Below are 55,976 nucleotides of genomic sequence, written 5' to 3'. Positions count from 1 at the left end.
CGGGCCGTTGCCACAGCCGAGATCTACCACCTGGGAAGGGCTTTCGGCGCCGACCCGAGCGAGCAGCTCGTGGAACGGGCGATTGCGATGATCGGCGAAACGTTCGTACTGGGCCGGGTCCCAGGTAGCCATCGGAGCTCCTCACATCGTTGTGAATTATCTCGACATCAAGATATCTCCTATTATCTCGATGTCAAGAAACTTGATGGCTACACTTGGGCTTCATGGCTCAGCAACGCGACGAAGTCGACCAGATCGTCGACGCCTGGCGACGTGAGCGCGCCGACCTGGATGTCGAGCCGCTGCAGGTGCTTTCGCGGGTCTCACGGCTGGCGCGACTGCTCGACCAGGCACGCGGCCGGGCGTTCGCCGACCACGGCCTCGAGGGCTGGGAGTTCGACGTGCTGTCGGCACTGCGGCGCGTCGGGCCGCCCTACGAGCTGTCGCCGGGAGCGCTCGTGCAGCAGACGCTCGTGACCAGCGGCACCATGACCAACCGGGTCGACCGGCTGGAGGGCCGGGACTTCGTGCAGCGCCGACCCGCGCCCAATGACCGTCGCGGCGTGCTCGTGCGGCTGACCGCCACCGGCCGCGCGGTGGTCGACGACGCGATGGTCGAGTTGCTCGACCACGAGCGCGAGCTGCTGTCGCACCTGCCGGCCCGTGACCGATCGTCGGTCGCGTCGGCGCTCCGGACGCTGCTGGCCGCGGTCGAATCACCTTCTGACGTCTGACTTTTCGACCTACTCGACCAGCTCGGCTGCTGCCATCCACTGCTCCTCGAGCGTCTCGCGCTGCTGGTGGATCTCCCGCAGCTGGGAGTCGAGCTCCACCGCGCGACCGTGATCGGAGGCAGACTCGATGAGTGCGTCGTGCAACTTCGCCTCCTGGTCGGCGAGCTTCGCCAGCGACCGCTCGACCCGGGCCATCGCCTTGCGGGCCTCCCGCTGCTCCGCAGCCGTGTATGACGGGGCTCCCTCTCCACCGGCACCCGCACCGGGGGCCGCCCCGGCGCCCGCCCCTGCGCCCGCACCGGGAGCCGCCGCCACCTTCGCCGCACCCGAGCGCGCTGCGGCAGTGGCGGTCGCGGATCGCCGCACCTGCTCACGCAATTCGAGGTATTGCTCCACTCCCCCTGGCAGGTCGCGCAACCGGCCGTCACCGAGCAACGCAACCTGCCGGTCGCACATCCGCTCAAGCAGATAACGGTCATGGGACACCACCACGAGCGTTCCGGCCCAGCCGTCGAGCACGTCCTCCAGCGAGGTCAGTGTCTCGATGTCGAGGTCGTTGGTCGGCTCGTCGAGCAGCAGGACGTTGGGTTCGCGCATCAGCAGCCGGAGCAGCTGCAGCCGCCGGCGCTCGCCACCGGACAGGTCGCTGACGCGGGTCTGCTGTCGCGGGCCGGAGAAGCCGAGCCGTTTGGCCAGCTGCGACGCCGACACCTCCTTGCCGCCGAGCATGATGAAACTGCGCACGTCGGTGATCGCGTCGATGACCCGCATGCCCGCGACCTCTTCGAGCTCGCGCACTTCCTGGGTGAGGAACGCCAGCTCGACCGTGCGGCCCTGCTTGCGCTTGCCGGCGCTGAGCGGCTGGCTGCCCTCGATCGCACGCAGCACCGTCGACTTACCGGCGCCGTTGACACCGACGATGCCGGCGCGTTCGCCGGGCGCGAGTCGCCAGGTCTGCCGATCGAGAATCTCCTTGTCCCCCACCGTGATCGACGCGTCGATGAGGTCGATGACGTCCTTGCCGAGTCGAGTGGTGGCAAAGCGCACCAGCTCGACCTCGTCACGCGGCTCGGGCTCGCCCTTGATGAGCTCGTTGGCCGCCTCGATGCGGAAACGGGGCTTGGACGTGCGGGCCGGTGCGCCGCGACGCAGCCAGGCCAGCTCCTTGCGCAGGAGGTTCTGCCGGCGGTCCTCAGTCGCCGCGGCGATGCGGGCGCGTTCGTTCTTGGCGAGCACGTATGCCGCGTAGCCCCCGTCATACTGCTCGACGCGACCGTCGACGACCTCCCAGGTCTGCAATGCGACAGCGTCGAGGAACCACCGGTCGTGGGTGATGGTGAGAAACGCGTTGTCCGGCCGGGAGCGCCGTTGCACGAGGTGGTCGGCGAGCCACTGCACGCCCTCCACGTCGAGGTGGTTGGTCGGCTCGTCGAGCAGGAGCAGGTCCGGGTCGTCGATCAGCAGGCGTGCCAAGGCGATGCGGCGACGCTCGCCACCGGACTTGGTGCCGACGACCGCGTCAGGTCCGCCGATCGAGGTGAAGCCGACACCGCCGAGCAGGCCCGAGAGCACGTCCCGGATCCGCGGGTCGCCGGCCCACTCGTGCTCGGCGCGGTCGCCGAGCACCGCCTGGTGCACGGTCGACGTCGGGTCGAGCCGGTCGTCCTGGCTGAGCAGGCCGATGGTGAGGCCGCCGACGCGGGTGACGCGACCGCTGTCGACCTCCTGCGACCCGGCGAGCACGCGCATCAGGGTGGACTTGCCGCCGCCGTTGCGGCCGACGATGCCGATGCGGTCGCCGGTGCCGATCCCGAGGGACACGTCGTCGAGCACCTGGTTGGTGCCGAGGGCGAGCGAGATGCTTTCGGCGGCAAGCAGATTGGGCATCAGACCATTATCCTTCGCGGCGGTTGTCAGCGGCGACGCACGTCGTGCACGACGTGCGCGCCGTGCACCGGACCGGAAGCACCGACGACCTCGTCGGCGATGTTGCCGGCGGTGAGCGACACCATGAGGTTGAGCGCCTCGGACCGGTCACCGCAGAGGAAGGCGACCGTGGGGCCGGACCCGGAGACGATGGCGCCGAGCGCACCCTCGTCGAGCCCGGCGGCGATGGTGTCCCGCAGCCGCGGCATCAGCGAGCAGGCGGCCGGCTGCAGGTCGTTGTGCAGGTTGTCGGCGAGCGCGTCAACGTCCCCTGCCCGGAGCGCGGCCATCATGCCGGAGCTCGGCTCCGGCTCGGCCACCGGCTCCCCACCGCGCAGCCGGTCGCACTCGGCGTAGACCGCCGGCGTCGACAAGCCCTCGTGATGCAGCGCGAAGACCCACTCGAAGGTGCCCTTGGCAAGCACCGGCACCAGCTGCTCGCCGCGGCCGGAACCGATCGCGGTGCCGCCGTGCAGTGCGAAGGGCACGTCGCTGCCGAGCTCGGCGGCGAGCTCGTGCAGCTCGCGCGGGCTGAAGCCGGTGTCCCAGAGTGCGTCGACCGCGACCAGCGCGGCGGCCGCGTCGGCCGAACCCCCCGCCATACCTCCGGCGACCGGGATGGCCTTGGCGATCTCGATCGCGACGTGTTCGTCGGTGCCGACGCGCTCGGCAATCAGGCGAGCCGCGCGCATCGCGAGGTTGTCCGCGTTGTCAGGGACCGCGTCGGCATACGCGCCGGTTGTCACCACCGACGACTTCATGGCCGGGCGCACCGTCACGTCGTCGACGAGGTCGACGGCGTGGAAAACCGTTGAGAGTGAATGGAACCCGTCGTCGCGCAGCGGTCCGACGCGCAACTCAAGATTGACCTTGGCCGGCACGCGCACGGTGACCGCAGTCTCGGTGGGGGCTCCCATGTCCGCCACCCTAATCCGCCCTGTGCTCGGCGACGGCAGCGAACTGCGCAATGGTCAATCGCTCGCCACGCAGCGCGGGATCGACGCCTGCCGCCCGGAGTGCCTGCTCGGCGGCCGCCGGCGATCCGGCCCAGCCGGCCAACGCGGCGCGCAAGGTCTTGCGGCGTGCGGCGAACGCCGCGTCGACGCAGGCGAATACCTCCGCGTGCGAGGCGGTCGTGACGGGAGGGGCGTGCCGCACGAGCTCGACCAGGCCGGAGTCGACATTGGGGGCGGGCCAGAACACATTGCGGCCGACGCGGTCGGCGAGACGGACGTCGGCGAACCAGGCGGCCTTCGCGCTCGGCACGCCGTACACCTTGCTGCCAGGTTTTGCGGCGAGGCGTTCGGCGACCTCGAGCTGGACCATCACCAGCACTCGTTCGATGCTGGGGAAACGCTCGAGGAACGACAGCACGACCGGCACCGACACGTTGTAGGGCAGATTCGCGACCAGGGCAGTCGGCTGCGGGTCGGGCAGCGCGGTGACCGTGAGGGCGTCCTGCTGCAGCACGGCCAGCCGGGCCGCAGCCTCTGGTGCGAGCTCGGCGACGGTCTGCGGCAACTGTGCCGCGAGTCTCGGGTCGACCTCGACCGCGGTGACGTGGCCTGCGGCATACAGCAGGGCAAGAGTGAGCGAGCCGAGGCCCGGCCCGACCTCGACGACGCTGTCCCCCGGCCCGACCTGCGCGAGGCGCACGATCTTGCGGACCGTGTTGGGATCGATGACGAAGTTCTGCCCCCACTGCTTGGTGGGACGGATGTCGAGCCGGGCTGCCAGCTCACGCACCCGCGGGGCGGTCAACAGACCAGTGTCGGCGTCGTTCGTCACGACGCCGACACTAATCGGAACCGTCAGGCAGCGCTCGCGCACTGCCACGGGCTGAGCCCGCGGGAGGCGAACACCTTGTTCGCGATGGTGATCTGCTGCTCGCGGGTCGCCAGGTCGGCACGCGCGGCGAACTGGCCGCCGCCTGCGCCCAGCCAGGTGCCGATGTCAAACTGCAGGCCGCCGAAGTAGCCGTTGCCGGTGTTGATGTGCCAGTTGCCGGTCGACTCGCACATCGCGATGCGGTCCCACATGCCGGCGCGGGACAGATCCAGGCCGGCGTTCGAGGCCGAACGCGGCTTGGGCGTGGTGCGCGGGGCCTTCGCCGGCTGCACCTTCTTGGCCGGAGCCACGCGGTTCGGCGTGACCTTCTTCGGCGTGACCTTCTTCGGCGTCGCCTTCGGGGCGGCGGCGCGCGGCGTGAGCGTCGCGCGGGCCTGGTCACGGGACACGCCACCGGCGGTCGCGCGAGTGGTGGTCTTCGCCGGCGTCTTCTTCGGCGTGGCCGAGGTGGTCGACGGCTTGGGGGCGGCGGAGCTGCTGGTGCTGGTCGGCGCCGCGGTCGAGGAGGTCTGCGGCTTCAGCTGCATGGCGGCCTGGGCGCCGGACGTGCTCGAGCCACCGCCACAGGCGGTGAGGGCTCCGAGCGCGACGGCGGCACCGGTCGCAGCGAGCGCACTGGTCTTGGTGATGCGGTAGGTCAAGGGGTCTCCGATGTCGTGCCGTCCCTCGAGCGGCAGGGACGCACGGCAGCACCGACGGACGAACACATCACGGGTGGGATCTGCGTGGGCGTGACCGGCTGTGCCTGGTCCGCCGGGCCGGTGACGACATCGATCACGACATCGACGTCGATTGGGTACGGCCCCATCCGAAAGCGGCCACTCTCGGGCTGAACGTTATCCACGGTGAAGCACAAGACCTACTTTGGTCAAATTTTGGTAACGATAGATGGATCACAGGGTGTCGTGACCGCGGTTACCAGGTGCGCCTCGTCAGGACCAGGGGCCGTAGATCCGCTCGCTGTTGTCGGAGAGCGCACGACACAGCGTCGGCACGTCGGTGGTCAACACCCCCGCCATCGCCCGCACCGTCAACGGCACGAGGTATGGCGCGTTGGTCGCGCCCCGGTGCGGCGCCGGGGTGAGGTAGGGCGCGTCGGTCTCGACCAGCAGATGGTCGAGCGGGGTGACCGCGAGCGCGTCGCGCAGATTGCGGGCGTTCTTGAAGGTCACGGTGCCGGCGAAGGACAGGTAGTAGCCCTTCTCCACACAGCGGCGGGCGAGCTCGGCATCACCCGAGAAGCAGTGCATCACCGTGGATTCCGGCGCGCCCTCCTCGTCGAGGATGCGCATGACGTCGTCATGCGCGTCACGATCGTGGATCTGCAGCGCCTTGCCCGTGCGCTTCGCGAGGTCGATGTGCCAACGAAACGAATCCTGTTGTGCGGCAACGCCTTCCGGCCCGGCCCGGAAGTAGTCGAGACCGGTCTCGCCGATCACCCGGACCCTGGGATGGGCTGCCAGTTGCTCGATCTGCCCCCAGGCGGCGTCGAGGTCGCCGCGCTCGGCGTGCTTCGGCGCCTCGTTGGGGTGGATCGCCACACCACCGAGCATCTGCGGGTGCCGGTCGACCTGCTCGACGGTGAAACGGGCGCCGGGCAGGTCGCAACCGATCTGGACGACACGATCGACCCCGACCGCGGCGGCATCGGCGAGCGCGGCAGTGACATCCGGCGGCATACCCCCGTCCCGAGCGATGTCGAGGTGGGTGTGATTGTCGACGACCGGCAGCGGCAGCGGGTCGGGCGCGGGCGGGCGCTCACCCGCGCGGGAGTCCTGGTGGCCCTTACTCACGAGCGCATCCCCGGACAAAAGCCCACGCAAAAGTCGACCCTCGGCATACGAACACGCCGACGATCCGCGCGGACACGGCGCGTTGCTATGCCGAGGGTCGACTTTTGCCGGGTCACGCGTCGTGCCCGAAGGGGTCGGCCGGGTCGATCGCGTCCAGCTTGGCGAAGATCGGCGTCGGCTTGGCGACCGGAACCCCGACGGTCACCGGTCGAGACTCCCAGCGTGGGGTGCCCGAGTATTCGCCGGTGATGATCGGATACGCGCGGCTGTCGTCGTCCAGGTCGCGCACCTGCTCGATCTGCGGCATCGGCATGAATTGCGTTGTCGCACCGAAGGTTTGCGCCACCTGGTTGGAGCTGTGCGGCAGGAATGGCGCGAGCATCGTGTTGAGATCGCCGACCGCCTGGGCCAGGGTGTGCAGCACGGTCCCGAGCCGCTCCCGCTGGTCGTCACCCTTGAGCCGGAACGGTTCGGTGTCGGTGACGTACTTGTTCGCCAGCCGCACCAGTCGCATCGCCTCGGCGAGCGCGGCCTTCTGGCGCTGTGTCTCGAGCAGCGCGCCGACCGCGCCGAATCCCGCACGCACGGCGGCGAGCAACTCCTCATCGACCGGCTCCAGCGCGGCCGGCTCCGGGATCTGCCCGAAATTCTTGGCGATCATCGACGCGGTGCGGTTGACCAGGTTGCCCCACCCGGCGACGAGCTCGTTGTTGTTGCGGGTGACGAACTCCTCCCAGGTGAAGTCGCTGTCCTGGGTTTCCGGGCCGGCCGCGCAGATGAAGTAGCGCAGCGCGTCCGCGCCATACGTCGCGATCATGTCCTTGACATAGATGACGTTGCCGCGCGAGGTGGAGAACTGCGCACCGGCCAGGTTGAGGAAGCCGGAGGCAACCACTTCGGTCGGCAGGTTGAGCTCACCGAACGCGCCGGGCTCGCCGCCCTTGTCGCCCAGGCCCCGGTAGCCCAGCAGCTCGGCCGGCCAGATCTGCGCGTGGAAGGTGACGTTGTCCTTGCCCTGGAAGTAATAGGACAGCGCGGTCGGGTCGTTCCACCAGTCGCGCCAGCGATCGGGCTCGCCGAGGCGGCGGGCCCATTCGATGGCCGCCGACAGGTAGCCGATGACGGCGTCGAACCACACGTAGAACCGTTTGGTCTCCCACCCGTCGACGGGGATCGGGATGCCCCAGTCGATGTCGCGCGTCATCGCGCGCGGATGCATGTCGTTGGCGATGCCCTTGGCGAAGTTGATCACGCCCGGCCGCCAGGTGCCGGCGGTGTCGACCTCGTCCAGCCACTGCTGCAGCGCACCGGCGAGCGCGGGCAGGTCGAGGAAGAAGTGCTGGGTCTCGATGAACTCCGGCACCTCGCCGTTGATCTTGGAGTGCGGGTTGATCAGATCGGCCGGGTCGAGCTGGTTGCCGCAGTTGTCGCATTGGTCGCCGCGCGCCTCGGGATAGCCGCAGATCGGGCAGGTGCCCTCGAGGAATCGGTCGGGCAAAGTGCGGCCGGTCGAGGGGCTGATCGCCGTCGTGGTGGTCTGCTCGATCATGTAGCCGTTGGCCCGGATCTGGGTGAAGAGGTCCTGCACCACCCGGTAGTGGTTGCGGGTCGTGGTGCGGGTGAACAGGTCGTAGGACAGGCCGAGGTCGGTCAGGTCCTGCACGATCACCGCGTTGTACTTGTCGACCGTCTCCTGCACGGTCGCACCCTCCTGCTCGGCGAGCACCAGGATCGGGGTGCCGTGCTCGTCGGTGCCGCTGACCATCAGCACGTCGTGGCCGGCCATCCGCATGTAGCGGCTGAAAACGTCTGCGGGGACCCCGAATCCGGCCACGTGGCCGATGTGGCGAGGCCCGTTGGTATAGGGCCATGCGACTGCTGAGAGCACCTTCATGGTGCTTCATCCTAGGTGTGCTCGATCGGCGCGGTCGCGCGAGTTACCGCGGCTCCCGTCATACCGTATGGCGGGAGTGCCCGCGAGCAAGCGGGCCCGGAGACGACAAGGAGGTCGCGATGTTCGCTGTGCTCACCGGCGCAGGCCTTTCCGCCGCGGCCGGACTCAATGCCTACATCCCGTTCCTGATCGTCGCGCTGATCGCGCGCTTCACCGACGTGATCAACCTGCCCGGCGGCTGGCAGTGGATCGAGTCGTGGTGGGCAATCGGCATCTGCACGCTGCTGCTGATCAGCGAGGTGGTGCTCGACAAGATCCCTGCGGTCGACAGTGTCAACGACCTGATCGGCACCGTGGTGCGACCCGCGACCGGCGGCATCATCTCCGCCGCGACCCAATCGGCCGGCGCGCTCGACAACTCCTCGTTCCTGCGCGATCACGAGTGGATAGCGGTCGTCGGCGGCATCGTGATCGCGGGGGTGGTGCACGCGGGGAAGGCCACCGCACGGCCGGCAATCAACCTCGGCACAGTGGGTTTCGGCGCACCGATCGTCTCGACTGTCGAGGACGCGTCGTCGGTCAGTCTCTCCCTGATCGCGATCTTCATCCCGGTGCTGGTGATCGTCGCGCTGATCGTGCTCGCCTGGGGCGGCTTCGTTTTCGTGCGCCGGATGCGCTCCTTCGCACGTCGGAGACGGTATGCCGAGAACACCTCCTGACCCGCGCCGGCCGGGCCTGCTCGGCACACCTGGACAGAAGATCGTTGCCGTCCTGCTCCTCGCGGTGGTGCTGTATGCCGGGCTCTACTGGTGGCAGAGCAGGCAGCGCTCCGGCCCGGAGCGGCCGGCGATGGCCTCTGCGACGGTCCTCCGGGAGGCGCCCGCAGCCGACGGTCGCAGCACGCTGACCGTCCGCTACCGCGTCGACGGCAAGCAGCACGAGACGACCAAAGACGTTGCCACGGCTGCGTTTACCGCTCAGGGCAAGGTCGTGTGGGTCTGCTTCAAACCGTCCGACCCGAGCAACGCCGACCTGCGCCTGCCCGAGGACGAGCTCTGCGGTCAGCGCTGAGCGCCGACCACCCGGTCAACAAGCTGCTGCTCGATCCCCAACTCTGCCAATACTTCCCGGGTGTCGGCACCTGCCGGGCGCGGCGCGGTGTGCACGACGGCGGGAGTGCGATGCAGGCTGATCGGGTTGGCGATGCCCCGGTAGTCGTCGCGCTCGACGACCAGCCCGCGTTCTTTCACGTGGTCGTCGGTCAGCGCCTCGCCGACGTCGTTCACCGGTGACGCGGGCACGCCAACGTCCAGCAGTTGCTTGGTCAGCTCGAGCCGGCCGAAGTCACCCACCCGCTCGGTCAGGAGCGCACGCAACTGACGAACGTGCTTGACCCGCAACGGATTGGACGCGAAGCGCGGATCGTCGGCCAACTCCGGGAGGCCGAGCACGGCGAGTAGCTTGCGAAACTGCGTGTCGTTGCCGGCACTGATGAAGAGGTCACCGTCGGCGGCCGGGAAGGCGTCGTACGGCGCGATGCTCGGATGCGCCGAGCCCGAACGCACCGGCAGCGTCCCGTCGGCAAGGTAGGCGGCCGAATGCGGGTGCAACAGATTGACCGCAGTGTCGAGCAGACTGCAGTCGACCACCTGCCCGCGACCGGAGACGTCCCGCTCGCGAAGTGCCAGCAACACTCCGCTGAAGGCGAGCATGCCGGTGGCCATGTCGACGACCGGCACCCCGACCCGCAGCGCGGGCCCGGTTGCCTCGCCGTTGACGCTCATCAGCCCGCTGTACGCCTGGGCGACCGCGTCATACCCGGGCTTGCCGCCCATCGGGCCGTCGAGCCCGAATCCGGTGACGCGGCAGTGCACCAGGCGGGGGTATGACGCCTGCAGTTCCTCGTCGGGCAGGCCCCACTTCGCGAGCGTCCCGGCCCGGAAGTTTTCGATGAGCACGTCGCTGTCGGCGAGGAGACGACGCAGCACCGCGCGCCCGTCGTCGCTGCGCAGGTCGAGCACGATGTTGCGCTTGTTGCGGTTGAGCGCGGCGTAGTAGGAGCTGGTGTGCTCATCGACGAAAGGCGGTCCCCACGTGCGGGTTTCGTCCCCGGCCGGTGGCTCGACCTTGATCACGTCGGCACCGTGGTCGGCCAGCATCTGCGAGCAGAGCGGCCCGGCGAGCACCCGCGACAGGTCGAGCACCCGCAGCCCGGTGAGCGCCTGATCGGTCATTCGTGTCGCCTTTCGCTGGTCAGTAGGACTTGGGCAGTCCCAGCACGTGCTGGGCGATGTAGTTCATCGCCATCTCCTGGCTGACCGGAGCCAGCCGCAGGATGCGTGCCTCGCGAAAATATCGCTCCACGTGATACTCGCGCGCATAGCCCATGCCGCCGTGTGTCTGGATCGCCTGATCCGCGGCGGTGAAGCCGGCGTCGGCACACAGCCACTTGGCCATGTTGGCCTCACGTCCACAGGGCAGCCCCTGGTCGTAGCGCCAGGCCGCCTGGCGCGCCATGAGCTCCGCGGCGTCCAGCCGGGTCGCTGCCTCCGCGAGCGGAAAGGCCACACCCTGGTTCTGCCCGATCGGCCGGCCGAAGACCACTCGCTCCTTGGCGTAGCGCGTCGCGCGCTCGAGCGCGGCCCGGCCAAGCCCCAGCGCCTCGTGCGCGAGCAGGATGCGCTCCGGGTTCAGTCCGTCGAGCAGGTAGCGAAAACCCTCGCCCTCATTACCGATTCGCGCGGACTCCGGCACCTCGAGGTCGTCGAACACCACCTCGTATGACGCCACGGCGTTGCGACCCATCTTGGGGATCAGCGTCAGCTGCACCTGCGGTGAGTCGAGGTCGACCAGGAAGAGAGTCATGCCGGCCGTGCGGTGCGACTCGTCGCGCGGCGCGGTGCGGGTGATCAGCACCATCTTCTGGGAGTCACCGGCCTTGGTGATCCACACCTTGCGGCCACGGATGCGGTAGCCGTCGGCGGTGCGATGCGCGAACGTCGAGATGTTGGTGGTGTCGGTGCCGGCATCGGGCTCGGTGACCCCAAAACACACGTGCAGCGACCCGTCGGCCGCCCGCGGCAGCACCTCTTGCCGCAGTTGCTCGCTGCCGTGCTTCACGATCGTGTTGAGCCCGAAGATCGTCAGGTGCATCGTGGAGCAGCCGTTCATCCCGGCGCCCGACGCGGAGACCTCCTGCAGCAGCAGCGAGGCCTCGAGGATGCCGAGGCCTCCCCCGCCATACTCGGTCGGTATGGCGATGCCGAGCCATCCCCCGTCGGCGAACGATCGGTAGAAATCCCAAGGGAATTCGCCGTTGGAGTCGCGCTCGGCCCAGTAGTCGTCCGGGAAGCTGCGCGCGAGATCGCGGGCGCCCTGCTGCAGGGCGCGTTGGTCGTCGGTGAGTGCGAAGTCCATCAGCGATCATCTTGCCCGAGCAGCGATCGCCACCCGTCGGCGAACCCCGTCGGGGTCGGTGCCGCGTCGACCATCCGCAACAGGATGTAGCCCGGTAATGAGGAGTGCACCACGCGTGCCAGGTCGCCGGTGTCGGCCTTCGGGTCCAGACGACCGTCGGCCTGCATTCTGCCGACGATGACCTCCCATTCCTTGATCACAGTCTGCAGCCGGCCCTTGATCAGCCGCCGAGAGGCTTGGCTCTTGGCGGCGTCGCCCCAGCTGAGCAGGATCATCACGCTGAGGTCGCCATCAGGGCTCTGCGCCAGGCGTTCGATCTCATCGGTGAGGGTCTTCATCAGCGCCGGAATGTCCGGCAGCTCGTCGGCCACCGCAAAGCCATGGAGCAGCCCGACGATCTCGTCCAGCTGCGAATCCACAATCGCCGCAACAAGATCCGCCTTGCCCGCGAAGTATCCGTAGACCGCGCCTGCAGACAAGCCCGACTCACGGATCACCTGAGCCATCGTCATCCCGTCCAGGCCGGAGCGTATGGCGCAGCGCGTGCCGGCCCGGACAATCTGGTCCCGGCGTTGGGCACGACGTTCTTCGGAAATGCGAGGCACGCCGCAACCATACAGAACGAACATTCTGTTTGACAGGAGGCGCGAACCCGAGGACGCTGGCAGTACAAAAAGAATGAACATTCGTTTTGGAGGCAGACATGACCAGCACCTCGCCGCGCCACGCGGCCACCCCTGACGGTCGTCGCGGCGTGGGCCTCGTGCTCGCGCTGGCCACCGGCCTCAGCGCCCTCCTCGCTCTCTTCGCCTGGCCAGCGGTGAACAGCGCACCCCGCGATCTCCCCATCGTGATCAGTGGCCCACCAGCCGCCACGGAGGGAGTGAAAGCCGCTCTCCAACAACACAATCCGGGTGCGTTCGAGGTCACCGTCGTTTCCGACGAAACCGCTGCGACCCAGCGGATCACCGATCACGACGCTTACGGTGCCTTCGTGCTCACGGGCAACAACGTCGAGGTGCTCACCGCATCGGCACGCTCATCGACCGTCGCGCAATTGTTGAGCCAAGCGGGCGCGGGCATCGCGCGCGCCGGCCACCTGCCAGCGACGACCCGCGACGTCGTACCGGCCCCGGCGGACGACCCGCACGGCATCGGCATCGGGGTGTCGATGCTGCCGATCGCCCTGGGCTCGGTCATCTGCGCCGCCGCCTCGACCTTCCTGATCCGCCGCCGGCGCGACCGCACTTTGGTGGCAACCGGATTCGCGATCGCGGGTGGTTTCGCCATGACGGCTCTGCTGCAGTTCTGGCTCGGCACACTCGACGGCAACTACCTGGCGAACAGTGGCGTGGTCTCCCTCGGGATCGGCGCGGTCTCGATGATGATCCTCGGCCTGGAGAGCCTCATCGGCCCGGCGGGCATCGGTGCCGGCGTGCTGTTGATGATGATCACCGGCAACGCGCTGTCCGGCGCGACGAGCGCGCCGGAGATGCTGCCCACCGGCTGGGGCGCGGCCGGTCAGCTGCTGCCGGTCGGCGCCACCAACAGCGCGTTGCGTTCCGTGGCGTTCTTCGACGGCCATGGTGCGCTCGCACCGCTGATAGTCACCGGGTGCTGGTTGCTCGTCGGCCTCGGCCTGCAGCTGGCCGCATTCCTGCGCCGCCGGCGCGCTGCGGGCGACACCGGCACGGTGGGCACCGCCCCGACCGACGCGGCACCCCGCCACCAACTGGCCGCCGTCTGATCGAGCGGCCCACGCAGGCATCGAGGGGTACCCGAAATACGGGCGGATTCGGGTACCCCTCGGTGTGGTGCCGGTCGATGCGGGTTGTCCGCAGATGCGGGTGTCGGGCGGGTGCTACGCGTCAGCCGGCGTGCGCGAACATCTGGCCGATCAACTCCTCGGACTCGCGCAGGCCGTCGTCGCTCGGCTTCTCGTGCTGTTTGAAGACGCGCTCCTGCTGCTTGGCGCGCATCGCCAGGTGAGCCTGCGCCGGAATGTCGTAGCCGTACTTGGCCTGCGCCTCGCGCGGCGTCATCGTGATCGGGTTCTTGGCCGGCAGGCCGAGGACCGCGGGCGCACCCGTCTCCATCGCATCGGGAGCGAGCATGCCCATCAACAGCATTCGCGCATTGAGCGACTTCGCCAGCACCAGGTGGATCAGCTTGGTCGGAGCCAGCACGGCCGCGTCCATCAGCGCGCTCTGGTGCACGTCGCCGAGCGCCCGCATGTGCTTCGGGTAGGTGGAGACGACCGCCTTGCTCAGGATGCGGATGACCGGCATCAGCGACGCGCGCTTCCACTTCTCCAGGTCCGGCGGCAGCGCGACGTCCAGATGCAGGATGAAGTCGATCATGTCCTGGGCGTCCTCCGAGCCGGCGAGCCGCGGACGCCACGCGTCGAAGTAGGCACGCACCGCCTCGCGGTCGCGCGGCACGTCGGCCGGGTCGATGGTCTGCAACTCTGCGGCACGGGCGCACTCCTGCCAGTACTGCAACTCCTCGGCCGCGCTCAGCTTGCCGGGGCCGAACTTCTCGTAGCAGTAGAGAATCGAGTGCCAGGCGGTGATGTGGATCCACAGCTGCGAGGAGGGGTCGTTGGCGTCATACGTCCCGCCGGTGACCGGGTCGTGGCCGATCGCCTTGGAGTGCACCTTCACCAGGATGTCCGCGGCCTTCGCGGTCGGTTCGGTGGCGCCGAACGCGACCATCGAGAAGTAGCGCATGGTGCGTGCGTAGCGGGTGTGCGGCCGAGCCTTCACGCCTCCGGACTGCACGACCGAGGCGGCCAGATTGGGGTCGAAGTGCTCGATCGTCACCGACCGCGCGAAACCCAGGATGTAGGACGTCGGGTGGCCCCAGACCTTCCAACTCACTGAGTCAGGGCCGAAGAAGCCGTAGTCGGCGGCCGGCTCGAACTGTGCGGCCAACTGCTTACGAGTCTTGAGGAACACGAGGTCTCCTTGGGCGATCAGATTATTACTACACTGGTGTAGATTCAAAGCTACACCAGTGAAGTATGTTTTGACCATGGCTTCCAACGCTTCGGGCTCTCGGCGCAGGTACGCAGCTCGTATGCCCGTGCAGGACCGCCGCGAGCAGTTGCAGGATGCCGCGCTGCAGGTCCTGCTGCGCGAGGGTTATGCCCGGCTCAACGTCGACGCGATCGCCCGGGAGGCGGGGGTCACCCGACCCGTGGTCTACAGCGCGTATGGCGGGCTCGCTCCGCTGCTCGATGCGCTGCTCGACCGCACCCAGCAGCGAGCACTCACCACCATGGTCACGCTGATGGGAAAGGCGCCCGATGACGATCTCGACGGGTGGCTGGTGCATCTGGTCAGTGGATTGCTCGAAGCGGCCCGCACCGAGCCCGAGGTATGGCGCCCGGTGCTCGACCTGGTGCACGGCACGCCGGAGAACGTACGCGAGCGCATCGAGGAAACCCGCGAACTCATCCGGTCGACACTCGAGCAGCGACTGGCCGACGGGCTGCGTGACCGCGGGACACCCGACGTCGAACCCGAGGTGCTGTCGCAGGTGTTGCTGGTGGCCGGTGAGCAGTTCGCCCGGCTGGTGATCACCGACCCCGACCGCTACCCGCCGGAGCGGTTGGTCGCCAATCTGCGCGGTGTGCTCGCCTCGATCCACGCGTCGGGTGCCGTCAGCACGTCGGCGTAATCACCTGTGTGCTGGGCAGTTTCACGAGCGTGACGATGCCGCGGCGCCAGACCTCGGTGCCTTCGCGCACCAGGCGCCTACGGGCACAGACCGGCACCTGATAGGTCCAACGCGCCTTGTCGGTGAACATCACGTAGTCGACCCGCGGCCGCTGGTCCGGCCGCAACGAGTAGACGTCGTAACGCGGCACCAGGTAGGGCCCGACGTCCATCTGGGTGGCGACCTTCGCACCCTTCGGCAGGTGGTCCCCCGCGAGCGAGCGGATATCCCGCACGACCGGTGCGGTGCGAACGGTGGAGCTCGGGGTGACCGCGCGCTGTTGCAGCTCGGCAATGCCGAGGGCGAGGCTCGCGACAGTGGCGATCGCGACCACCACGCCGCCGCGAGAACGCAGCCGGGGCAGTCCCTTTCGGCATACATCGACGAAGGCGAGCAACCCGATCGGCCACAGCACCAGGTCGTAGTGGAAGTCGAGCGCCCAGTAGTGGATGTTCGACGATGCGGCTCGCCACAGCAGCGTCGGTATGGCGAGCAGCGTCAGCTTGGAGCGCACCCCGATGCCGAGCGCGGTCACGACGTACATCAGCACCGGCAGCAGGCGCTGCGGGCTGAGGCTGTGGTCCTCCGGCACCGGCAGCTTGTTGCTGGAGCCGATGCCGAAATAGGCCAGGTAGCCGGTGCCGCTGCCGGGTGCGAACGCACCGAGCACCAGCATCGCGACGATCACCCCGGCGACGCCGAGCCCGGCCAGGATCAGCGGGCGTCGCCACCCGTCGCCGCGGTGCATCCACCACCAGCACGCGCCGGCCGCGAAGACCGTCAGCCCCATGTCCTCCTTGGTCAGCAACAGCCACACCGAGGCCGCGACCGCCCAGCCGAATCGGTGTTGCAACAGCGCAATGCACAACACTGCCAACGCAATTGCCGCATAAGCGACCTCGTGCACGTCGAACATCGCGGTGGTGAGCACCGCCCGCGACATCAGCCCGACGACCGCCACGAACAACGCCAGTCGCAGCCCGGCCACCTGTCGCGTGTAGGCGACGATCACCCCGAGTCCGGCTGCGAGCAGGACCGCCTGCGTGATCAGCAGCGTCGGCGGTGTCGGCCAGAAGTGCCACAGCACGCCCCAGGAGGCGAGCAGCGGGCTGAAGTGGTCGCCGAGCAGCGACAGGCCGCGGATGTGCGACTCCGGCCACTGCCCGCGCGACCACGCGTCGGCCCCCTGGGCGAAGATGCCGAGGTCGTAGTTGGCACTGTTGCCGGCCCGCCAGCGGCCGATCGCGAGCAGTGCGTAGAAGACTGCCGCGACGACCGCGACCGACGCGCCGAGCCCGACCGCCGACCGGCGGTCGGGGCTAACGCGCGGCGAGAGCTGCGTCATACAACTGCTTCTTGGAAAGGCCTGTCTCCGCTGCGATTTCGGCACAGACGGTCTTCAGCCGCTCCCCCGCAGCCACCCGCTGCTGTATGGCGGGAAGCACGTCCTCCACGGTGCTGCTGATCGCCGGTGCACCCGCGACCACCACGGTGATCTCGCCGCGCGCACCTTCGGCGGCCCAGTCCGCCAACTCCGCGAGTCCGCCGCGGCGGACCTCCTCGTAGGTCTTGGTCAGTTCCCGGCAGACGGCGGCGGCGCGATCGGCCCCGAAGGCCTCCGCCATCGCCGCGAGCGCCTCGGCGAGCCGGTGCGGGGCCTCGAAGAAGACCATGGTGCGCTTCTCGTCGGCCAGCCCGGCGAGCCGTCGCGAGCGTTCACCGGCCTTGCGTGGCAGGAATCCCTCGAAGCAGAAGCGGTCGACCGGCAGGCCCGACACCGCGAGCGCCATCAGCACCGCCGACGGACCGGGCACGCAGGTCACCCGCACGCCGGCCGCGACCGCGGCGGTGACCAGGCGGTAACCGGGATCGGACACCGACGGCATACCCGCGTCGGTGACCAGCACCACCCGGTCGCCGCTGCGCAGCCGGTCGACGAGCTCGGCGGTGCGGGACTGCTCGTTGTGCTCGTGATAGCTGGTCACGCCGCCGCGCGGGGCGACCTCGAGGTCGTCGAGCAACCGGCGCAGCCGGCGAGTGTCCTCTGCGGCGATCAGATCCGCGTCCGCCAGCTCGATCGCCAGCCGCGGCGCCGCGTCCCGCGGATCGCCGATCGGCGTCGCCGCCAGCACGAGCACTCCCATCGCCACGCCCGGCAGTCTCGCACGGCGAACAGGCCCGCCGCTTGCCCGCGTCGGACGGCGCGCCGCTCGATCCGTCGGCTAACCTCGCGGGGAGTTCAAGCAGGCACGCGAAAGGGACGCACGTGACGGTCACGCTGGCTCGGGAGACCGACGACAGCACCGGCGGTGACCCCCTCGCCGACCGGCGCGCGGTGCTGCGTGAGCGACTGCTCGGACCGCCCCGGTCGGCGAATGCCAAGCTGTGGGCCTTCCTCGGTCCGGCCATCGTGACCGTCATCGGCGGCATCCTGCGCTTTTGGAATGTCGGCCGCCCGCACCAGCTGATCTTCGACGAGACCTATTACGTCAAAGAGGGCTGGTCGCTGATCCAGTACGGCTACGAGCGCAAGCAGGACAAGTCCACCGGCATCTCCAACAACCCCGACGGGTTGTTCACGATGGGTAACCCGCACGTGTTCGGCAGCGAGCCGGACTTCGTGGTCCACCCGCCGATGGGCAAATGGTTCATCGGGTGGGGCGAGAACCTCTTCGGGATCAACTCCTCGTTCGGCTGGCGGTTCGCGGTCGCGATCTTCGGCACGCTCGCGATCTTCCTGGTGGGCCGGGCCGCCTGGCACCTGTTCCGGTCGCCGGTGCTGGCGACGCTCGCCTCGATCCTGCTGTGCTTCGAGGGCACCGAGTTCGTCATGTCCCGCACGTCGATCCTCGACGGGATGGTGATGTTCTGGGCACTCGCCGCCTTCGTCGCGCTGCTCGCCGACCGCACCCGCACCCGGCGCATCCTGGCCGACAAGGTCGCCGCCATGCAGGTCGCCGGGACCTGGGAGCAGCGTTCACTGGCCGGCCCGTGGCTGGGCTGGCGACCGTGGCGGTGGGTTGCCGGTTTCTGCATCGGCATGGACATCGCCACCAAGTGGTCGGGCCTGTACTTCCTGGCGGCGTTCGGCCTGATGAGCGTGCTGTGGGACCTCGGCGCACGGCGCGCGGTCGGCGTGCGGCACTACTGGTCGGCGACGTTCATCAAGGACGGCCTGCCCGCCTGCGTGAGCGTCATCGTGGTGTCGCTCACGACATACCTGGTCAGCTGGTGGGGATGGATCGCGAGCAGCGACGCCTACGACCGGCAGTGGGCGAGCAACAACCCGGCGACCAAGGACTCCGGCTTCTCCCCGGACAGTTCACTGTTCGCCTGGATGCCGGACTGGCTGCGGTCGCTGTGGGAATACAACAGCCAGATGCTGCAGTCCGCCTCGGACATCACCTCCGAACACCCCTATCAGTCGAACCCGTGGTCCTGGATGCTGCAGACCCGGCCGACGTCGTTCTTCTACGAGAGCCCGAAGCGCGGGACCGGCGGCTGTACCGCCGACACCTGCAGCAAGGCCATCACCTCACTCGGCACCGTCAGCATTTGGTGGGTGGGCACGGTCGCGCTCGCGGTGTTGCTGTTCTTCTGGCTACTGCGCCGCGACTGGCGTGCGGGCGCGATCCTCGCCGGCGTCGCCGCGGGCTGGCTGCCGTGGTTCCTCTACCAGGAGCGCACGATCTTCACCTTCTACACGGTGGCGTTCGCGCCGTATGTCGTGCTCGCATGCGTCTTCGTCCTGGGCCTCTGCCTCGGTCGGCCCGGCGCCCCGCCGCAACGCATCATGGTCGGCAAGGCGGTCGTCGGCGGGTTCACGATCGTCACCGTCGCGCTGTTCGTCTTCTTCTGGCCGATCTGGACCGCACAGGTCATCCCGTTCGACCACTGGCAGTGGCGGATGTGGCTGAACTCCTGGATTTAGTCACCCCGACCAGGCCCGAGTCACTCCGCCGACAAGGCAACCTTCCGCGCGCTCGCGCGTCCAGGTGAATGATGCAACGCCATACTCATGACCACCTGCCCGCGGCGGTAGGCCGGTGACCCTTGTCGTCATCGGCCTGCTGGTAGCACTGCTCATCGGCCTGGTCGGCACTCGCTATTACCTCGAGCTGGCGACCCGGAAAGGCTGGGGCCAGTTCGTCCGGGAGGACGGCCCGACCACCCACCACACCAAGCGCGGCACGCCGCAGATGGGCGGTCTGGTGATCATCGGCGGCACCGTCGCCGGGTACGCCGTGGCGCATCTGCTCACCTGGCGTCCGCCGTCGCCGTCCGGTCTTCTCGTCCTCTTCCTCATGGTCGGCATCGGGTTCGTCGGGTTCCTCGACGACTGGAGCAAGATCAGCCACGAGCGCTCGCTCGGGTTGCGCTCGGGGCAGAAGCTCGTGGGTCAGACGGCGGTCGCGGTGGTTTTCGCGCTCCTCGCCATACGGTTCTCGCGTGACGGTGTGACCCCGGCGAGTTACCGCATCTCCTTCGTGCGGGACACCTGGATCGACCTGGCCGTCTTCGGCACGGTCATCGGCGTCATCCTCTTCGTGCTGTGGGCCAACCTGATGATCGCCGGCGCGAGCAACGGGGTGAACCTCACCGACGGGCTCGACGGGCAAGCGGCCGGCGCGTGCGTGATGGTCTTCGGCGCCTACGTGCTGATCGGGGTCTGGCAGTTGAAGCAGAACTGCCGGTTCGTCGGCTCTGCGCAGTGTTACGACGTGCGCGACCCGCTCGACCTCGCGGTCGTCGCCGCCTGCGTGGTCGGTGCCTGCTTCGGCTTCCTGTGGTGGAACGCCGCGCCGGCGAAGATCTTCATGGGCGACACCGGATCGCTGGGCCTCGGTGGCGCCCTCGCCGGCCTCGCGATCACCACTCGCACCGAGCTGCTGATGGTCGTGCTCGGCGGGCTCTTCGTCATGGAGACGCTGTCGGTCATCCTGCAGGTCGGCTACTTCAAGCTGACCAAACGCAGCAACGGCGGCGTCGGCAAGCGGCTCTTCCGGATCACCCCGATCCATCACCACTTCGAGATGCTCGGCTGGGAGCAGATCACCGTCACGATCCGCTTCTGGATCATCTGCGGCATCTGCGTCGCCGCCGGGCTCGGGATCTTCTACGCCGAGTGGGTCGTCGGCGGCTGATCGCGCAGGAACTGCTCGGCCGTCTCGGGCAGCAACTGGCCCGCGAGCTCGCCGACCTGCTGCTGCGGGACGTCGATGACCGGGTAGGCCTTGGCGCCCGCGGCGGTCGCGAGGCTGACCGTCGCGAGGCGGGCCCGGCGCTGGAAGAACGATCGCCGTACGACGACACCGACTGCGCTCCGGCGTTCGACGACGTCGGTGGCCAAGGCGAGCGAGCCACTGCGGGTGATCAGGAAGCGGTCGGTGATCGCGTGGCCGAGCCAGCGGGCACGGCTGCGGCCAAGGAGCACGCCGAGCACCAGCAGCAGCACCGCGGGTATGACGAGGGCAGGCAGCGACCACACGGTCGCAGCGGCGACCAGCGCCGCGGCCGGTATGCCGAAGCCCACGAGCGCCCGGGTGTAGCGACGGCGGGTCGCGGCCGGACCGTGCGGCTGCAGGGGTTGCTCCAGTGCGTGCGGGTCGCCGAGCACGCGGGTGGCGGTCGCGGTCACGACGGGTGCCGGCGACGGCGGTGTGAGCGTGGTGCTCATCGTCCGGTCGTCGTCCTTCACCCCGGTGGTGATCGCCTCCAGGCGGGCACCACCGACCCAGCGCAGCGGCACCGGACGATGCAGCGCGACGCCCCGCAGCCGTCTGATCTCAAGCGAGGTCGCGCGGGTGGTGAGCAGGCCACGCGTGACGTGGTGGGTGCCACCGGCGTCGTCACGGGTGAGGCGGAAGTTGTGGAACGCCAACAGATAACCACCCAGCGAGAGCAGCACCACGAACACGACGAGGGCGAGCAGTCCGACCACGATGGCGGCGAGCACGCCCAGGCCCCTGGCGAAGTCGGCGGCGCCATTGACGACCCCATTGTCGCCCCAGTCGATGCCGGATTCGTTGATGACCTGGCTGCCGATACCGAAGATCGCCAGTGCGGCGATGAGGCCTGCCGGGCTGAATGGTGCGTAGCGGATCCACGACGGGTTCAGTTGGTAGACAACCGTTTCCGGGCTGTATGACGGGGGCTGCCGCCCGGCTGGATCCGGCTGGTCCGCCGCGTCGGCGTTGCTCACGGTGCCCCGGGCCGCTGACCCGCCGGCAGCCTGTGCCCGGCTGCGGTGCAGTAGGTCGCCGCGCAGTGCGGCAGCCTCGGCCGCGGTGAGGCCGTCGAGTTTGAGCTCCTTCTCCCCGGCGCCGGTGCCGATCTTCACCTCTGCCAGCCCGAGCGCCCGGTGCAGGATCGACGCGGTCACATCGACTGAGCGCACCCGGTCGATGGGTGCCGAAACCGTTGTGGTGTTGAGCAATCCGTGTCGCAGCTGCACCTGGTCCGGGGTGAAGCGGTAGCGCGTGGTGAGCCAGCGCAGCAGACCGAGACCGACGGCGATGGCCACACCGATCAGGCCCCACCACTTCTGGCCACCGGTGCTGCCGGCGATCACGACCGCGATCAGGGCGGGCAGAAATCGGATGAGTTCCTTCACCGGATGGATCAGCAGCATGCGGGTGCTGAGCCGGCGCCATACATCGTCGGCGGGGAAGCCATCGGCCGAAGGCGCCTGCTGCTCTTGGGGATCCATGGTCATGGCTAGGTCGCGTCGCCGTCACTGGCGGCGGTGACAACGGTCAGGTCACGCACGATGTCCTCGGCGACTGCCCGGTCCAGGCCCTCGATCTTGAGCTCACCCTTGGCGGACGCGGTGGTGACGGTGACCGTGCTCAGCCCGAAAAGCCTTGCCAGCGCTCCACGTTCGGTGTCGACGGTCTGCACCCGGGAGATAGGTGCGATCCGCTGTTCGATCGTCAACCAGCCGCGCTGGGTGTAGACCGCGTCGTCGGTGACCTCCCAGCGGTGGATCCGGTAGCGCGCGAACGGTGTGAGCAGCACACCCCCGACGAAAACCAGCAGGATCACGACCACCCCGAGCAACGTCCACGGCATCCCCAGATCACCGAAGACGGTCCAGAGAACGAGCGCGACGATCAGCACGACGGTCCCGATGACGCCTTCGACTGCCCACAGCAGCCGAGCACGCGGTGACACGAAGTGGGTCGGCGGCCGCAAATCCATGCTCAGACCTTCTCATGGCCCGCGCGTCGACCCGGTGAGCCACGAGCCGGGCTCAGGATCCTACGAAGGCCCGCAGCCAGTGGTTCTCGGGGCGGCTGTCAATGAAGAGCGACTTCACAAAGAGCGTCAGCGGCACGGCCAGCAGCGCACCGAGCGCACCGAGGAAGAGCGACCAGATGATCAGCGAGACGAACGTGACGGTTGTGTTGAGGCCGACCGCGTTGCCCATGTAGCGCGGCTGGATCAGCGATTGCAAGACGAAGTTGATCACCGAGTAGGAAACGATCACCCAGATCATCGGCGCCACCCCACCGTCCAGCAGCGCCAGCAGCGCGGGCGGCACGAGGCCGAGGACGAAGCCGACATTGGGGATGTAATTGGTCACGAACGACAGCACGCCCCAGGTGAGCGCGAGCGGCACCCCGATGATCAGCAGGGCGACCACGTCGAGCACCGCGACGATGAGTCCGAACACCGAGCTGACCACCCAGTAGCGGCGGACCCGGCCGGAGAAGTCGCGCAAGCCCTCGGCGAGTTCGGGCTGGGTGCGCTGCACGGCGGGCCAGTGACGACGGACCGTCGGGGTGTCCATCGTGAGGAAGGCCAGGGTCAGCAGCAGGACCAGCAGCGTCGATCCGACACTGCTGAACGTCGACAGCAGTTGCTGGCCGAAACCCACCAGCGTGCTCGGGTCGATCTTGGTGAGCGCGTCGCCGAGCGCGTTGCGGTCGAAGCCGAAGTGCACCATGAGGTCCTGCACATCGGCATACAGCGACTCGAACTTGTCGCGGTAGCGCGGGAGTTCGGTGGTCAGCTGGGCGATTGCGAGTGCGAGCGCGGCGACGATCGCCAGGATCGCCAGCACCGGAGCGAGCAGGGTGGTCGCGCCCGTCAACGCTTCGGGGAGGCCGCGCTTGCGCAGGGCGGCACCCAGTGGCCGGAAGGTCAGCGCCAGGGTGAACGCCAGGAACACCGGCCCGACGACCGAGGACACTTGCTTCAGGCCGAGGAGTATGACGGTGGCCGCGGCGAGGCCGAGCAGCACGCCGAGCGGCTGGCCGAGCGACGACTTCGACGGGGGCAACGGGTCGTTCGACATGCCTGGTCTCCCGGTGACGGCGGAGCGGAACGAGCGGGTGGCGCCACGCTATCCCGAAGGGACCGGGCCGCGCGCGCCGACGTTGACGCGCCGCGAAATCTTCCACATTTACCCCTTCATTCTTAAGGGATGCTGGGAATGGTCAAGGCGGTCAATTCTTAGTAAAGAGAAGGCAATTAAATGCCGGATTCGATTGCGCACCAACCTCCGCCGGGACAAAAGTCGGCCCTCAGCCGGCGGACAGATCCTGGCCGGCAACCGTTCCCCTTCGAGGAGTAATCCATGCGCAAGTTCCCGATGATCGCCGCCCTGGCGCTGACCGCGTCCGCGGGTGCGATCGGCAGTCTGACCCCGACCGCGCATGCCGCCCCCACCGGCGACGTGCACGCGGCTCACTCCTGCGCCACCGCGAAAGCCGGTTTCGCATCCTGCGACGCGCTGCACCTGGTCAACGCGAAGGGTCAGAACGTCGGCACGGCCGGTCAAGTGCAACCGCTCGCAGCGGGCAAGGGCAAGAAGGTCCAGCCGGCGGCGATCTCCGGCAAGACGCCCTCCGACATCCAGAGCGCGTACAAGCTGTCCGGCCTGAAGTCCGGTGGCCGCACGGTGGCCATCGTCGACGCGTACGGCTACCCGAACGCCGAGCGCGATCTCGGCGTCTACCGCTCGCAGTTCGGCCTGTCGTCCTGCACCAAGGCCAACGGGTGTCTGACGGTGATGAGCCAGACCGGCAGCACCACCAACCTGCCGGCCACCGACGTCGGCTGGTCGCAGGAGCAGGCGCTCGACCTGGACGCTGTCTCCGCGGCTTGCCCCGACTGCAAAATCGTTCTGGTGCAAGCGAAGTCGGCATCCTTCGCCGACCTCGGTGCTGCGGTCAACCAGGCCGCCAGGACCGCCGGCGTCGTCGCGATCTCCAACTCGTATGGCGGGGGCGACGCGCCGGATTCGTCATACGGCAGCTACTACAACCACTCCAGCATTGCGGTGACCGCATCGACCGGCGACAACGGCTACCAGGGCGCCAGCTTCCCGGCGTCGTCGCACTACGTGACCGCGGTCGGCGGCACCTCGCTCACCACCGCCTCCAACACCCGCGGCTGGAGCGAATCTGCTTGGAGCGGTGCGGGTTCCGGCTGCAGCACGTCCAACCAGGCACCTGCCGGCCAGAGCTCCTCGGTGACACATTGCGCCGGTCGTGCGATGTCCGACGTGTCCGCAGTCGCCGACCCCAACACCGGACTCGCCGTCTACGCGCCGACCTCCTCGACCTCCTCTTCGTGGGCGCAGTATGGCGGCACGTCGCTGTCCTCCCCGCTCGTCGCGTCGGTCTACGCGCTGTCGGGCAACACCAGCGGCTACGCGAACACCAAGCCCTACGCGAACCCGTCGGCGCTGTTCGACGTGACCACCGGCAGCAACGGCAGCAACCAGTATTGGTCGCAGGCCGGGCCCGGCTGGGACGGCCCGACCGGCCTCGGCACCCCCAACGGCACCGCCGCCTTCTGATCGGAGCGCCCTCTCGGCGCTGACGAGCGCGCACATCTCACCGAGCGCGCACATCTCACCGAAAAGGTGGCCGACACGCCGCGGTTGCGCTCCACGACGGCGTGTCGGCCACCTTATCGGTGAGTTTGTTGGTCGGACCGGGCAAGCCCAAGCCGCTCCGCCAGCTCGGCGGCCGGCGCACCCCATGTCTCGAGCAGCCGCGCGCCGTCCGGCCCGACCTCGATCACTGCGTGATCGCTGTAGACACGACTCACGCACCCGACACCGGTGAGCGGATAACTACATTCCGCAACGATTTTCGGCTCGCCGGTTTTGGTGAAGAGCGTCATCATCACGAAGACCTGCTTGGCACCGATGGCCAGGTCCATCGCCCCGCCGACTGCCGGGATGTCCCCCGCTCCGCCGGTGTGCCAGTTGGCCAGGTCGCCGTGGACCGACACCTGATAGGCACCCAGCACGCACACGTCCAGGTGCCCGCCGCGCATCATCGCGAACGAGTCGGCGTGGTGGAAGTAGGCCGCCCCCGGCAGCTCGGTGACCGGCACCTTGCCGGCGTTGGTCAGGTCCGGATCGACCTGGTCGCCGACTGCCTTCGGGCCCATGCCGAGCATGCCGTTCTCGGTGTGCAGCACAACGCCGCGGTCGGCCGTCAGGTGATCGGCGACCTTGGTGGGATGTCCGATGCCGAGGTTGGCATAGGCTCCGGCCGGCATATCGCGCGCGATGACACCGGCGACCTCGTTCATCGACAACGGCCCGCGGTCGAGATGCTCTATGACAGAAGGGGTTTCAGTGGTTGCTGGAGTGGTCATCGTTACCGCGCTCCTTGCACGCTGTAGCTGCGGGCGTCGACCTGCACGACCCGGTCGACGAAGATCGAAGGCGTGACGACGGCCTCCGGGTCGAGCGAGCCGAGCGGCACCCGCTCACTCACCTGCACGATCGTGGTCGTGGCCGCGGTCGCCATGACCGGACCGAAATTGCGGGCGGTCTTGCGATAGACGAGGTTGCCCATCGGGTCTGCTCGGTATGCCGACACCAACGCGTAGTCACCCTTGATCGGAAACTCCAGCAGGTAGTCCCGTCCGTCGATGCGACGCTGCTCCTTGCCGTCCGCGAGGGGCGTGCCGACCGCGGTCGGCGAGTAGAAGCCGCCGATCCCCGCACCAGCAGCGCGCATTCGTTCGGCGAGGTTGCCCTGCGGGACGACCTCCAACTCCACCTTTCCCGACCGGTAGAGCTCGTCGAAGACGTAGGAGTCGGCCTGCCGCGGGAACGAGCAGATCACCTTGCGCACTCGCCCGGCCTTGAGCAGGGCGGCCAGTCCGACTTCGCCGTTGCCGGCGTTGTTGGACACGATGGTCAGGTCGCTGGCGCCCTGCCGGATCAACCCGTCGATCAGGTCGAACGGCATGCCGGCGAGCCCGAATCCGCCTACCAGCACGGTCGATCCGTCCTCGATGCCGGCGACCGCCTCGTCGACGGAGTCGTAGGTGGTCGTCATTTGGTCGCCGCCGGGTTCTCCAGCACGACCGCCAGGCCCTGACCGACGCCGATGCAGATGGCCGCCACGCCATAGCGCAGATTGTCCTGCCGCAACACCTTGGCGAGGGTGCCGAGGATGCGGCCCCCCGACGCTCCGAGCGGGTGGCCGATCGCGATCGCACCACCCCGGGTGTTGACGATCTCCGGGTCGATCGGCCACGCGTCGACGCAGACCAGCGACTGCACCGCGAACGCCTCGTTGAGCTCGACCGCGCCGACCTCATCCCAGCCGATGCCGGCACGTGCCAGTGCACGGTTCGCGGCCTCGACCGGCGCGTAGCCGAAAAGCTGTGGTTCCAACGCCATTGCGCCACGACCGACGATGCGCGCGAGCGGTTCGAGACCGAGCTGCTTCCCGGCCTGTTCGGAGCCGAGCAGCACCGCCGACGCGCCGTCGTTGAGCGGCGAGGCATTACCCGCGGTGATCGTGCCGCCCTCCTCCGGCGCGCGGAACGCGGTCTTCAGCCCGGCGAGCTTCTCCACAGTCGTCGACGGCCGGATGCCCTCGTCGCGCGTCAGCAGGGGCTCGTCCTTGCCGGGCACCGGCGCGACCAGATCGTCGTAGAAGCCGGCCTCCCACGCCTCGTGCGCGAGGCGGTGCGAGCGCGCGGCGAACTCGTCCTGGCGTTCGCGGCTCACGGCATACTTGTCGGCGAGCTGTTCGGTGGCCTCGCCGAGACTGACGGTCCACTCCTTGGGCATCGCCGGGTTGACCAGGCGCCAGCCGAGCGTGGTGGACACCGCGGTGGCGTCGCCCGCCGGGAAGGCGCGGTTCGGCTTCGGCAGCACCCAGGGCGCGCGGGTCATCGACTCGACGCCACCGGTCAGCACGATCTCGGCGTCGCCGGTCTCGATCTGCCGGCTGCCCATGATCGCCGCGTCCAGTCCGGACCCGCACAGCCGGTTGATCGTCGTGCCGGACACCGAGACCGGCAACCCGGCGAGCAGCCCCGCCATACGGGCGACATTGCGGTTCTCCTCGCCCGCGCCGTTGGCGTTGCCCCACACGATGTCGCCGATCGACTCGCGGTCCAGGCTGGGCGTCTTGTCCAGCACCGACCGTATGGCGAGGGCCGCGAGATCATCGGGCCGCACACCGGCAAGAGCGCCGCCGAACTTCCCGAACGGCGTGCGGCTGGCGGCGTAGACGTAAGCACTCATGAGACAAATCTAGTCGCGACCATCGATATGGTGAAGTATCGATTGTTCGATCGATTAATAGTTATGTCGTCTCAGTTTGGAGCGCCCGTGGAGCTGCGTCACCTGCGCTACTTCGTGGCGGTCGCCGAGGAGCAGCACTTCACCCGAGCCGCCCAGCGACTGCACATGGCGCAACCTCCGCTCTCCCAGGCGATCCGGCAGCTCGAGACGGAGCTGGGGGTCGAGCTGCTGCTCCGCAGCACGCGACGGGTCGAACTCACCGACGCCGGGCGCGCCTATCTCGAGCAGGCGCGCGCAATCCTCGGCTCCGTCGACGCCGCGGGTGAGCGGGTCCGTCGGGTGGCGGCCGGACTGGTGGGTCATCTGACGATCGGTTGCGTCGGCTCGGCCACCTACTCGCTGCTGCCGGAGCTGTCCCGCCGACTCGACGAGGCGTTGCCCGGCATCGACTTCTCCTTCCGCGGCGAGCTGCTGGCACCCGACCAGGCGCGCGCACTCGGCGACGGTGTCATCGACATCGCGCTCACCCGGCCCCCGGTCACCGACCTCGGGGTGACCACCCACCTGCTGCGGCGCGACCGCCTGGTCGTCGCGCTCCCGGCCGGCCACCCGCTCGCCGAGCGATCGCGCGTGCCGAGCAGTGCCCTGCGGGGCGTCGACCTCATCGTGCACTCCGCCGGGCGCCGGTCGGTGATGTATGACGTCGTGCTCCGCGTGTTGCGCGACGCGGGAGTGGAGCCACGCATCCGGCACGAGGTCGGCGAAACGTCAACATTGATAACGCTTGTCGCCGGTGGTTTGGGTGCCGCGATCGTCCCGGAATCGGTGCAGGCCCTGCGGTTGGCCGGCGTGGTCTACCGTCCGCTGGTCCGCCCCGCCACCCACCTCGACCTGGTCCTCGCCCACCGCACCGACCGCCACGACGCGCACCTCTCCCGCGCGGTCGAGGTCATCCGCGACGCCACCGGCACCCCCGCCGCCCGCTGATGCAACCCTCCCCTCCGCCGAGATGGGCGGGTCAGTCCGCGAACGCACTACTGGCACACCAGCGCCGCGTGGCCGGGCGGTTGCGCGATCCGGCTGAGACTAGCCTCGAAGGCGGAGGTGGTTGACGATGCACCAGATCTGGCGCGGACTCGTCGCGGACGAGAAACACGGATCGCTGCCGATCCTCATGTTGCTGCTGACGGTCGTCACCGGCGTCGTCGACGCGGTCAGTCTGCTGACCCTGGGGCGGGTGTTCGTCGCGAACATGACCGGCAACGTGGTCTTCATCGGGTTCGCGATCGTCGACACCCCTGGTTACTCGTTGCTCGCCTCGGTCGCGGCGCTGCTCGGCTTCGTGGCCGGTGCATTGCTGAGCGCGCCGATCCTGAAACGCCGCCAGGGCAACCGGTTCCACCTGATGCGCGATGTGATGTTGGTGGAAGGTGTCCTTGTGCTGGTCGCGCTCGTGATCGCGCTGTTCACCGACGAGCCGTTCTCGACCGGCGTCGCGACGGTCATTGCCGCCGTGCTCGCGGTCGCTCTCGGGCTGCAGAACGCCACCGCCCGCAAGCTCGCGGTGCCCGACCTCACCTCCACCGTGCTCACCATGACGATCACCGGGTTGGGTGCAGACCGGTCGAGCGGGCCGCTGGTGCGGACGCGGCGCCTGCTCGCGCTACTCGCGATGGGTGGCGGAGCAGCGGTGGGTGCGCTGCTGGTGCGTCATACGCATGCCTGGGTGGGACTGCTGCTTGCAGTCGCGCTGCTGGTCGTCGTCGGTGCCGGCGCTGCTCTGTCGTCCGACCGGCATCCGGAGGCGCGTTGACGAGTTTCACCCGACAGTGACGTCTCGCATGCACCAGCGCGTTGAGTGACGTCGTTTGCCCATCGACCGGACCCCGGCGCAATGAGTGACGTTGATAGAGCAACGTCACTCATTGCGGCCGACGTCAGTCGCTGACAACCAAAGAACCCCGTTCGGCCTGATGGTCGGACGGGGTTCTATCGGTGGAGATGAGGGGATTCGAACCCCTGACCTTCTCATTGCGAAGGTGTCCCGGCAGCAGCGCGCGTTGATGTCACGGGTGAACCTGGTGCACGAATTGCTCGCCGTTGAGCCACAGGGGTGCGCCAGGGGTGCGCGTTGACATCGGCCCGTCCAGGTCGGACGCTGCAGCGATGACGGTCGCGCTCATCATGGACATCGATGGTGTCATCTCGCCGGTTCACGGCCAGACCGCATGGGGAGACGACGTCGACGCTGGACCGGCGATCGGCCAGGTACTCGTCTCCCCCGCCCTCAACTCTCGACTCGACTCTCTCGCCAAGCGACCCGGGGTAGTCGCGCGCTGGCTCACAAGCTGGGACATCGAGATGCGCTCGGGCATGACCTTTCCCGGCAAAGAATGGAAGGACATCGACCGCGCCCATCCCGAGCCGACCAGACCGCTCTCCGACCTCGAGATCGCTGCGGCGCCGTGGTGGAAGTGGACGTCGCTCGCTCGGTGGCTCGACCAACGACCGGACGTGAGCGCCGTCGTGTGGTGCGACGACAACCTGGAGAACGTCTACCTCAAGCGCGAACGTGAGGACGGCCAGCCGGGCGCCCTCGGATATCGCACCGCTGGCGACATCGCGCGAGACGAGCTGAGTGCGCGTCAGATCGCGGCGCTTCTCATTTGCCCCTCTGCGAGGGTGGGGCTCACGCCGGACGACGTGGTAGCGATCGAGCAATTCGTCGAAGCGGCCCGCGACCGTGACGCCTCCGACCCGGTCGGCGGCGCGTGACGAGCGAGGAGCGCGTCTGCCGGCCGCGCGAAGCGCAACGATGGGTTTGTGGAGTTTCGCGCTGACGATGATCGGATCGGCAGTTATTTGCGCCATGCCGAACGCCAGCAGCGAGCCAAGGCTCCACCGATGGCGATGCCGAAGCAGGCTAGCGAATGCAGATCATAAGGACCTGCACCTTAGTGACGAAGTGAGAGGTGGAGTGTGAGCAAGGAAATCGCTCAGTGCGAACAGGGTTCGTATTTTTGGGTGAATTGGGTCTCCGGGGTTTCCTTTGTGTCTTTAAGGCTAGGCGGAGGTCGACGACAGATGCGCTGTCCCGTGCACGATCGGATGGAACGCGTCCAGAAAGTGCCGACAAGAGACGTTACGTCTGAGATCAAACGCGAGGCAGACGCGGGCCCCGCTGCGAGCGGGGTTCCGTAGGCCTGAGTAAGTAAAGACGCTCGCCCTCGCGGGGTGCTCGTCTAACAAGCGCCTGTCATCTCGCCCGAACTGCAGCGAACGTTCACGACGTGGATGAGGCACCCAACCTGGTGCGTGCCGCCGACAGGTGCGTCTCTGCTGACTACGGCTACCAAGGTGCAGCGAAGCGGCACGAGACCGACGGTGATGAGCACCTCTCACGCATCGAATGGCGCATCGCGGCGCGCAAGGGCGCACTCAAGACGATGCCGGAGCATGATCTGGCAGGTCGAGTCGCGCAAGGCCGGTGTACGCGCGAACGTGGAGCATCCGTTCCTGATCGTCAAGCGCAACTTCGGGTTCACCAAGACCCTCTACCGCGGGTGGCGAAGAACCTCAACCACCTGCACATGCTGTTCGCGTCTGCGACCTGGCTGATGCGGGCGCGTGCCGTTGCCCTGACCCAGACGAGGGCGTAGCGCCAGCCTGTCGGAAACTGCCCAAAAGGCCCCGCAACCGGGGCCGGGAGAGCAAGACAGACCCGCCCCACGACGACCGACGCCACCAACCGCGGTCACTCAACCACCGACGACCTGTTAATCAGCGATTCTTTCGCGGTCTCCTAGGTAGTGGATATGGAGTGCTCACCTGGTGGACTTCAGCACCGCCGTGATGCCATCGCGCAATCTTGGCTCGTACTGCGGGTCGGCAGCGATCGCTTCGAGAGATGGACGTGCTCCTTGTTCGATCCCCGACACAGGATCGAGTATGACCGCGGCGCGCTGGGTCGCAGGCCCGATGTAGTGGGTGGCCATATCCATGTCGATACGACCCAACTGCGTGAAGAGGTGCCCAGGGACGTACTTGAGGGATGCGGCTCTCAGCGCGTCGTCATCAAGGCCGCTCGGTCGAACGTGCTCCCCGATGTCACAGCAGGGTTTGTCGATATGCCGATCGCGACAGCGCTTGCAGACAATGTGCCCGGACATGGTCGTGCCCGTGTCGGCAAGCACACGCCGCAACCATTCGTCGTCGACGCGATGGGCATCGGCGGTCGTACCGATCACCTTCTGACACTCGGCGCATCGGATCCGCGGCGCGGGACGCTTCTTAGTCATCGCGGGTTCCCTTCAGCGAGGAACGAGTCGGGTCGGTGGCGGCCTGCTTCCAGAATCGGTCGAACCATTTCGACCACTGCCGGTAGGTCGGATCGCTCTCCTTCTGAGACGAGAGTGACTTCGTGTCGCCAGGCTCTGCGAACAGGTCGGACGAAGCGTCAGCGCCCTTCGGAAACCGAAGCCTGACTACTGCGGTGCGATGGTTCAGCAACGCGAGGTCGAGGAAGGGCGGTAGGTCAATCTGGCGGGTCTCGAACTTCACGTTGCGCAGGAGTCCGTCAGCTTCTGCAGAGGTGAGGAGGTCGTCCATCAGACCGCCGTACCGTCTGTGCTCGCTCGGCGCCAGGGCCGGAGTCAACCAACGGATGTCGACTTCCCGAGGTCTGTTTCCGGGCACAACCCGATCGACGGCCTGCCGTGCACCTTCCACGAGATGTCGCCCGCCCGAGCCGAAAAAGGCGATACGCACATTCCGGTGACTGAACGCTGCCTGAACCGACGACGCCAGACTGGTTACCGCCGTCGCGGGCTTACGGACGTAGACACCGCTACCCGCACGCGACAGGACGTACCCGTCTTCGCGAAGTAGCCGAATGGCTTGCAGGACAGTCATTCTCGCGACCCCGTACTGGGCGCTGAGCTCGTTGCCGGACGGCAGTTTGGACCCACTGGGATAGGTCCCGGCGTCGATCTTCGCGCGGATGTCGGTCGCGATCTGTTGGTAGGGCGCCGGGTGGTCGCGGTCGTCGTACGGCATGAGCCGAACCCTATCTGGAATCGTAGAACCTGCCTAGACAGATCCTTGACACCGCGACGGCGAGGAGGCATGCTTCTTTTAATCAACCTGCCTAGGCAGCCTGTGCTGCATGGGCCGATCGAGACGAGTGGGCAATGGCATTGCAACGACGAATTCGGATTGAGCACGCGGACCTGTTCCCAGCCGGCGCGTGCCTCAAGGGAGCGGTGGAACCGGTGGCCGACTTCAACGCCGAGCAGCGGAGTACAACCACCACCGCCCACACCGTTCCCTAGCCCGGCGCACACCCGCCGCGGCCTACCTCGCACGGCCCAAAGCAGCGCCCTCGGGTGAACCCGCGGACCGAACCCACGGGCCGCGTGCGGCACGACAAAGTCAGCGAAGGCACCGTGACCCTGCGCCACGCCAGCCGACTGCACCACATCGGCATCGGACGGGCATGGAACGGCTACCGCGTCATCCTGCTCGTCCAAGACCTTCAGATCACCATCATCCACGCCACCACCGGCCAAGTGATCCCGCCAACTCACCCTCGACCCCAGCCGCGACTACCAACCCCAAAAACACCAAGGACCGAACCCTCCCTGAGGGTTCGGCCCTTGCAGATGTCGTGAGACATCACACACGGTGGAGCTGAGGGGATTCGAACCCCTGACCTTCTCATTGCGAACGAGACGCGCTACCAACTGCGCCACAGCCCCGTGGAGCGAGAGCAACCTTAACACCGGCGCTCCGATCGGCTAAATCGGCGTCGTGCCGGCAGCCGCCGCTGCTGACCGGTCGGGTCAGCCGGCGCGGTAGACCGAGGGCAACTCCTCCAAGTCCTGGTCGAGCGCCAGGCCGTCGAAGGGCAGGTCCTCGTTGGCGACGTGCTCGTAGGAGGCCGCGGCGGGCGCCGGCTGGTCGGCGACCGTCGGGGCCGGCTGGGGCTCCGGGCGCTGCGGGGCCTTCTCCTTCATCGTGTATGTCGGGCGCGGCACCGCGACCGGCTGCCAGCCGTCGGCGGTCGTCTCCTGGGCGACCGGCTGTTGCGGCTGCTGCGGGTCGGCCGAGGCAGCGGGCGCGGCCGACACGGCGGGCACCTCCGGAGCAACGGCGGCGGTCACGTCGAAGACGCTCTCGCGCCGCGCCGCAGGGCGCTGTGCGGCCGGCTTCTCGGCCGGCATCTTCGCCGGCGCCTTCGAGTCCGCAGCCTGATGCGCGGCGGGCTTGGCCGGGGCCTTCGGCATACGGGCGCGCACCGGGGTGGCCTCGACGTTGCGGGTCTGGCGGACGGCGGTCCGCGGGGCACGCTTGGGCGCCATCTCCTGCCGGCGGGCAGCAGCGGCCTTCGCCGACTCGCGGCACCACCAGAGGACACCGCCGGAGACGACCAGTGCCAGCAACGGCGACCACCACGGCAGCGCGCCGAACGGCGTGCAGATGATCGTGATCAGCAGGATCGCGACGCAGGCGATGAGAGCGCCGGCGCGCAGCTTGGGCGAACCCGCGTGCGCGGCGAACGAGCCGAACCGCTGGGCGCCGCGCAGCGAGGTCTGGGCAGCCGAGGCGACCTTGGCGGTCGCGGCCGGCGCCGGACTCGAGGCCGGTGCGGTGTCGGATGTGGGGCGCTTGGCTTCTCCGGTCATGACAGTTCCTGCTCGCAGTGACGGCCGCGGTTGCTTGACGCTGACCTGCGGTGCCGGGGGTCGGCTGGCGTGCGATGAATCTTCAGACTTGGCAATGCCTTCCGGCAGCGGGTCGCGTCGCTCGAGCACGCGCATCGCCTCGGTGAACTCATCGACCGAGCGTGCGGTAGCGAGCGCCTCACGGCGCCGGATCCAGTGCTGCAGCAGGTAGGCACCCCAGATGACGACGATGGCCAGGAAGATCAGGCTGCTCGGCTGCTGCACGACATGAACGTTAGGCGGAAATACGTTGCGATCCGGGGAGGTACACGGTGTGTCGCCCGATCCACAGCCCCTCATGCTGTATGACGGGGGCCGCGCACGAGCGCGAATCTGCTGATGCCACAGTCAGACTCCGTCGAATCGCTCCCGCAGGCGCTGCACCATCGACCCACCATCGAGCTCTTCGACCGTCACGGCGAACGAGCGATGATCGTGCCACTCACCGTTGATGTGCAGGTAGCGCTCACGCAGCCCTTCGTCGCGCAAGCCCAGCTTGTGCACGACGCGCAGGCTCTTGGCGTTGTCCGGGCGGATGTTCACCTCGACGCGATGGAGCTCGGCAGGGCCGAGGGCGTGATCGATCAGCAGGGCGAGCGCGAACGGCGTGATCGACCGGCCGGCCCATTCCCGGCCGATCCAATAGCCGGCAGCACCGGACAGCAGCGCGCCACGGGAAATGCCGAAAAGGTGCATCTGCCCGGCCAGTTGACCGTCGACGTCGATCGCGAACGGCAGCAGCCGGCCCTCGACCGCCTCACGATCCTGGAAGCGGACCATCTGGCTGAAGCTCATCGAGCGAGCGACGACACCCGGCGCCGTCGAGTCCCACGGCCGCGTCCAGGAGGCGTTGGCCCCTCGGAGTGCGACGAACTCCCGCCGGTCGGCGCGCACCCGCAGCGGACGCAGCTTGATCTGCGACCCGCGCCAGTGACCGGCAACCGCGACCGGCCAGACGCGGCCGCTAATGGTCGCCGCCGTCGATTTGTGAAAGGGCGTGCGGCAGCAGGGGTTCGAGGACTTCGAGGGCGTCGCGAACGCCACCGCTCGACCCCGGCAGGTTGACCACGAGCGCGCGACCCGCGACACCGGCAAGGCCCCGGGACAGCACGGCGGTCGGCACACCCTTCGCAGCACCAGCGGCGCGCAGTGCCTCGGCGATGCCGGGCACGTCCCGGTCGAGCAACGGGGCGGTCTCCTCCGGGGTGCGGTCGGTGGGGCTGAGCCCGGTGCCACCGGTGGTGAGCACGACGCGGGCGCCGTCGTAGAGCGCGCGCCGGAGTGCGGCCCCGACCGGCGGGCCGTCCGGCACGACGTCGCGGCTCACGTCATACCCCCAGCCGCGCAGGGCCTCCTCCAGGATCGCGCCGGAGCGGTCCTCATAGACGCCCGCAGCGGCCCGGCTGGAGCAGGTGATGACCACGGCTGCAGTCATGATTCGGTCCAATCACCAGAGCGGCCACCGGATTTCGCGGTGACCCGGATGTCGGTGATCCGTGCGTGCTTGTCGACCGCCTTGATCATGTCGATCAGCGCCAGCGCGGCTACGGAGACGCTCGTCAGTGCCTCCATCTCGATGCCGGTGCGGTCGGCGGTGCGCACCTCGGCGGTGATGTCGACGCCATCGTCGGCGACGACCAGATCGACATCCACCGCGTGCACCGCGACCGGGTGCGCGAGCGGCACCAGCTCGGGCGTGCGCTTGGCCGCTTGGATGCCGGCGATCCGGGCCACCGCGAGCGCGTCGCCCTTGGGCACCGCACCGCTGCGTAACGCGCGAACCGCGTTGTCGGACAACAGCACTCGTCCGGCCGCGCGGGCGACCCTGGCGGTCACCGGTTTGCCGCTGACGTCGACCATGTGGGCACTGCCGTCGTCGCGGACGTGAGTCAACCGCGGAGTGTCGCTCATGCCAGGCCGTCCAGGGGTATGACGGAGACGGTCTCCCCGACCGCAACCTCGGTGGTGTCGCCGGGCACGATGGCGAGCGCCTGCGACCCGGCCAGCCCACCGAGCACGTGCGATCCCTGCTCGCCGATCGGGCGGACGACCCGCCCCTCGTCGTCGTAGACCACCCGTGCGAACTGGGTGCGCCCCGGCGGCGACTGCCAGGTCTCCCCCACCCGCGCCGTCGCGGTCGGGAGCGCGGGCGAACGCCCGGCCATCTTGCGCGCCGCCGGCGCGACGAAGATGAGGAACGAGACCAGGGAACTCACCGGATTGCCGGGGAGAGCGAAAACCGGTGTGCTGCCGAGCATTCCGAAACCCTGCGGCTTGCCGGGCTGCATCGACACCTTCACAAACTCGAACTGCTCGTCACTGTCCTCGAACGCGAGCTTCAGGGGTTCGAACGCTCCCGCACTGACCCCACCGGTGGTGACGATCAGGTCGACGCCGGCGGCGAGCTCGGTGAGCACCGCGCGCACCTGCTCACCGGTGTCCCCGACGCGGCGGGTGTCGGCGAGCTCGAAGCCGCCCTCCTGCACGAGCGCGGCCAGCATCGGACCGTTGGAGTCGACCACTTGCCCGTGGCCGGGCGTGGCACCAACCGGCACCAGCTCGTCCCCGGTGCTGACGATCGCGATCCGTGGCCGCCGGATGGCCGAAACCTGTTGGACCCCGGCCGAAGCCAGCACCGGGACGTGACGCGGGTGCAGCAGCGTGCCGGTGGCCAGCACCTCGTCCCCGGTGACCACGTCCTCCCCGACCCGGCGCACCGCGGTGCCCTCGGGCTGTGCCGCCCGGATCTGGACCTGCTCGGTGCCGGCGTCGGTGAGTTCCACCTGAACGACGGTGTCGGCGCCGTCCGGCAGCGGCGCGCCGGTCATGATGCGCCACGCCGACCCCGGCTCCAGGCTCAGCGACCGGGTGTCCCCGGCCGGAATGTCACCGGCGACCGGCAGCGTGACCGGTGCGTTCTTGGCAGCGGCGGCGATGTCCGCGGCGCGCACGGCATACCCGTCCATCGCGGAGTTGGTAAAACCCGGCAGCGGCACGGCGGTGCGCACCGGGGCAGCGATCACCCGGCCGAGCAGCGCGGACGGGTCGGTGACATCGACCGTCTCGGCGGACAGCCGCGGCACCGCATCGACCACCCGCTGCCGGTACTGCTCATACGTCAACACAGGCAGCAGCGTAGTGATCGCTGGGTCTCGATACGCCTCGCCTGGCGGCTCGGCTACTCGACCAGCGCGGGTCAGTGACCGAGGTGCTCCTGGTGCTCCCCGGAGCGGCCGTGCGCCTCGTCGGAGTCGGTCCACTCCAGCAGCCAGGCGCGGAAGTCGGTGCCGATGTCACGGTGGCGCACCGCGAGCCGGACCATCGCCTTGAGGTAGTCCAGCCGGTCGCCGGTGTCATATCGACGGCCGCGGAAGATCACCCCGGTGACACCGCCGCCCGGCTTGTCCCGGTGCTGCGCCATCTCCAGCAGCGCGTCGGTGAGCTGAATCTCGCCCCCACGACCCGGTTTGGTGCGCTGCAGCACCTCGAAGATCTCCGGCGACAGCACGTAGCGGCCGATGATCGCCAGGTTGCTCGGCGCCTCGCCGACCGCCGGCTTCTCCACCAGCGAGTCGACCCGCACCAGTTCCTCCGACGCGTCCGGCAACTGCGAGACCGCGGCGCAACCGTAGAGGTGGATCTGGTCCTCCGGGACCTCCATCAGCGCGACGACCGAGCCGCCATACTGCTGCTGGACGTCGATCATGGTGTCCAGCAACGGATCCCGTTCGTCGATCAAATCGTCACCGAGCAGCACCGCGAACGGTTCGTTGCCCACGTGCGTCTGCGCGCACAGCACCGCGTGACCAAGGCCGAGCGGCTCACCCTGGCGGATGAAGTGCACGTTGCCGAGATTGGCCGACTTCTGCACCCGCTTCAGGCGCATCTGGTCGCCCTTCTTCTCCAGCGCCTTCTCCAGCTCCCAGTGCCGGTCGAAGTGGTCCTCCAGCGCCGCCTTGTTGCGCCCCGTGACGGTGAGTACGTCGTTGATGCCCGCCCGCGCCGCTTCCTCCACGACGTACTGGATGGCCGGCTTGTCGACGACCGGCAGCATCTCCTTGGGGATGGCCTTGGTCGAGGGCAGGAAGCGGGTGCCAAGACCCGCGGCCGGGATGACGGCCTTCCGGACACGCTGACGGGGAGACTGCTCGGTGGTCATGAGCGCACAGGCTAGGGCACCGGCCCATTCGCCGGTTGTGCGGCAGTAAACAATGAGCCCATGGCCCGTGAATTTCCGACCGACAAGTCGGCAGCTCGACGGCTGATCCGGGCCGGGCGCACGCAGCGCCGGGCCGAGGCCACCGAGCAGGTATGGCGGGAGCTCGCCGCGGGCCTGGCCGAGCACGTCGACCGGTGGCTCGCCCACCGGCCCGCACCGCGGGCGGTTGCGCTCTACGAATCCCTGCCGACCGAACCACCCATGGACGCCGTCGCCGAACTGCTGCGGGCCAACGGGATTCGCGTGCTGACGCCGGAGTTGTTGCCGGACAAGGACCTCAGCTGGCGGGACCGATCGGACACCGGTCTCGGAGCGGGTCTCGGGCTGGACCTCGGCCGCGACGGCATCGGCCAGGCCGACGTCGTCCTCGTCCCCGCGCTCGCGATCGGCCGCGACGGCACCCGCCTCGGGCAGGGTGGCGGCAGCTACGACCGGGTGCTGCCACGCGTGGCCCCCGGCATACCGGTGCTGGCCGTGGTGTTCGACGAAGAACTCGTCGACGCGGTGCCGAGCGAACCGCACGACCGGCGTGTCGACGGCGTGCTCACCCCGTCGGGCGGGGTGCGCGACCTGAAATACTGACGCCCCGACTCACCACCACCCGCGAAGGAGACCCGCGTGGCCGCCTCCGCAACCGAGGGCTTCACCCCGCACGACCTGGCCGGCGTGCTGCTCGTCGCCGCGCTCGTGCTGCTCGCCTCGATCGCGGCGGTCCGCTTCGCCAACAAGTCGGGCCTGCCCACGCTGGTCATCTACCTGGGTTTCGGCCTGCTGATGGGCGAGGCCGGTCTCGGCATCGACTTCGAGAACTCCCAGCTCACCCAGGTGCTCGGCTACTCCGCACTCGTGCTGATCCTCGCCGAAGGTGGCCTGTCGACGCACTGGTCGAGCATCCGGACGGCGGTCGCGCCGGCGGCACTGCTGTCGACGCTCGGCGTGCTGGTGTCGGTCGCGGTGGTCGGCGTGTTCGTGCACCTGCTCTTAGGACGGGCCTGGACGATCGCATTCCTGCTCGGTGCGATCGTCACCTCCACCGACGCCGCCGCCGTCTTCTCGGTGCTGCGACGGGTGCCGCTGCCCGCCCGCATCACCGGCGTGCTCGAGGCGGAGTCCGGCTTCAACGACGCCCCCGTCGTACTCCTCGTGATCGCCCTCGCCGACGCCGCGACCCCCGGCAAGTCGCCCGGCCCCTGGTGGTTCATCGCGTTGGAGGCCGCGGCCGAACTCGTCGGCGGCGCCCTCATCGGCATCGCGCTCGGCTGGCTGTTCGGCCGGCTGCTCAAGCTCGGCGCGGGCAGCTCGTCGGGTCTGTTCTCGATCGGCGTCGTCGCCGTCACCGTCCTGGCGTATGCCGCAGCGACCCTCCTGCACACCAGCGGCTTCATCGCCACCTACCTCGCCGGGCTCGTCCTCGGCAACCTGCACCTGCCGCACCATCAGGCGGTGCGCGGCTTCAGCCAGGCGCTCGGCTGGCTCGCCCAGATCGGGTTGTTCGTGCTGCTCGGCCTGCTCGCCTCGCCCGACCGGCTGGGCGCGCAGATCATCCCCGCGATCGTCGTCGGGCTCGTGCTCCTGCTGATCGCCCGGCCCGCATCGGTGCTGGCCAGCCTGCCGTGGTTCGGCTTCAGCTGGCGCGAGCAGGCGTTCCTGTCGTGGGCCGGTCTGCGCGGGGCGGTGCCGGTCGTACTCGCCACCGTGCCGCTGACCGTCGGCACCCCGCACACCGAGTGGATCTTCGACCTGGTCTTCGTGCTCGTGCTGGTCTTCACGCTGGTGCAGGCCTTCCCGATGCCGTGGATCGCGCGGCGGCTCGGGGTGGTCGAGCAGGCGCACGTGGTCGATCTGGATGTCGAAGCCACGCCGCTGGAGGAGCTCGATGCGGACGTGCTGCAGCTGCATGTCGGCGACACGTCCCGCTTGCACGGCGTCGAGGTGCAGGAGTTGCGCCTGCCCGCCGGCGCCAACGTGACGCTGATCGTGCGGGACGGGCAGGGGTTCGTGCCGCGGAGGCGCACCGTCATACAGCGTGGGGATCAGCTGCTGCTGGTGACCACCCTCGCATCCCGCGGCGACGCGATCCGGCGAGTCCGGTCGGTGTCGCGGGACGGGCGCATGGCCGGCTGGGCGACGCCGCTGCGTCCGGACACCGAGTGAGCGCGCCGTACAATCACTTCGTGCCGACCTATTCCTATGCCTGCAAGGACTGCGGGCACGCGTTCGACATCAACCAGTCCTTCAGCGACGACGCGCTGACCGTCTGCCCGGAGTGCGGCGGTCAGTTGCGCAAGAAGTTCGGCTCGGTGGGTGTGGTGTTCAAGGGCTCGGGCTTCTACAAGACCGACTCCCGCGACTCGGGCAGCAAGTCCTCCTCGACGTCCGGCACGTCGGGCACCGAGAAGTCGAGCGACACCTCGAAGTCGACCGACTCCGGCAGCAAGACCGACAGCACTTCGTCGACGTCGACCACCAAGACCGAGTCGAAACCGGCCGCCAAGTCGGCCTGATCCACATCCCCGACGGGCGGCCGCCGTCATCCACCGTCGGGGTCCTGCGTCCGCCGGTATGACGCAACCCCTGGCTAGTCTCGCCGGCATGAGTGCATCCCCAGACATCGGCGTCATCGGTGGCTCCGGCTTCTACTCCTTCTTCGACTCCCCCGAGCGGGTGCAAGTCGACACGCCCTTCGGCGCACCCAGCGACGACATCGTGATCGGCGACGTCGACGGCCGCAGGGTGGCCTTCCTCGCCCGACACGGCCAGGGACACCGCTACCCGCCGCATCTGGTCAACTACCGCGCCAACCTCTGGGCATTGCGGTCGCTCGGGGTCCGGCAGGTGCTCGCGCCGTGCGCGGTCGGTTCGCTGCGCGCCGAGAACGGGCCCGGGACCCTCGTCATACCGGATCAGGTCGTCGATCGCACCTCTGGCCGGGCGAGCACCGTCTATGACGAGGTCGGCCCCGTCGTGCACGTGTCCTTCGCCGATCCCTATTGCCCGCAAGGGCGTTCGGCGTTGTCGGCGGCCGCCACCCGGGGCATGGACCGGTCCGTCGACGGCGGCACCCTCGTGGTCGTCGGCGGACCCCGCTTCTCCTCCCGCGCCGAGTCGCAATGGCACCAGGCGGCCGGCTGGTCGGTCGTCGGCATGACCGGTATGCCGGAGGCGTCGGTCGCGCGGGAGCTCGCGATGTGCTTCAGCACCGCCTGTCTGGTCACCGACCACGACGCCGGAGTCGAGGGCGGTGAGTCGGTCACCCACGAGGAGGTGATGCGGGTCTTCGCCCGCAACATCGAAGGTCTCAAGAGCGTCTTGCGGGACGCGATCGGGCGACTGCCCGAGCCGGAGCCCGACGACACCGCGACCTGCTCGTGCCGCCAGGTGCTCGACGGCCAGGACCTGCCGTTCGCCTTGCCATGACCGCCGGGACCCGGGCGCCGCGGCCGGCACGCACCCTGGACCGGCTGCTCCCCGACACCTGGCAGGGTCCGAGCCGGCAGGCGCGCTGGCGACGCTCCCGCGCACGACGGGTCCTCGCCGGACTACTGCTGGCCGTCGCGGTCGCCTGCGTCGTGTCCGCGGTGCGGCCGGCGGATCCGCCGACGCGAGCGGTCACCGTCGCTGCGCGGGATCTGGCTGCCGGCCATCGCCTCACGGCCGCAGACGTGCGCGAGGTTCGCTGGCCGGCGGGCACGGCGCAGCCGGGTGCGGTGACAGCGTCGACCGCGCCGGGCCGGGTGCTCGTCGCGCCGATCCGGGCGGGTGAGGCGCTCACGACAAGCCGGGTCCGCGGCACAAGGTCGTGGGCGCCGGCACCGGCCGGGGACGTGGTGATCAGTGTCCCCGCCGACCGTTCCGGCCTGGCCGCGGTGTTGCAGCCCGGCGACCGGGTGGACGTGATCGACACCGCGCAGGGCGCGACCGTGGCCGACCGGGCCACCGTCCTCACAACCGTGGGACCAACCGCGGGCTCCGCCGCCGGGCCGCTGAGCGGCTCCGCCGGTGCCGAACGATCGGGGCAGGTGCTGCTCGCGATGCCGGCCGGTGACGCCCGGCAGGTGGGCACCGCGCTGAATGCCGGTTCTGCCGGCGTCGGCGGCGGCATCCTGCTCGCCCTGAGACCGATCGATTGACTTTTTTTGGACAGTCGGCCACGTGGCGGGTGAGACCGGTGTGTCGCCTGTGATTCTGCGGTTACTGGGTGGTAGGGCGCGGTCGCTTTAGCACATTCGTGATCAACCCGCGCGCGTTTTGGAGTTCAACGGCGCCTGAAACTCCGCTACTGTGCCGTCGACCGTGACCCTCACAGTAGTAAGGACTACCTCGTGGCTGGTTTCAAGAAGTTCCTCATCCAGGGCAACCTGGTGGCGCTTGCGGTGGCTTTCGTCATCGCAACCGCCTTCGCCGGAGTCGTGACCGCGCTGGTCACCATCATCATGGACCTCGTCGGCAAGATCGGCGGCACCCCGAACTTCAGCGGCTACACGCCGGGCGGCGTGCACGTCGGTGCGTTCCTGACCGCATTGATCGGCTTCATCGTGATCGCGGCCGTCGTCTACTTCTTCGTCGTGAAGCCTTACGAGGCGTTCAAGGAGCGTTACATGAAGGAGCCGGACGCCGACCCGACCGAGGTCGACGTGCTGACCGAGATCCGCGACGAACTGCGCCGCAACAACGGCCGCGCCTGACGCTTCATCCAGGTGAGAGCCACAGCTGAGTAGGACCACGAAGGGGTGGGGCCGTCCGGCCCCGCCCCTTCGTGCTGCCCGGGCGCTCCCGCGCATTTCGGACGAAGGCTGGCCTGAGTACCCGACTGCCGGAGCCGCCGGATAGCGTGAAAAGGCACTTATCGACAACTAAATTTGCAAGGAGTTGCGATGCCTCAACACACCGACCACAGCCCGGCTGGTTTCGACCCCAGCAAGCCCTCCACGACCGAGTCCGGCGCGCCCCGGGAGTCTGACGCCAACTCGTTGAGCGTCGGCGCGGATGGTCCGCTGCTATTGCACGACGTCGCCCTGGTTGAAAAGCTCGCCCGTTTCGACCGCGAGCGGGTGCCGGAGCGCAGCCCGCACGCCAAGGGCTCCGGCGCCTTCGGCGAGTTCGAGGTGACCGCGGACGTTTCGTCATACACCAAGGCCAAGTTTCTGCAGCAGGGCACCAAGACCCCGATGCTCGCGCGGTTCTCGACGGTCGCCGGCGAGCTCGGCTCCCCCGACTCGTGGCGCGACGTGCGCGGCTTCGCGCTGAAGTTCTACACCGAGGACGGCAACTTCGACATGGTCGGCAACAACACGCCGGTCTTCTTCGTCCGCGACCCGATGAAGTTCCCCGACTTCATCCACTCCCAGAAGCGCCTGCCGGACTCCGGTCTGCGCAGCAACAACATGCAGTGGGATTTCTGGACCCTGTCGCCCGAGTCGGCGCACCAGGTCACCTATCTCATGGGCGACCGCGGCTTGCCGCGCAGTTGGCGGCACATGAACGGCTACTCCTCGCACACCTACATGTGGGTCAACGAGGCCGGTGAACGGTTCTGGGTGAAGTATCACTTCCACACCGACCAAGGTGTGGAGAACATGACCAACGAGGAGGCGGCCAAGCTGGCCGGCTCGGATGCCGATGTGCACCGCCGCGACCTGTTCGAGGCGATCGAGCGCGGCGATTTTCCGTCGTGGACGCTGAGCGTGCAGGTCATGCCGTATGACGAGGCCAAGACCTATCGCTTCAACCCCTTCGACCTGACCAAAACCTGGTCCAAGAAGGACTACCCACTGATCGAGGTGGGCAGGTTCACCCTCAATCAGAACCCGTCCAACCACTTCGCCCAGATCGAGCAGGCTGCGTTCAGTCCGTCGAACACCGTTCCCGGCACTGGCATTTCGCCGGACAAGATGCTGCTCGGTCGGGTGTTCTCCTACCCCGACGCGCAGCGCAACCGGATCGGCACCAACTTCAACCAGTTGCCGGTCAACGCGCCCGTCGTGCCGGCCAACACCTACGACAAGGAGGGGCAGATGCAGTATCACCACACCGGCGCTGCCCCGGTCTACGCCCCCAACTCCTACGGCCGCGCCTACCAGGACACCCAGGGCCCGGTCGACAACGGCTGGGAAGCCGACGGCGCGCTGGTGCGCAGCGCCTACACGCTGCACGCCGAGGACGACGACTTCGGCCAGGCGCACACGCTGATCCGGGAGGTCTACACCGACGAGCAGCGGCAGGCACTCGTCGAGACCGTGGTCGGTGCACTCCAGGACGGTGTCGAGGAGCCGGTGCTGTCCCGGGTGTTCGACTACTGGCGCAGCATCGACGACGAGGTCGGACAGTCGATCGAGTCGCAGTACAAGCAGGCGCAGACCAGCTAGGGCAAGCCCACCCGGCCCACAACCTGGTTCGCCCCGGTTACTCCCAGTGCGGCGGGCGCTGCTCGCGCAGCCAGCGGTCGTTCGGGTCCTCCGGCTTCTCGTCGTCCACCGACCTGGCGCGAGCGCGGGGCTGCTCGTCCGGCTGCGGCTTGTCGTCGTCACTGGAGGTCACCGGCACCTCGATCGCCGGGTCGCCGCCGGTCGCCGGCCGAGTCGCTCGCCTCGGCCGGCGACGCCGCCCCTGCTCTCCCGCCGGCTGCTCAGCCATCGCGCTCACCCACGCACTCGCTCAACTGGGCTCACTCGTCGTCGAGCCAGGGGTTCGCCGCTCGCTTGGCCGCCGACTCCATGCGGTCGGCGTCGTCCCGGGCGAGCGAGGCCGCGTGCACGGCGGCGACCAACCGGGCCACCTCGCGTGCTGGGTCGCGGAACAGGTCACGGGTCCAGACCCGCTCGTGCGCCCAGCCGAGCCGGCGCAACTGCTCCACCCGCAGCCGCTCCCGGTCACGGGTCGAGACGATCGACCCGTAGGTCGGACCGTCCGTCTCGATCGCGACCAGCAGCGATCCGGGACGTCGCGGATCCTCGACCGCGAGGTCGAGCCGGTGGATCGAGGTGCCCCAGCCCGGGTGCACGACCAGACCTTCGGCGCGTAGCCGGGATGCCAGATCGAGCACCAGCGGCGGCACCGGGCTGACATCGGCACCCGCCAGCACCGGCCGGTCGAGCACGCTGCCGGTGGATGCGGCCCGACGGCGACGTCCGTCGGGTCCGCGCACCACGCCTGGCCCGACGACGCCCGACGCGCCCTCACGCGTCTCGTCACCCGGGCCGTGCACTCGTCGTGCGGCGCCTCCGGACCCGGCATACAACAGGAAGTCGCGCAACATCAGGCCGCCACGAGAGCGGAGTTTGGTGGGGTTGAGTTCGTCCCCGGGGAACGACGACACCGTCACCATGCGGCGCCGCGCGCGGGTGATCGCCACGTTGAGCCGGCGCTCGCCGCCCTCCGCGCTGATCGGTCCGAAGCGGTGCACCACCTCACCGCGCGGGCCGCGGCCGTAACCGATCGACAGCACGATCGCATCGCGCTCGTCACCCTGCACCCGCTCCAGGTTCTTGACGAAGAACGGCTCCGCCGACTCCGCGAGCAGACTTTCCAGAGCAGGGTCGGCGGTGACCGCGGCTCGGATTGACGCCTCGATGCGGTCGGCGTGCCGCTGGCCGAGGGTGATCACCCCGATCGACTCCTCCGGGCGCTGCCGGAACTGGTCGAGCACCACCTGCGTCACCCGGTCGACCTCGGCGTCCGGCGACTCGGCGTCGACGGTCGGACCGTCGACGACATCGAGTCGTACGACGGTGTCGTCGCCCACCCCCGGAAAGGTGACCAGCCGCCCGCCATACACCTGCGCGTTGGCGAACGCGATCAATCGCTCGTCCAATGCCCGGTAATGCCAGGTCAATTCGCGACTGGGCAGCAGCGGGGTGAGTGCATCGAGGACTGACTCCGAGGTCTCGGGAGCCGCGCTCTCGGAGCCGTCGACCCCTCGGAAGAACGAGGTCGGCGGCAGTTGCCGGGGGTCACCGGCGACGACGACCTGGCCCGCACGGGCGATGGCGGAGATCGCCTCCGCCGGCGGGATCTGCGACGCCTCGTCGAAGATCACCACGTCGAACCAGACCCCGGGCGGGACCACCGAGGCGACCACGAGCGGGCTCATCGCCCAGCACGGTTTGATCGCGGTCAACAGCTCCGGTGCCTGCGGTAGCAACTCGCGCAGCGACATCGGCCGCTCGACGCGGGTCTGCTCCCGCAGCAGCGTCTCCTGCTCCGGGAAGTCGCGCACCGCGCTGCGCACCTGACCGACCCAGGAAGCGCGCACCCGTGCCGCACCGGAGTGCACGTGCGCGGCGTCGGCTGCGGCATACGACTCGGCGACTGCGCGCAGCTCACTCCCGGAGGTCTCACCGTATGCCGGATCCAGCTCGGCGATCCGGGCGAGAACCGCCCGCCACCAGACGAATTCGAACTCGTCGGAGACTCGTTCGGCGGGCACGCGCCGCGCCGCGAGGTCGTCGAGCAGGTCGCCGAGGCCGTTGGCGCGCAACTGGTCGAGCGGTCCGATGACCGTCGGCACAAGAGCCAGCCGGTCGGCGGCCTTGGCGAGCCGGTCGAGCCGGTCCTGCAGCGCATCCAGGTCGGTGTCCAGCAGATCGTTGCCCTCGGCGGTGCCGTCCAGCCGCGCGGCGAGCCACTCGAGGTCTTCGCGCAACCGCTCATGCGCGGCGGCCAGCGCACCGACCTCCGTCGGAGCACTCGGCCTAGCACCCTTGCCGGCGACCTCCCGCCAGCGGGCACGCTGACTTGCGGCGAGGACCAGCACACCGTGCAGGTCGGTGGGCGGCTGCCCCGGGCGCAACAGATTGCGCGCCTCCTTGCGCAACCGTCGCCGGTCCAGCACACCGAGATCGGCACCGTGCTCCTTGCGGTAGGCAGCGGAGCCGGTCGCGGTGACGAGGTCGTCGAGCGGAGCCTCGAAGATCTCCGGGCGGAACGACTCCAGCGTCTTGTGCGCCTCGCGCATCAGCTCCAGCCGCGCCTCGCCCTCGAGCATGGTCCGCGGCACCGGCAGCCCGACCCGGTCACACAGCGCATCCAGGCGGTCGCGATGCTCGCGCAGACCGCCGTCGCTGAGCCCCTGCACGAGATCGTGCGTGCGGGCAGCCTGTTGGGCACCCACGACACGCGCGCCGAACCAAGGGTCCACCTCGTCGTCGGTGCGCCAGGCGCCGAGCTCGGCGATGCGAGTGAGCTCGTCGGCGAGCTCCTGTCGTCGTACGACGCTCATCGCCTGCAGGTCGTCCGGCTCGATCCAGGCCCGCGAGCGAGGGGCCGGCCGCATCGCGTGGAACTCGCTCAGCCGGGTCTGCGCCTCGTCGACCGTCACCCCCCACGGCAGGTGCGGCTCGTGCATCGCCCGGCGGTGCTCGGCCAGTTGCGTGCGCTGCGCGACCAATCCGTCAACCGGCTGCAGCAACATGTCGTCCGCGCCGACGGCGTCATCCATCGCACGCACCACATCGCCGCCGCGCCCACCCGAGCGTCCGTGCACGTCGAGCACGAGCTCAGCGAGCCCGACCTGGTCCAGGCGCTTGACCACCGCGTCGATCGCGGCGCGCTTCTCGGCGACGAAGAGCACCCGCCGACCATCCGCGGCGATCGCCGCGATCAGGTTGGCGATGGTCTGACTCTTCCCGGTGCCCGGCGGTCCCTTCACGACCAGATGCGAACCGGCCCGCACGGCTTCGACGACGTCCTGCTGCGTCGCGTCGGCGTCGAGCACCAGGTGCTCGGTGGCCGGGTCCGCCTCGGCGAAGGGCGGGGCCTGCGCACTCACCTGCAGCCGGGCGTCCTCGTCACCGGCGAGCGCGGCAACCACGTGGTTGGTCGACAGCTGGCCGAGTTGGTCGGCGAGGTCACGCACCATCGGCAGCTTGGTGTAGCTGAACGTGCCGACCACGTAGCGCCGCTCGACGCGGAAGCCGGGCACGTCAGCGCAGGCGTCCTGCACCGCGCTCAGCACGGGACCGCCGTCGGAGGCAGCACGTCCTCGCAGGTAGTCGTCGATCGCCTGCAGGTCCAGGTCGATGCCGCACTCCACCTGCAGGTACTTGGCCAGCACCGAGTTGAATTCGACCTCACCTGCGAGCCGCAGCCCGAGCCGGTCGGGTTGCCCGGTCGGTGTGAAGACCTCGCAACGACGCAACAACACCGGCGCCGCGGGCGGGCGCGGGGCACCGGGCCGGTCCCAGGTCGCCATCCCGATCGCCAGATAACAGGTGGAGATGCCGCGTTCCTCGGCGAGTTCGCGGGTGCGAGACCGGATGACGCGAGCGCGTCGCTCAGCGTCCGCGAGCGCCGCGGGTTCACGGATCAGATCGGTGAGCGGCGCGACTCCGGACGAGAACAACCGCGCAATGCCGGCCGGGTGCGCCCGGGTCAGGTCGAGGGTTCCGCTCGGCAGGTCACGAAACCAGAGCAGCGTGTTGCGGCCGCCGAGGTCGACCAGATGGCTCTGCCATCCGGCGACCGCGTCGCGGACGAGCCCATCTCGGCCCGTCGCCAGCCACGGGTTGGCCGAATCAGGTTGCGGCGGCACGGAACTCACCGAGCAAGGCTAGCCTCCGCCACGCGCAGCGCCGGGCAGGCGCGCCCACCTCACCCCTTGGTATGACGCGGGTCGCCAGGATTCGCCACTCGCGCGGGTTTGCCGTCATACTCCTGACCAGCCACGCGACCGGAAGGACAACCGTCACCGATGAAGTACCGGCCCAGCGACCCGGATCGGGTGCTCGACCGCGATCAGAAGGTGATCGCGGACTACGAGCAGTCTGGCGCAACCCCGCCCCGGACGGCTGCGGTGGCGGAGGACCGCAACCCCAATCAGGGCCTGGATCGAGCCGGCGTCATCAGCCACGGTTTGAAGTGGACCGCGAGCTGGTCGCTGCGGCTGATCGTGATCGGCGTCGCGACCTGGATGTTCCTCAAGGTCTTCGAGATGTTCTGGTCGGCGCTGCTGCCGGTGGCGGTGGCGCTGCTGGTCACCACGGTGCTCTGGCCGATGGTGCGCTTCTTGCGCAGCCACCGCTGGCCGCCGGCGCTCGCCGCGGCAACCGGACTGATCGTGGCTTTCCTGGTCTTCGGCGGGGTCATCGCCGCGATGGCGCCCACCGTCTCCTCACAGTGGGGTGACCTGGTGAACAAGTCGGTGGCGGGCGTCAACCAGATCCGCGACCAGTTGCAGGACGGGCCGCTGCACATCCAGCCGCACCAGATCGACCAGGCGACCACCACGATCACCGACAAGCTGAAGTCGAGCGGCGACAAGATTGCCGAGCAGGTGCTGAGCGGAGTCACGCTCGCCGGACGGGTGCTCATCGACGGCGTCGTCGCGCTGATCCTGACCTTCTTCTTCCTCAAGGACGGTCCGCGATTCCTGCCGTGGTTGCGAGTCAGTGTCGGCCGCGGCGCCGGCGCGCACCTGACCGAGGCCCTGACCAGGGTCTGGAACACCTTGTCCGGCTTCATTCGCACGCAGGCGATCGTGAGCGCGGTCGACTCGATCTGCATCGGCATCGGTTTGGTGGTGCTCGGTGTCCCGCTGGCAGTGCCGCTGGTGGTGCTGACCTTCTTCGGCGGTTTCATCCCGATCGTGGGTGCCTTCACCGCGGGCACCGTGGCGGTGCTGGTCGCGCTGGTGACGGTCGGGCTGACCAAGGCGATCATCGTGCTGGTGATCATCGTGCTGGTGCAGCAGGTCGAGGGACACGTGTTGCAGCCGCTGCTGCAGAGCCGCTCGATGCGGCTGCACCCGGCGATCGTGCTGCTCGCAATCGCCTTCGGTGGCACCGAATTCGGCATCGTCGGTGCATTCTTCGCGGTGCCGGTCGCCGCGACGGTCGCGGTGCTGTGGCGTTACCTGTCCGAGCAGATCGACCTGCGCACCGGGGACGCCTCCGCCAAGGATCTGCAAGCGGTCACCGCGGAGGGCCGGTATGCCGCAGAAGCCGGCGAGGAGCACGGGCACAAGATGGCCCGGCTGCTGCGCCGATCCCGCAACGACGACGACTGAGTCCGCTCAGCCGCGGGCCAGATGGTCACCGATCCACTCCACGAGCGGCCGGCCGGCCTCCCAGTCGCTGCGCACCCGGTCCAGCAACTCCGGCGTGCGCACGAACGGCGCGAAACCGTAGGTGGTCGACAACACCATGCTCTTACGCCGGAGCAGGTCGATGCGCGGGTGATCCGGTGAGTAGCCACGCGGCACGGTCTTCAGCTCCTCACCCATGAATTCCCAACCGTGCGAGGTGAGTTCACCGACGATCCGCTCCAGTTCGGCACCGTCCGCCGAATCGATGCCGGCCCGGATTGCTTTCAACGCAGCCGAATCCGCGTAGTAACAGCCGGCCGCCACCATCACGCCCGCAGCCGAGACCTCGACATACCAACCGGTGGCTTCGGCTGCCTTGACGAAGACTCCCTGGTGGGTCTTGTAGGGCGTCTTGTCCGGGCTGAACCGCAGATTGCGGTTGGGCCGGAAGACCTTCGGCTCGCCGAACTGGCCGCCCAGCGCCTCGCCGAGCGCGGTCATCGGCGCCCGCACCGAGTCGTCGTAGGTCTGCCGGTGCTCGGTCCAGAACGTCTTGGAGTTGTCGGCCTCGAGGTCGTCGTAGAAGTCGAAGGCCGCTTCGGGGATGCCGGTGAACGTCACCTTGCCGATCGTAGGGGCTGGCGCCGACGCGGCAGCCTTGTCGCCGACGACTGCGTGCGGCATCGCAACCTGGCCGGTCGCGGCAGGTGCAGCCGCGTATGCAGACGTCGCTCACTTGCTGGTCCTCTCGTGGTGGTACCCACTGTGTTTTGTTTGACAAAACCCATTTTTGTGAGACATAACTAGGTCATTGCGGAAGGTGAAGTTCACGCAGTCCGCTCGGCGGCACAGGGTCGGCCGGGCAAGCGTGTTCTTCGTGCTTGAGCACACCGAGCCCCGCCAGGAGTTCGGGGCGGACTGGCCACCCTCTACTGGCTCGGCGCGGATGAGCGTGGCCGCGAGCTGGAAATCGTGGGGATCGAAGTTGAGGACGCTCGCACGGGTGAGTCGATCGTGTTGGTGAAGCACGTAATGCCGACTCACCTGCGCGGACAGGGAACGACGGGATGAGGGTGATGGCGAAGTACGTGGACGCCGGCAATGCTGACCTGGAAGCGGAGGACTATCGCGCCCCCACCGGAGTACGCGTGACCGAGAAGGTCGCTGATGCCGCCGTGGAGAAGGCGCTGCGGTCTGGCCGGGCGGGGCGCCCGTCGTTGAGTAGGCCGGGGAAGGTGTCGCCGACGGTAAATGCTCGCGTGTCGGTCGCAACGAAGCGCGAGTTGCAGCGGCTGGCAAAAGAGCGCGGCGTGAAGGAATCGGTGCTTGTCCGTGAGGCGGTCGAGGCGGTCGTCTCGGGTCGTCGGCGGCGCTGAATCGGTCACTCATCGGCGGCCTCGGGCGCCGGGCAGAGTGCCACACGCGTCGCAGATGATGCCTCCGAGGACGCCTGAGCGGGACATGCAGTGCCGCCCGAGTTCACTGCTCGCCGCCTCGATCCGGTCGTTGGCGTGCTGGTCACCCACGGCGCTCACCTCGGGCGCAGTCGCGGCACGCCGTACCCGCTGGTGTGTGCGCGGGCTGCGCCGTACCAGAAGAGAGCGGCGTATTAGGGTAGCCTTACCTACTGCAATCGATGCCGGAGAGGGCGGAGCAGCATGAGCGCCACCACGCAGATCCAACCGTTCCGACTGTTCCGGGTGCGGCTGGTCGGGCGGCAGCGGCGATCGCGCAACCTGGTGCGGCTCACCTTCGCCGACCCGAAGCTCGCCGATTTCGCCGACAACGGCTACGACCAACGGATCAAGGTCGTGTTGCCCCAGGGCGGCGGTGACACGCTCGACGAATTCCCAATGGGCCCAGACTGGTTCAGCGTATGGCGGAGCCAACCGACGGACCGGCGCGCGCACATCCGGACCTACACCATCGTGGCGGTGCGACCGGACACCGGCGAGATCGACGTCGACTTCGTCGACCACGGCGCGACCGGGCCGGGCTCACGGTTCGCCGCGGAGTCGGCAGTCGGCGACGAGACGATCATCCTCGGCCCCTCCAGGTCGTATGACGGGACGCACGGCGGGTTGGAGTTTCGCCGGGAGCTGGCGGGCAGGTCGCGGCAACTGATCGTGGGCGACCTAACGGCGCTGCCGGCTATTGCCGGGATAGCCCGCGAACTCCCCTCGACCGCAACGGGTTTCATCAGCATCGAGGTGCCCCACGCCGAGGATGCTCGCGGTGTGCGGGTGCCGAGCGGCGTGCACCTCGACTGGTGCGTCACTTCCGCAGGGCACGATCAGCTCGGCACCGTGCGGCAATGGCTCGCCGGCCTCGGCCCGCTGGACGGCGATCAGGCGCAGACGACGGTGATCGACGACGGCGGGGACGACCCCTACTGGGAGGTCACCGCGACCGAGCAGGCCGCCGCCGCTCCCCCGGCGGTTTCCGCCTGGGTCGCGGGCGAGTCCGGACGGGTGCGCGCGCTGCGACGGATGCTGGTCGACGACTTCGAGATCCCGCGCGCGGCGGTGTGCTTCATGGGCTATTGGCGCGAGGGCGTCGCGGGCTCCTGATCGCCCAGGCGAGAATCCACCGATCATTTTCCTGACAGCTGTCATGCTGGACGGCTAGCGTGCCGTGGCAGGCAGCGCGTCAGGGAGGCGAGACAGATGACGGTGAACACCCAGATCAAGGCCGTGGCAGCCCGCATGCGGCGCGCCGGTTACGCGGTGGCCCGCGCCGGGGTGTGCTCGTCGCTCGCACCGGAGCCACTTCGGGTCGGCGTGCTGCGCGCCACCGGCGCACTCATCGAGCCGACCACGTCGGTCCGGCCGCGCGTGCACATGAGCGACGACGTGCGACTCGGCGCCGACTCCTCCGTCGGCGAGGAGTGCCTGCTGCAGGGACCGCTGACCCTGGGCGATCGCAGCCACCTCGGCCCTCGCACCCTCGTCATCACCTACACCCATCAGATCGGCGGCCACGAATTACGTTGCCCTGAGCCGCCTTTGGTCAAGCCGGTGACGATCGGCACAGGCTGCTGGATCGGCGCGGGAACGATCATCCTGCCGGGCGTGACGATCGGCGACGGCGTCATCGTGGCCGCCGGAGCGGTAGTCACCAAGGACTGCGAGCCCGACTCGTTGTATGCCGGAGTGCCCGCCCGGCTGATCCGTCGCCTCCCCTAGGCCGGCCAACGTGACCTGGTTCACAAAGCTACCTACTTCCGAGTAGGTTTGGGCAATGGACATCTCCCTGAACTGGAAGCTCAAGTCGGACCCGGACGAGGTCTACGAAGACGCGATCAAGACCGAATATCAGGACGACATCTGCCAGAACGCCGGCGCGCTGAGCTACAACAGCTCGGTCGTCGAGAAGGGCCCCGGCCACCAGGTGACGGTGCAGCGGGTCATGCCGTCCGGTGACGTGCCGGATCTGCTGAAGAAGCTGGTCGGCGACAAGGTCGACGTCACGCAGGTGATCACCTGGGGCGAGCGGCAGGCCGACGGCAGCCGCACCGGCACCGTGGAGGTGACGATGAAGGGGCAGCCGATCACGATGAAGGGCACCACCTCCATCGCGCCCGACGGCACCGGCTCACGAGTGGGCGTCAAGGCCGACCTGAAGGCCAAGCTGCCGCTGATCGGCGGCAAGATCGAGAAGATGGCCGCGCCGGAGATCCTCAACGCGATCAAGGCCGAGGAAGACACCAGCCACCAGTGGGACGACCGCAAACACCCCTGACGAGAAGGGTTTTCGCGGCTCCCGTCATACGGGATCAGGCGGGGGCGACGCGCATCGCGGTGCCGCCGGTGATGCGCACCAGGTCGGCGTAGCTAAGCGGGAAAACCGTCTTGGGTGTGCCGCCTGCCGCCCACAATTCGTCGTACGCCTGCAGCGAGCTGTCCACGATCGTGCGCAGCGGCTCCGGGTGGCCGATCGGCGAAACGCCGCCGATCGGCTGCCCGGTGACCTGCTTGACGTGATTGGGCGCGGCCTGGGTGATCTCCTGCCCGAGTTCGAGTCCGAGCATCGCGGTGTCGACCCGGTGCGCGCCACTGGTCATCACCAACAGCGGCTGATCGTCGGCCAGAAACACCAGGCTGCTCGCGATCGCCCCGACCTGGGCGCCGAGCGCGGCCGCAGCCTGCGCCGCGGTGTGCGTCGATTCCGGGAGCGCCCGGATCTGACCGGGCACGCCGTGCTCGGCGAGTAATTGCTGGATCCGCTGACTACGTGCGGGCAGGTCGCTCATTGCTCTCCTTCGGATCGTCGGGGCGACATCGCCAGCGTATGGCGGCGCCTACGCCCAAGTCAGGCGCCCCGGTCGTCCGCAGGTACGCTTTCCAGCGCGCCCCCGTAGCTCAGGGGATAGAGCACCGCTCTCCTAAAGCGGGTGTCGGCTGTTCGAATCAGCCCGGGGGCACTGACTGACGTCGGTCCCCACCCAGTGACGACGCCCGCAACGAGCGACGTCCTTGCAGCAACGTCTCTCATTGCGTTGGACGTCAGTGAGTGGACAAGGACGTCACTCGCGACACTCACCCGCCGCGACCCGTTTCGCACAGGCGAGGCCAGTAGGGTCGCGGCGCACTTTCGCCATACCGCAGAGGGGAACCATGCTCGACCGTCGCCATTTCCGGACCTTCGCCGTCGCCGCAACCGCCGCGCCCTGACACTCGGACTCACCGCCTGCGGGGGAGGCAGTTCCGGCGGCAATTCGGACTCCGGCTCGCCTGCTGCGGCCGACTCGTCCACAGCAGCGCAGAGCACGAAGACGTCCGGCGGTGGAGCGCACCAGGCGGCCGCGACGCCGATCACCGCCAAGGGCAAGACGTATGACGTGACGGTCACCAAGATCACCGACCCTGCCGATGCCAAGGCACCGTGGGGCGGGCCGCCGAGCCACTACGCCGCGCTCGAGGTCACGCTCAAGCAGACGGTCACGGCCACGCCGGCCGCGATCAACAGCTCGTGCTTCACCGCCACCGGCACCGATGGGCAGCCGGCCAAGGTGATGACCGGCTACACCGCCGACGGGGGCACCGCGATCAACGGCACCCTGACCCAGGGCGCTCCGGTCAGCGGTCAGGTCATCGTCGAACTGCCCGAGGACGGCTCGCTGAAGTCACTTGTCGCCAAGTGCGACAACAAGAGCCAGGACCAGGTGACG

At 68.6% G+C, this 55,976-nt stretch carries 56 protein-coding genes and 2 tRNA genes (2 of these 58 running past the window's edge); 26 read left to right on the top strand and 32 right to left on the bottom strand.

Annotation, left to right across the window (positions count from 1 at the left end; all coding sequences use genetic code 11):
• Positions 1-132: the 5' portion of a methyltransferase domain-containing protein gene (locus tag N2M23_RS05205; protein WP_265443797.1), read on the bottom strand. The gene continues 669 nt to the left of window position 1, outside the view; the window shows 132 of its 801 coding nt (coding positions 1-132); it begins with the start codon at positions 130-132; its stop codon lies beyond the left edge, outside the window.
• Positions 133-224: 92 nt separating this feature from the next.
• Between N2M23_RS05205 and N2M23_RS05200 the strand changes: the two genes are divergently transcribed.
• Positions 225-734 (top strand): MarR family winged helix-turn-helix transcriptional regulator, encoded by a 510-nt coding sequence (locus N2M23_RS05200; protein WP_265443796.1) that lies wholly within the window; start codon positions 225-227, stop codon positions 732-734.
• A gap of 9 nt (positions 735-743) precedes the next feature.
• Here N2M23_RS05200 and N2M23_RS05195 read toward each other — a convergent pair whose 3' ends face one another.
• The 6 genes from N2M23_RS05195 to metG form a co-directional block, all read right to left on the bottom strand.
• Complete coding sequence (locus N2M23_RS05195) at positions 744-2,621, bottom strand: ABC-F family ATP-binding cassette domain-containing protein (protein ID WP_265443794.1); 1,878 nt, start codon at positions 2,619-2,621, stop codon at positions 744-746.
• Between the two features lie 26 nt (positions 2,622-2,647).
• Positions 2,648-3,577: a 4-(cytidine 5'-diphospho)-2-C-methyl-D-erythritol kinase gene (locus N2M23_RS05190; protein WP_265443792.1), complete on the bottom strand. Its 930-nt coding sequence runs from the start codon at positions 3,575-3,577 to the stop codon at positions 2,648-2,650.
• A gap of 10 nt (positions 3,578-3,587) precedes the next feature.
• Positions 3,588-4,448 carry a 16S rRNA (adenine(1518)-N(6)/adenine(1519)-N(6))-dimethyltransferase RsmA gene (gene rsmA / locus N2M23_RS05185; protein ID WP_265443791.1) on the bottom strand — a complete coding sequence of 287 codons (861 nt, stop codon included), beginning with the start codon at positions 4,446-4,448 and terminating at the stop codon, positions 3,588-3,590.
• A gap of 23 nt (positions 4,449-4,471) precedes the next feature.
• Positions 4,472-5,149 carry a transglycosylase family protein gene (locus N2M23_RS21110; protein WP_425270180.1) on the bottom strand — a complete coding sequence of 226 codons (678 nt, stop codon included), beginning with the start codon at positions 5,147-5,149 and terminating at the stop codon, positions 4,472-4,474.
• A gap of 291 nt (positions 5,150-5,440) precedes the next feature.
• Positions 5,441-6,301 (bottom strand): TatD family hydrolase, encoded by an 861-nt coding sequence (locus N2M23_RS05175; RefSeq protein ID WP_265443790.1) that lies wholly within the window; start codon positions 6,299-6,301, stop codon positions 5,441-5,443.
• Positions 6,302-6,413: 112 nt separating this feature from the next.
• Positions 6,414-8,195: a methionine--tRNA ligase gene (gene metG, locus N2M23_RS05170; RefSeq protein WP_265443789.1), complete on the bottom strand. Its 1,782-nt coding sequence runs from the start codon at positions 8,193-8,195 to the stop codon at positions 6,414-6,416.
• Positions 8,196-8,314: 119 nt separating this feature from the next.
• On the opposite strand from metG, the gene N2M23_RS05165 reads away from it, so the two are divergent.
• Together N2M23_RS05165 and N2M23_RS05160 are read left to right on the top strand one after the other, a co-directional pair.
• Positions 8,315-8,914, top strand: a complete 600-nt coding sequence (locus N2M23_RS05165) for a DUF4126 domain-containing protein (RefSeq protein ID WP_265443788.1) — start codon at positions 8,315-8,317, stop codon at positions 8,912-8,914.
• The gene (locus N2M23_RS05160) at positions 8,895-9,266 is read left to right on the top strand and encodes a DUF3592 domain-containing protein (RefSeq protein WP_265443787.1); all 372 of its coding nucleotides are present in this window, start codon (positions 8,895-8,897) and stop codon (positions 9,264-9,266) included. The genes N2M23_RS05165 and N2M23_RS05160 overlap by 20 nt, the downstream gene beginning before the upstream one ends.
• On the opposite strand, the gene N2M23_RS05155 is transcribed toward N2M23_RS05160, so the two are convergent.
• The 3 genes from N2M23_RS05155 to N2M23_RS05145 are packed head-to-tail and all read right to left on the bottom strand — an operon-like array spanning position 9,257 to position 12,217.
• Positions 9,257-10,429 carry a CaiB/BaiF CoA transferase family protein gene (locus N2M23_RS05155; RefSeq protein WP_265443785.1) on the bottom strand — a complete coding sequence of 391 codons (1,173 nt, stop codon included), beginning with the start codon at positions 10,427-10,429 and terminating at the stop codon, positions 9,257-9,259. The two genes, N2M23_RS05160 and N2M23_RS05155, sit on opposite strands and share 10 nt — an antisense overlap.
• Positions 10,430-10,448: 19 nt before the next feature.
• Positions 10,449-11,612 carry an acyl-CoA dehydrogenase family protein gene (locus tag N2M23_RS05150; RefSeq protein ID WP_265443784.1) on the bottom strand — a complete coding sequence of 388 codons (1,164 nt, stop codon included), beginning with the start codon at positions 11,610-11,612 and terminating at the stop codon, positions 10,449-10,451.
• Positions 11,612-12,217: a TetR/AcrR family transcriptional regulator gene (locus N2M23_RS05145; protein WP_265443783.1), complete on the bottom strand. Its 606-nt coding sequence runs from the start codon at positions 12,215-12,217 to the stop codon at positions 11,612-11,614. The genes N2M23_RS05150 and N2M23_RS05145 overlap by 1 nt, the downstream gene beginning before the upstream one ends.
• A gap of 98 nt (positions 12,218-12,315) precedes the next feature.
• Here N2M23_RS05145 and N2M23_RS05140 point away from each other — a divergent pair, with 98 nt between their 5' ends.
• A complete protein-coding gene (locus tag N2M23_RS05140) occupies positions 12,316-13,359 on the top strand; it encodes a hypothetical protein (protein ID WP_265443781.1) in 1,044 nt (347 codons plus the stop codon).
• Positions 13,360-13,480: 121 nt separating this feature from the next.
• On the opposite strand, the gene N2M23_RS05135 is transcribed toward N2M23_RS05140, so the two are convergent.
• Positions 13,481-14,569: an oxygenase MpaB family protein gene (locus N2M23_RS05135; protein ID WP_265443779.1), complete on the bottom strand. Its 1,089-nt coding sequence runs from the start codon at positions 14,567-14,569 to the stop codon at positions 13,481-13,483.
• Between the two features lie 121 nt (positions 14,570-14,690).
• Here N2M23_RS05135 and N2M23_RS05130 point away from each other — a divergent pair, with 121 nt between their 5' ends.
• Positions 14,691-15,293 carry a TetR/AcrR family transcriptional regulator gene (locus N2M23_RS05130; RefSeq protein WP_265443777.1) on the top strand — a complete coding sequence of 201 codons (603 nt, stop codon included), beginning with the start codon at positions 14,691-14,693 and terminating at the stop codon, positions 15,291-15,293.
• Here N2M23_RS05130 and N2M23_RS05125 read toward each other — a convergent pair.
• Both N2M23_RS05125 and rsmI read right to left on the bottom strand, forming a co-directional pair.
• A complete protein-coding gene (locus N2M23_RS05125) occupies positions 15,277-16,677 on the bottom strand; it encodes a DUF2079 domain-containing protein (RefSeq protein WP_265443775.1) in 1,401 nt (466 codons plus the stop codon). The genes N2M23_RS05130 and N2M23_RS05125 overlap by 17 nt on opposite strands.
• Entirely contained in the window at positions 16,652-17,476 is an 825-nt protein-coding gene (rsmI, locus tag N2M23_RS05120; RefSeq protein WP_265443903.1) for a 16S rRNA (cytidine(1402)-2'-O)-methyltransferase, read from the bottom strand. Before rsmI ends, N2M23_RS05125 begins: the two co-directional genes overlap by 26 nt.
• Before the next feature lie 122 nt (positions 17,477-17,598).
• Here rsmI and N2M23_RS05115 point away from each other — a divergent pair, with 122 nt between their 5' ends.
• Together N2M23_RS05115 and mraY are read left to right on the top strand one after the other, a co-directional pair.
• Entirely contained in the window at positions 17,599-19,263 is a 1,665-nt protein-coding gene (locus tag N2M23_RS05115) for a dolichyl-phosphate-mannose--protein mannosyltransferase (RefSeq protein ID WP_265443773.1), read from the top strand.
• Positions 19,264-19,378: 115 nt separating this feature from the next.
• Positions 19,379-20,476, top strand: coding sequence for a phospho-N-acetylmuramoyl-pentapeptide-transferase (gene mraY / locus N2M23_RS05110; RefSeq protein WP_265443771.1), 1,098 nt, complete (start codon positions 19,379-19,381; stop codon positions 20,474-20,476).
• Here the strand turns inward: mraY and N2M23_RS05105 are convergent.
• From N2M23_RS05105 to N2M23_RS05095, 3 genes are read right to left on the bottom strand one after another with little or no spacing between them, the layout of a single operon-like run.
• On the bottom strand, positions 20,449-22,047 hold the full coding sequence (locus N2M23_RS05105) for a PH domain-containing protein (protein ID WP_265443769.1): 1,599 nt from the start codon (positions 22,045-22,047) through the stop codon (positions 20,449-20,451). The two genes, mraY and N2M23_RS05105, sit on opposite strands and share 28 nt — an antisense overlap.
• 2 nt (positions 22,048-22,049) lie before the next feature.
• The gene (locus tag N2M23_RS05100) at positions 22,050-22,532 is read right to left on the bottom strand and encodes a PH domain-containing protein (protein WP_265443767.1); all 483 of its coding nucleotides are present in this window, start codon (positions 22,530-22,532) and stop codon (positions 22,050-22,052) included.
• Between the two features lie 52 nt (positions 22,533-22,584).
• On the bottom strand, positions 22,585-23,631 hold the full coding sequence (locus tag N2M23_RS05095; RefSeq protein WP_265443765.1) for an AI-2E family transporter: 1,047 nt from the start codon (positions 23,629-23,631) through the stop codon (positions 22,585-22,587).
• Positions 23,632-23,913: 282 nt separating this feature from the next.
• Here N2M23_RS05095 and N2M23_RS05090 point away from each other — a divergent pair, with 282 nt between their 5' ends.
• On the top strand, positions 23,914-25,140 hold the full coding sequence (locus tag N2M23_RS05090; RefSeq protein ID WP_265443764.1) for a S53 family peptidase: 1,227 nt from the start codon (positions 23,914-23,916) through the stop codon (positions 25,138-25,140).
• Between the two features lie 113 nt (positions 25,141-25,253).
• Here N2M23_RS05090 and N2M23_RS05085 read toward each other — a convergent pair whose 3' ends face one another.
• From N2M23_RS05085 to N2M23_RS05075, 3 genes are read right to left on the bottom strand one after another with little or no spacing between them, the layout of a single operon-like run.
• Positions 25,254-25,952, bottom strand: a complete 699-nt coding sequence (locus N2M23_RS05085) for a 3-oxoacid CoA-transferase subunit B (RefSeq protein WP_265443762.1) — start codon at positions 25,950-25,952, stop codon at positions 25,254-25,256.
• Between the two features lie 2 nt (positions 25,953-25,954).
• A complete protein-coding gene (locus N2M23_RS05080; protein ID WP_265443761.1) occupies positions 25,955-26,644 on the bottom strand; it encodes a 3-oxoacid CoA-transferase subunit A in 690 nt (229 codons plus the stop codon).
• Positions 26,641-27,846 (bottom strand): thiolase family protein, encoded by a 1,206-nt coding sequence (locus N2M23_RS05075; protein WP_265443760.1) that lies wholly within the window; start codon positions 27,844-27,846, stop codon positions 26,641-26,643. Before N2M23_RS05075 ends, N2M23_RS05080 begins: the two co-directional genes overlap by 4 nt.
• Positions 27,847-27,933: 87 nt before the next feature.
• Between N2M23_RS05075 and N2M23_RS05070 the strand changes: the two genes are divergently transcribed.
• The 4 genes from N2M23_RS05070 to N2M23_RS05055 all read left to right on the top strand — a co-directional run bounded on the left by N2M23_RS05070 (position 27,934) and on the right by N2M23_RS05055 (position 31,505).
• Positions 27,934-28,833: a LysR substrate-binding domain-containing protein gene (locus N2M23_RS05070; protein ID WP_265443758.1), complete on the top strand. Its 900-nt coding sequence runs from the start codon at positions 27,934-27,936 to the stop codon at positions 28,831-28,833.
• Positions 28,834-28,960: 127 nt separating this feature from the next.
• Entirely contained in the window at positions 28,961-29,659 is a 699-nt protein-coding gene (locus tag N2M23_RS05065) for a YoaK family protein (protein ID WP_265443757.1), read from the top strand.
• Between the two features lie 353 nt (positions 29,660-30,012).
• Positions 30,013-30,621, top strand: a complete 609-nt coding sequence (locus N2M23_RS05060; RefSeq protein WP_265443756.1) for an HAD domain-containing protein — start codon at positions 30,013-30,015, stop codon at positions 30,619-30,621.
• Between the two features lie 515 nt (positions 30,622-31,136).
• Entirely contained in the window at positions 31,137-31,505 is a 369-nt protein-coding gene (locus N2M23_RS05055) for a hypothetical protein (RefSeq protein WP_265443755.1), read from the top strand.
• Positions 31,506-31,670: 165 nt separating this feature from the next.
• Here the strand turns inward: N2M23_RS05055 and N2M23_RS05050 are convergent, their stop codons facing one another.
• The 9 genes from N2M23_RS05050 to galU form a co-directional block, all read right to left on the bottom strand.
• Complete coding sequence (locus tag N2M23_RS05050) at positions 31,671-32,144, bottom strand: hypothetical protein (protein WP_265443754.1); 474 nt, start codon at positions 32,142-32,144, stop codon at positions 31,671-31,673.
• Entirely contained in the window at positions 32,137-32,901 is a 765-nt protein-coding gene (locus tag N2M23_RS05045; protein ID WP_265443752.1) for a GntR family transcriptional regulator, read from the bottom strand. Before N2M23_RS05045 ends, N2M23_RS05050 begins: the two co-directional genes overlap by 8 nt.
• Positions 32,902-33,529: 628 nt before the next feature.
• A tRNA-Ala gene (locus tag N2M23_RS05040) sits at positions 33,530-33,602 on the bottom strand.
• An 84-nt stretch (positions 33,603-33,686) separates the two neighbouring features.
• Positions 33,687-34,793: a hypothetical protein gene (locus N2M23_RS05035; protein ID WP_265443750.1), complete on the bottom strand. Its 1,107-nt coding sequence runs from the start codon at positions 34,791-34,793 to the stop codon at positions 33,687-33,689.
• A 123-nt stretch (positions 34,794-34,916) separates the two neighbouring features.
• Positions 34,917-35,477 (bottom strand): GNAT family N-acetyltransferase, encoded by a 561-nt coding sequence (locus N2M23_RS05030; protein ID WP_265443901.1) that lies wholly within the window; start codon positions 35,475-35,477, stop codon positions 34,917-34,919.
• A 55-nt stretch (positions 35,478-35,532) separates the two neighbouring features.
• On the bottom strand, positions 35,533-36,003 hold the full coding sequence (locus N2M23_RS05025) for a MogA/MoaB family molybdenum cofactor biosynthesis protein (RefSeq protein ID WP_265443749.1): 471 nt from the start codon (positions 36,001-36,003) through the stop codon (positions 35,533-35,535).
• Positions 36,000-36,479 (bottom strand): cyclic pyranopterin monophosphate synthase MoaC, encoded by a 480-nt coding sequence (moaC, locus tag N2M23_RS05020; RefSeq protein WP_265443748.1) that lies wholly within the window; start codon positions 36,477-36,479, stop codon positions 36,000-36,002. Before moaC ends, N2M23_RS05025 begins: the two co-directional genes overlap by 4 nt.
• Positions 36,476-37,693: a molybdopterin molybdotransferase MoeA gene (locus N2M23_RS05015; protein ID WP_265443746.1), complete on the bottom strand. Its 1,218-nt coding sequence runs from the start codon at positions 37,691-37,693 to the stop codon at positions 36,476-36,478. Before N2M23_RS05015 ends, moaC begins: the two co-directional genes overlap by 4 nt.
• Positions 37,694-37,764: 71 nt before the next feature.
• Entirely contained in the window at positions 37,765-38,727 is a 963-nt protein-coding gene (gene galU, locus N2M23_RS05010) for a UTP--glucose-1-phosphate uridylyltransferase GalU (protein WP_265443745.1), read from the bottom strand.
• Between the two features lie 60 nt (positions 38,728-38,787).
• Between galU and N2M23_RS05005 the strand changes: the two genes are divergently transcribed.
• The 7 genes from N2M23_RS05005 (at position 38,788) to N2M23_RS04975 (ending at position 45,152) form a co-directional block, all read left to right on the top strand.
• On the top strand, positions 38,788-39,369 hold the full coding sequence (locus N2M23_RS05005; protein ID WP_265443744.1) for a 5-formyltetrahydrofolate cyclo-ligase: 582 nt from the start codon (positions 38,788-38,790) through the stop codon (positions 39,367-39,369).
• Between the two features lie 36 nt (positions 39,370-39,405).
• Positions 39,406-40,941, top strand: a complete 1,536-nt coding sequence (locus N2M23_RS05000; RefSeq protein ID WP_265443743.1) for a potassium/proton antiporter — start codon at positions 39,406-39,408, stop codon at positions 40,939-40,941.
• Positions 40,942-40,961: 20 nt separating this feature from the next.
• On the top strand, positions 40,962-41,291 hold the full coding sequence (locus N2M23_RS04995; protein ID WP_265443742.1) for an FmdB family zinc ribbon protein: 330 nt from the start codon (positions 40,962-40,964) through the stop codon (positions 41,289-41,291).
• 88 nt (positions 41,292-41,379) lie between these two features.
• Entirely contained in the window at positions 41,380-42,204 is an 825-nt protein-coding gene (locus tag N2M23_RS04990) for an S-methyl-5'-thioadenosine phosphorylase (protein WP_265443741.1), read from the top strand.
• Complete coding sequence (locus tag N2M23_RS04985; protein ID WP_265443740.1) at positions 42,201-42,917, top strand: SAF domain-containing protein; 717 nt, start codon at positions 42,201-42,203, stop codon at positions 42,915-42,917. The genes N2M23_RS04990 and N2M23_RS04985 overlap by 4 nt, the downstream gene beginning before the upstream one ends.
• A gap of 192 nt (positions 42,918-43,109) precedes the next feature.
• Complete coding sequence (locus N2M23_RS04980) at positions 43,110-43,472, top strand: MscL family protein (RefSeq protein ID WP_265443739.1); 363 nt, start codon at positions 43,110-43,112, stop codon at positions 43,470-43,472.
• Between the two features lie 189 nt (positions 43,473-43,661).
• Complete coding sequence (locus tag N2M23_RS04975) at positions 43,662-45,152, top strand: catalase (protein WP_265443738.1); 1,491 nt, start codon at positions 43,662-43,664, stop codon at positions 45,150-45,152.
• Positions 45,153-45,189: 37 nt separating this feature from the next.
• Here the strand turns inward: N2M23_RS04975 and N2M23_RS04970 are convergent, their stop codons facing one another.
• Positions 45,190-45,420 (bottom strand): hypothetical protein, encoded by a 231-nt coding sequence (locus N2M23_RS04970; protein ID WP_265443737.1) that lies wholly within the window; start codon positions 45,418-45,420, stop codon positions 45,190-45,192.
• A gap of 31 nt (positions 45,421-45,451) precedes the next feature.
• Positions 45,452-49,324, bottom strand: a complete 3,873-nt coding sequence (locus tag N2M23_RS04965) for an AAA domain-containing protein (protein ID WP_265443736.1) — start codon at positions 49,322-49,324, stop codon at positions 45,452-45,454.
• 150 nt (positions 49,325-49,474) lie between these two features.
• On the opposite strand from N2M23_RS04965, the gene N2M23_RS04960 reads away from it, so the two are divergent.
• Positions 49,475-50,788, top strand: coding sequence for an AI-2E family transporter (locus N2M23_RS04960; RefSeq protein ID WP_265443735.1), 1,314 nt, complete (start codon positions 49,475-49,477; stop codon positions 50,786-50,788).
• Positions 50,789-50,794: 6 nt separating this feature from the next.
• Here N2M23_RS04960 and N2M23_RS04955 read toward each other — a convergent pair whose 3' ends face one another.
• Positions 50,795-51,427: a DUF2461 domain-containing protein gene (locus N2M23_RS04955; RefSeq protein WP_265443734.1), complete on the bottom strand. Its 633-nt coding sequence runs from the start codon at positions 51,425-51,427 to the stop codon at positions 50,795-50,797.
• A gap of 455 nt (positions 51,428-51,882) precedes the next feature.
• Between N2M23_RS04955 and N2M23_RS04950 the strand changes: the two genes are divergently transcribed.
• From N2M23_RS04950 to N2M23_RS04935, 4 genes are all read left to right on the top strand, one after another.
• Positions 51,883-52,182: a hypothetical protein gene (locus tag N2M23_RS04950; protein WP_265443732.1), complete on the top strand. Its 300-nt coding sequence runs from the start codon at positions 51,883-51,885 to the stop codon at positions 52,180-52,182.
• A 282-nt stretch (positions 52,183-52,464) separates the two neighbouring features.
• Entirely contained in the window at positions 52,465-53,376 is a 912-nt protein-coding gene (locus N2M23_RS04945; protein WP_265443731.1) for a siderophore-interacting protein, read from the top strand.
• 96 nt (positions 53,377-53,472) lie between these two features.
• Positions 53,473-53,991 (top strand): acyltransferase, encoded by a 519-nt coding sequence (locus N2M23_RS04940; RefSeq protein WP_265443730.1) that lies wholly within the window; start codon positions 53,473-53,475, stop codon positions 53,989-53,991.
• Positions 53,992-54,046: 55 nt separating this feature from the next.
• Positions 54,047-54,547, top strand: a complete 501-nt coding sequence (locus tag N2M23_RS04935; RefSeq protein WP_265443729.1) for a DUF2505 domain-containing protein — start codon at positions 54,047-54,049, stop codon at positions 54,545-54,547.
• A 34-nt stretch (positions 54,548-54,581) separates the two neighbouring features.
• Here N2M23_RS04935 and N2M23_RS04930 read toward each other — a convergent pair whose 3' ends face one another.
• Complete coding sequence (locus N2M23_RS04930; RefSeq protein ID WP_265443728.1) at positions 54,582-55,058, bottom strand: YbaK/EbsC family protein; 477 nt, start codon at positions 55,056-55,058, stop codon at positions 54,582-54,584.
• Positions 55,059-55,156: 98 nt separating this feature from the next.
• Here N2M23_RS04930 and N2M23_RS04925 point away from each other — a divergent pair.
• Together N2M23_RS04925 and N2M23_RS04920 are read left to right on the top strand one after the other, a co-directional pair.
• Positions 55,157-55,229 (top strand) — tRNA-Arg (locus N2M23_RS04925).
• Between the two features lie 24 nt (positions 55,230-55,253).
• A protein-coding gene (locus N2M23_RS04920; protein WP_265443726.1) for a hypothetical protein crosses the window boundary here: on the top strand, positions 55,254-55,976 show its 5' portion. Its footprint extends 15 nt past the window's final position; the window shows 723 of its 738 coding nt (coding positions 1-723); its start codon is at positions 55,254-55,256; its stop codon lies beyond the right edge, outside the window.

The organism is Flexivirga meconopsidis (assembly GCF_026162425.1).
In the GTDB taxonomy this organism is placed as follows: domain Bacteria; phylum Actinomycetota; class Actinomycetes; order Actinomycetales; family Dermatophilaceae; genus Flexivirga; species Flexivirga meconopsidis.
This window is presented reverse-complemented; position numbering and strand designations above follow the sequence as displayed.

Coding starts and splice junctions, on each gene's coding strand:
- N2M23_RS05200 (WP_265443796.1), top strand. CDS start 225: ATGGCTCAGCAACGCGACGAAGTCGACCAGATCGTCGACGCCTGGCGA.
- N2M23_RS05195 (WP_265443794.1), bottom strand. CDS start 2,621: ATGCCCAATCTGCTTGCCGCCGAAAGCATCTCGCTCGCCCTCGGCACC.
- N2M23_RS05190 (WP_265443792.1), bottom strand. CDS start 3,577: ATGGGAGCCCCCACCGAGACTGCGGTCACCGTGCGCGTGCCGGCCAAG.
- metG (WP_265443789.1), bottom strand. CDS start 8,195: ATGAAGGTGCTCTCAGCAGTCGCATGGCCCTATACCAACGGGCCTCGC.
- N2M23_RS05165 (WP_265443788.1), top strand. CDS start 8,315: ATGTTCGCTGTGCTCACCGGCGCAGGCCTTTCCGCCGCGGCCGGACTC.
- N2M23_RS05160 (WP_265443787.1), top strand. CDS start 8,895: ATGCCGAGAACACCTCCTGACCCGCGCCGGCCGGGCCTGCTCGGCACA.
- N2M23_RS05155 (WP_265443785.1), bottom strand. CDS start 10,429: ATGACCGATCAGGCGCTCACCGGGCTGCGGGTGCTCGACCTGTCGCGG.
- N2M23_RS05150 (WP_265443784.1), bottom strand. CDS start 11,612: ATGGACTTCGCACTCACCGACGACCAACGCGCCCTGCAGCAGGGCGCC.
- N2M23_RS05140 (WP_265443781.1), top strand. CDS start 12,316: ATGACCAGCACCTCGCCGCGCCACGCGGCCACCCCTGACGGTCGTCGC.
- N2M23_RS05130 (WP_265443777.1), top strand. CDS start 14,691: ATGCCCGTGCAGGACCGCCGCGAGCAGTTGCAGGATGCCGCGCTGCAG.
- N2M23_RS05125 (WP_265443775.1), bottom strand. CDS start 16,677: ATGACGCAGCTCTCGCCGCGCGTTAGCCCCGACCGCCGGTCGGCGGTC.
- rsmI (WP_265443903.1), bottom strand. CDS start 17,476: ATGGGAGTGCTCGTGCTGGCGGCGACGCCGATCGGCGATCCGCGGGAC.
- N2M23_RS05105 (WP_265443769.1), bottom strand. CDS start 22,047: ATGACCATGGATCCCCAAGAGCAGCAGGCGCCTTCGGCCGATGGCTTC.
- N2M23_RS05100 (WP_265443767.1), bottom strand. CDS start 22,532: ATGGATTTGCGGCCGCCGACCCACTTCGTGTCACCGCGTGCTCGGCTG.
- N2M23_RS05095 (WP_265443765.1), bottom strand. CDS start 23,631: ATGTCGAACGACCCGTTGCCCCCGTCGAAGTCGTCGCTCGGCCAGCCG.
- N2M23_RS05090 (WP_265443764.1), top strand. CDS start 23,914: ATGCGCAAGTTCCCGATGATCGCCGCCCTGGCGCTGACCGCGTCCGCG.
- N2M23_RS05085 (WP_265443762.1), bottom strand. CDS start 25,952: ATGACCACTCCAGCAACCACTGAAACCCCTTCTGTCATAGAGCATCTC.
- N2M23_RS05080 (WP_265443761.1), bottom strand. CDS start 26,644: ATGACGACCACCTACGACTCCGTCGACGAGGCGGTCGCCGGCATCGAG.
- N2M23_RS05075 (WP_265443760.1), bottom strand. CDS start 27,846: ATGAGTGCTTACGTCTACGCCGCCAGCCGCACGCCGTTCGGGAAGTTC.
- N2M23_RS05065 (WP_265443757.1), top strand. CDS start 28,961: ATGCACCAGATCTGGCGCGGACTCGTCGCGGACGAGAAACACGGATCG.
- N2M23_RS05060 (WP_265443756.1), top strand. CDS start 30,013: ATGACGGTCGCGCTCATCATGGACATCGATGGTGTCATCTCGCCGGTT.
- N2M23_RS05050 (WP_265443754.1), bottom strand. CDS start 32,144: ATGACTAAGAAGCGTCCCGCGCCGCGGATCCGATGCGCCGAGTGTCAG.
- N2M23_RS05045 (WP_265443752.1), bottom strand. CDS start 32,901: ATGCCGTACGACGACCGCGACCACCCGGCGCCCTACCAACAGATCGCG.
- N2M23_RS05025 (WP_265443749.1), bottom strand. CDS start 36,003: ATGACTGCAGCCGTGGTCATCACCTGCTCCAGCCGGGCCGCTGCGGGC.
- moaC (WP_265443748.1), bottom strand. CDS start 36,479: ATGAGCGACACTCCGCGGTTGACTCACGTCCGCGACGACGGCAGTGCC.
- galU (WP_265443745.1), bottom strand. CDS start 38,727: ATGACCACCGAGCAGTCTCCCCGTCAGCGTGTCCGGAAGGCCGTCATC.
- N2M23_RS05005 (WP_265443744.1), top strand. CDS start 38,788: ATGGCCCGTGAATTTCCGACCGACAAGTCGGCAGCTCGACGGCTGATC.
- N2M23_RS04990 (WP_265443741.1), top strand. CDS start 41,380: ATGAGTGCATCCCCAGACATCGGCGTCATCGGTGGCTCCGGCTTCTAC.
- N2M23_RS04985 (WP_265443740.1), top strand. CDS start 42,201: ATGACCGCCGGGACCCGGGCGCCGCGGCCGGCACGCACCCTGGACCGG.
- N2M23_RS04975 (WP_265443738.1), top strand. CDS start 43,662: ATGCCTCAACACACCGACCACAGCCCGGCTGGTTTCGACCCCAGCAAG.
- N2M23_RS04970 (WP_265443737.1), bottom strand. CDS start 45,420: ATGGCTGAGCAGCCGGCGGGAGAGCAGGGGCGGCGTCGCCGGCCGAGG.
- N2M23_RS04960 (WP_265443735.1), top strand. CDS start 49,475: ATGAAGTACCGGCCCAGCGACCCGGATCGGGTGCTCGACCGCGATCAG.
- N2M23_RS04950 (WP_265443732.1), top strand. CDS start 51,883: ATGGCGAAGTACGTGGACGCCGGCAATGCTGACCTGGAAGCGGAGGAC.
- N2M23_RS04945 (WP_265443731.1), top strand. CDS start 52,465: ATGAGCGCCACCACGCAGATCCAACCGTTCCGACTGTTCCGGGTGCGG.
- N2M23_RS04940 (WP_265443730.1), top strand. CDS start 53,473: ATGACGGTGAACACCCAGATCAAGGCCGTGGCAGCCCGCATGCGGCGC.
- N2M23_RS04935 (WP_265443729.1), top strand. CDS start 54,047: ATGGACATCTCCCTGAACTGGAAGCTCAAGTCGGACCCGGACGAGGTC.
- N2M23_RS04930 (WP_265443728.1), bottom strand. CDS start 55,058: ATGAGCGACCTGCCCGCACGTAGTCAGCGGATCCAGCAATTACTCGCC.